The 56,052-nt window shown below is 70.7% G+C and carries 51 protein-coding genes and 2 pseudogenes (2 of these 53 running past the window's edge); 23 read left to right on the forward strand and 30 right to left on the reverse strand.

Annotated features, from left to right (window positions below; all coding sequences use genetic code 11):
* Positions 1 to 73: the 3' end of an ATP-binding cassette domain-containing protein gene (locus OG623_RS22105; RefSeq protein WP_406151955.1), read on the forward strand. It extends 896 nt beyond the left edge of the window; the window shows 73 of its 969 coding nt (coding positions 897-969); the start codon falls outside the window, past its left edge; it ends in the stop codon at positions 71 to 73.
* A 45-nt stretch (positions 74 to 118) separates the two neighbouring features.
* Entirely contained in the window at positions 119 to 832 is a 714-nt protein-coding gene (locus OG623_RS22110; RefSeq protein WP_406148658.1) for a DUF1707 domain-containing protein, read from the forward strand.
* 19 nt (positions 833 to 851) lie between these two features.
* On the opposite strand, the gene OG623_RS22115 is transcribed toward OG623_RS22110, so the two are convergent.
* Complete coding sequence (locus tag OG623_RS22115; RefSeq protein WP_406148659.1) at positions 852 to 2,114, reverse strand: SGNH/GDSL hydrolase family protein; 1,263 nt, start codon at positions 2,112 to 2,114, stop codon at positions 852 to 854.
* A gap of 198 nt (positions 2,115 to 2,312) precedes the next feature.
* Between OG623_RS22115 and OG623_RS22120 the strand changes: the two genes are divergently transcribed.
* Positions 2,313 to 3,644, forward strand: coding sequence for a DUF445 domain-containing protein (locus OG623_RS22120; protein WP_406148660.1), 1,332 nt, complete (start codon positions 2,313 to 2,315; stop codon positions 3,642 to 3,644).
* A gap of 122 nt (positions 3,645 to 3,766) precedes the next feature.
* On the opposite strand, the gene OG623_RS22125 is transcribed toward OG623_RS22120, so the two are convergent.
* Both OG623_RS22125 and argG read right to left on the reverse strand, forming a co-directional pair.
* Positions 3,767 to 4,072, reverse strand: a complete 306-nt coding sequence (locus OG623_RS22125) for a hypothetical protein (RefSeq protein ID WP_406148661.1) — start codon at positions 4,070 to 4,072, stop codon at positions 3,767 to 3,769.
* Positions 4,073 to 4,247: 175 nt separating this feature from the next.
* Positions 4,248 to 5,696 carry an argininosuccinate synthase gene (gene argG, locus OG623_RS22130; protein ID WP_406148662.1) on the reverse strand — a complete coding sequence of 483 codons (1,449 nt, stop codon included), beginning with the start codon at positions 5,694 to 5,696 and terminating at the stop codon, positions 4,248 to 4,250.
* Positions 5,697 to 5,845: 149 nt separating this feature from the next.
* Between argG and OG623_RS22135 the strand changes: the two genes are divergently transcribed.
* Positions 5,846 to 7,324 (forward strand): MFS transporter, encoded by a 1,479-nt coding sequence (locus tag OG623_RS22135; RefSeq protein ID WP_406148664.1) that lies wholly within the window; start codon positions 5,846 to 5,848, stop codon positions 7,322 to 7,324.
* On the forward strand, positions 7,321 to 7,914 hold the full coding sequence (locus OG623_RS22140; protein WP_406148665.1) for a TetR family transcriptional regulator: 594 nt from the start codon (positions 7,321 to 7,323) through the stop codon (positions 7,912 to 7,914). The genes OG623_RS22135 and OG623_RS22140 overlap by 4 nt, the downstream gene beginning before the upstream one ends.
* A gap of 68 nt (positions 7,915 to 7,982) precedes the next feature.
* On the opposite strand, the gene OG623_RS22145 is transcribed toward OG623_RS22140, so the two are convergent.
* Together OG623_RS22145 and OG623_RS22150 are read right to left on the reverse strand one after the other, a co-directional pair.
* Positions 7,983 to 8,315: a type II toxin-antitoxin system PemK/MazF family toxin gene (locus OG623_RS22145; RefSeq protein ID WP_406148666.1), complete on the reverse strand. Its 333-nt coding sequence runs from the start codon at positions 8,313 to 8,315 to the stop codon at positions 7,983 to 7,985.
* Between the two features lie 341 nt (positions 8,316 to 8,656).
* The gene (locus tag OG623_RS22150) at positions 8,657 to 9,121 is read right to left on the reverse strand and encodes a MarR family winged helix-turn-helix transcriptional regulator (protein ID WP_406148668.1); all 465 of its coding nucleotides are present in this window, start codon (positions 9,119 to 9,121) and stop codon (positions 8,657 to 8,659) included.
* Between the two features lie 84 nt (positions 9,122 to 9,205).
* Between OG623_RS22150 and OG623_RS22155 the strand changes: the two genes are divergently transcribed.
* Positions 9,206 to 10,111, forward strand: coding sequence for an alpha/beta fold hydrolase (locus OG623_RS22155; protein WP_406148670.1), 906 nt, complete (start codon positions 9,206 to 9,208; stop codon positions 10,109 to 10,111).
* A gap of 11 nt (positions 10,112 to 10,122) precedes the next feature.
* Here OG623_RS22155 and OG623_RS22160 read toward each other — a convergent pair whose 3' ends face one another.
* The 4 genes and pseudogenes from OG623_RS22160 to OG623_RS22175 form a co-directional block, all read right to left on the reverse strand.
* The gene (locus OG623_RS22160) at positions 10,123 to 10,992 is read right to left on the reverse strand and encodes an excalibur calcium-binding domain-containing protein (protein ID WP_406148672.1); all 870 of its coding nucleotides are present in this window, start codon (positions 10,990 to 10,992) and stop codon (positions 10,123 to 10,125) included.
* A gap of 220 nt (positions 10,993 to 11,212) precedes the next feature.
* Positions 11,213 to 11,550 (reverse strand): annotated as a pseudogene (locus OG623_RS22165) (response regulator); the annotation flags it as partial.
* 43 nt (positions 11,551 to 11,593) lie between these two features.
* Entirely contained in the window at positions 11,594 to 12,376 is a 783-nt protein-coding gene (locus OG623_RS22170; protein WP_406148674.1) for a thioesterase family protein, read from the reverse strand.
* Between the two features lie 15 nt (positions 12,377 to 12,391).
* A complete protein-coding gene (locus OG623_RS22175) occupies positions 12,392 to 12,568 on the reverse strand; it encodes an AzlD domain-containing protein (protein WP_406148675.1) in 177 nt (58 codons plus the stop codon).
* A 144-nt stretch (positions 12,569 to 12,712) separates the two neighbouring features.
* Here OG623_RS22175 and OG623_RS22180 point away from each other — a divergent pair, with 144 nt between their 5' ends.
* The gene (locus OG623_RS22180) at positions 12,713 to 13,711 is read left to right on the forward strand and encodes a Ku protein (protein ID WP_406148676.1); all 999 of its coding nucleotides are present in this window, start codon (positions 12,713 to 12,715) and stop codon (positions 13,709 to 13,711) included.
* Positions 13,712 to 13,799: 88 nt separating this feature from the next.
* On the opposite strand, the gene ligD is transcribed toward OG623_RS22180, so the two are convergent.
* Both ligD and OG623_RS22190 read right to left on the reverse strand, forming a co-directional pair.
* Entirely contained in the window at positions 13,800 to 14,759 is a 960-nt protein-coding gene (ligD, locus tag OG623_RS22185) for a non-homologous end-joining DNA ligase (protein WP_406148678.1), read from the reverse strand.
* 46 nt (positions 14,760 to 14,805) lie between these two features.
* On the reverse strand, positions 14,806 to 15,399 hold the full coding sequence (locus OG623_RS22190) for a dihydrofolate reductase family protein (protein ID WP_406148680.1): 594 nt from the start codon (positions 15,397 to 15,399) through the stop codon (positions 14,806 to 14,808).
* A 168-nt stretch (positions 15,400 to 15,567) separates the two neighbouring features.
* Between OG623_RS22190 and OG623_RS22195 the strand changes: the two genes are divergently transcribed.
* Positions 15,568 to 15,930 carry a hypothetical protein gene (locus OG623_RS22195; protein ID WP_406148681.1) on the forward strand — a complete coding sequence of 121 codons (363 nt, stop codon included), beginning with the start codon at positions 15,568 to 15,570 and terminating at the stop codon, positions 15,928 to 15,930.
* A 42-nt stretch (positions 15,931 to 15,972) separates the two neighbouring features.
* Here the strand turns inward: OG623_RS22195 and OG623_RS22200 are convergent, their stop codons facing one another.
* From OG623_RS22200 to OG623_RS22235, 8 genes and pseudogenes are all read right to left on the reverse strand, one after another.
* The gene (locus OG623_RS22200) at positions 15,973 to 17,295 is read right to left on the reverse strand and encodes an SGNH/GDSL hydrolase family protein (RefSeq protein WP_406151957.1); all 1,323 of its coding nucleotides are present in this window, start codon (positions 17,293 to 17,295) and stop codon (positions 15,973 to 15,975) included.
* 256 nt (positions 17,296 to 17,551) lie between these two features.
* Positions 17,552 to 21,328 (reverse strand): SAV_2336 N-terminal domain-related protein, encoded by a 3,777-nt coding sequence (locus tag OG623_RS22205; protein WP_406148682.1) that lies wholly within the window; start codon positions 21,326 to 21,328, stop codon positions 17,552 to 17,554.
* A 2-nt stretch (positions 21,329 to 21,330) separates the two neighbouring features.
* Complete coding sequence (locus OG623_RS22210; RefSeq protein ID WP_406148684.1) at positions 21,331 to 22,320, reverse strand: AAA family ATPase; 990 nt, start codon at positions 22,318 to 22,320, stop codon at positions 21,331 to 21,333.
* On the reverse strand, positions 22,317 to 24,518 hold the full coding sequence (locus OG623_RS22215) for a trypsin-like peptidase domain-containing protein (protein WP_406148685.1): 2,202 nt from the start codon (positions 24,516 to 24,518) through the stop codon (positions 22,317 to 22,319). The genes OG623_RS22210 and OG623_RS22215 overlap by 4 nt, the downstream gene beginning before the upstream one ends.
* 1 nt (position 24,519) lies before the next feature.
* Positions 24,520 to 24,888 (reverse strand): CU044_2847 family protein, encoded by a 369-nt coding sequence (locus tag OG623_RS22220; protein ID WP_406148686.1) that lies wholly within the window; start codon positions 24,886 to 24,888, stop codon positions 24,520 to 24,522.
* A 140-nt stretch (positions 24,889 to 25,028) separates the two neighbouring features.
* Positions 25,029 to 26,072 (reverse strand): annotated as a pseudogene (locus OG623_RS22225) (glycoside hydrolase family 5 protein); the annotation flags it as partial.
* Positions 26,073 to 26,271: 199 nt separating this feature from the next.
* A complete protein-coding gene (locus OG623_RS22230) occupies positions 26,272 to 26,856 on the reverse strand; it encodes a hypothetical protein (protein ID WP_406148687.1) in 585 nt (194 codons plus the stop codon).
* A 181-nt stretch (positions 26,857 to 27,037) separates the two neighbouring features.
* Positions 27,038 to 27,886 (reverse strand): helix-turn-helix transcriptional regulator, encoded by an 849-nt coding sequence (locus OG623_RS22235; RefSeq protein ID WP_406148688.1) that lies wholly within the window; start codon positions 27,884 to 27,886, stop codon positions 27,038 to 27,040.
* Positions 27,887 to 28,200: 314 nt separating this feature from the next.
* On the opposite strand from OG623_RS22235, the gene OG623_RS22240 reads away from it, so the two are divergent.
* Positions 28,201 to 29,142 (forward strand): SDR family oxidoreductase, encoded by a 942-nt coding sequence (locus OG623_RS22240; protein ID WP_406148689.1) that lies wholly within the window; start codon positions 28,201 to 28,203, stop codon positions 29,140 to 29,142.
* A 19-nt stretch (positions 29,143 to 29,161) separates the two neighbouring features.
* Here the strand turns inward: OG623_RS22240 and OG623_RS22245 are convergent, their stop codons facing one another.
* Entirely contained in the window at positions 29,162 to 29,536 is a 375-nt protein-coding gene (locus OG623_RS22245) for a VOC family protein (protein WP_406148690.1), read from the reverse strand.
* A gap of 260 nt (positions 29,537 to 29,796) precedes the next feature.
* Here OG623_RS22245 and OG623_RS22250 point away from each other — a divergent pair, with 260 nt between their 5' ends.
* The 3 genes from OG623_RS22250 to OG623_RS22260 all read left to right on the forward strand — a co-directional run bounded on the left by OG623_RS22250 (position 29,797) and on the right by OG623_RS22260 (position 34,088).
* A complete protein-coding gene (locus OG623_RS22250) occupies positions 29,797 to 32,019 on the forward strand; it encodes an MMPL family transporter (protein WP_406148691.1) in 2,223 nt (740 codons plus the stop codon).
* A gap of 189 nt (positions 32,020 to 32,208) precedes the next feature.
* On the forward strand, positions 32,209 to 33,411 hold the full coding sequence (locus OG623_RS22255) for a sensor histidine kinase (RefSeq protein ID WP_406148692.1): 1,203 nt from the start codon (positions 32,209 to 32,211) through the stop codon (positions 33,409 to 33,411).
* Positions 33,408 to 34,088, forward strand: coding sequence for a response regulator (locus tag OG623_RS22260; RefSeq protein WP_406148694.1), 681 nt, complete (start codon positions 33,408 to 33,410; stop codon positions 34,086 to 34,088). The genes OG623_RS22255 and OG623_RS22260 overlap by 4 nt, the downstream gene beginning before the upstream one ends.
* A gap of 218 nt (positions 34,089 to 34,306) precedes the next feature.
* On the opposite strand, the gene OG623_RS22265 is transcribed toward OG623_RS22260, so the two are convergent.
* Positions 34,307 to 35,707 (reverse strand): RICIN domain-containing protein, encoded by a 1,401-nt coding sequence (locus OG623_RS22265; RefSeq protein ID WP_406148696.1) that lies wholly within the window; start codon positions 35,705 to 35,707, stop codon positions 34,307 to 34,309.
* A gap of 337 nt (positions 35,708 to 36,044) precedes the next feature.
* Positions 36,045 to 38,321: a HelD family protein gene (locus OG623_RS22270; protein WP_406151958.1), complete on the reverse strand. Its 2,277-nt coding sequence runs from the start codon at positions 38,319 to 38,321 to the stop codon at positions 36,045 to 36,047.
* Between the two features lie 299 nt (positions 38,322 to 38,620).
* On the opposite strand from OG623_RS22270, the gene OG623_RS22275 reads away from it, so the two are divergent.
* The 3 genes from OG623_RS22275 (at position 38,621) to OG623_RS22285 (ending at position 41,812) form a co-directional block, all read left to right on the forward strand.
* Positions 38,621 to 39,547, forward strand: a complete 927-nt coding sequence (locus tag OG623_RS22275; RefSeq protein ID WP_406148697.1) for an ABC transporter ATP-binding protein — start codon at positions 38,621 to 38,623, stop codon at positions 39,545 to 39,547.
* On the forward strand, positions 39,544 to 40,425 hold the full coding sequence (locus OG623_RS22280; protein ID WP_406148699.1) for an ABC transporter permease: 882 nt from the start codon (positions 39,544 to 39,546) through the stop codon (positions 40,423 to 40,425). The genes OG623_RS22275 and OG623_RS22280 overlap by 4 nt, the downstream gene beginning before the upstream one ends.
* Positions 40,426 to 40,558: 133 nt before the next feature.
* Complete coding sequence (locus OG623_RS22285; RefSeq protein ID WP_406148700.1) at positions 40,559 to 41,812, forward strand: MFS transporter; 1,254 nt, start codon at positions 40,559 to 40,561, stop codon at positions 41,810 to 41,812.
* An 83-nt stretch (positions 41,813 to 41,895) separates the two neighbouring features.
* On the opposite strand, the gene OG623_RS22290 is transcribed toward OG623_RS22285, so the two are convergent.
* From OG623_RS22290 to OG623_RS22300, 3 genes are all read right to left on the reverse strand, one after another.
* On the reverse strand, positions 41,896 to 42,741 hold the full coding sequence (locus tag OG623_RS22290) for a M55 family metallopeptidase (protein ID WP_406148701.1): 846 nt from the start codon (positions 42,739 to 42,741) through the stop codon (positions 41,896 to 41,898).
* Positions 42,742 to 42,794: 53 nt separating this feature from the next.
* A complete protein-coding gene (gene nhaC, locus OG623_RS22295; RefSeq protein ID WP_406148703.1) occupies positions 42,795 to 44,300 on the reverse strand; it encodes a Na+/H+ antiporter NhaC in 1,506 nt (501 codons plus the stop codon).
* Positions 44,301 to 44,546: 246 nt separating this feature from the next.
* Positions 44,547 to 45,257: a GntR family transcriptional regulator gene (locus OG623_RS22300; RefSeq protein WP_406148704.1), complete on the reverse strand. Its 711-nt coding sequence runs from the start codon at positions 45,255 to 45,257 to the stop codon at positions 44,547 to 44,549.
* 204 nt (positions 45,258 to 45,461) lie between these two features.
* Here OG623_RS22300 and OG623_RS22305 point away from each other — a divergent pair, with 204 nt between their 5' ends.
* Complete coding sequence (locus tag OG623_RS22305) at positions 45,462 to 46,409, forward strand: asparaginase (protein WP_406148705.1); 948 nt, start codon at positions 45,462 to 45,464, stop codon at positions 46,407 to 46,409.
* Between the two features lie 165 nt (positions 46,410 to 46,574).
* On the forward strand, positions 46,575 to 47,264 hold the full coding sequence (locus OG623_RS22310; protein ID WP_406148706.1) for a hypothetical protein: 690 nt from the start codon (positions 46,575 to 46,577) through the stop codon (positions 47,262 to 47,264).
* Here the strand turns inward: OG623_RS22310 and OG623_RS22315 are convergent.
* From OG623_RS22315 to OG623_RS22325, 3 genes are all read right to left on the reverse strand, one after another.
* Positions 47,261 to 47,968, reverse strand: coding sequence for a hypothetical protein (locus tag OG623_RS22315; RefSeq protein WP_406148708.1), 708 nt, complete (start codon positions 47,966 to 47,968; stop codon positions 47,261 to 47,263). The two genes, OG623_RS22310 and OG623_RS22315, sit on opposite strands and share 4 nt — an antisense overlap.
* 142 nt (positions 47,969 to 48,110) lie before the next feature.
* A complete protein-coding gene (locus OG623_RS22320) occupies positions 48,111 to 48,683 on the reverse strand; it encodes a DinB family protein (protein WP_406148710.1) in 573 nt (190 codons plus the stop codon).
* Between the two features lie 200 nt (positions 48,684 to 48,883).
* Entirely contained in the window at positions 48,884 to 49,423 is a 540-nt protein-coding gene (locus tag OG623_RS22325; protein WP_406148712.1) for an ATP-binding protein, read from the reverse strand.
* 146 nt (positions 49,424 to 49,569) lie between these two features.
* Here OG623_RS22325 and OG623_RS22330 point away from each other — a divergent pair, with 146 nt between their 5' ends.
* Together OG623_RS22330 and OG623_RS22335 are read left to right on the forward strand one after the other, a co-directional pair.
* Positions 49,570 to 50,433 (forward strand): helix-turn-helix domain-containing protein, encoded by an 864-nt coding sequence (locus OG623_RS22330; RefSeq protein WP_406148713.1) that lies wholly within the window; start codon positions 49,570 to 49,572, stop codon positions 50,431 to 50,433.
* Complete coding sequence (locus tag OG623_RS22335) at positions 50,430 to 50,621, forward strand: DUF397 domain-containing protein (RefSeq protein WP_406148715.1); 192 nt, start codon at positions 50,430 to 50,432, stop codon at positions 50,619 to 50,621. Before OG623_RS22330 ends, OG623_RS22335 begins: the two co-directional genes overlap by 4 nt.
* 440 nt (positions 50,622 to 51,061) lie before the next feature.
* Here OG623_RS22335 and OG623_RS22340 read toward each other — a convergent pair whose 3' ends face one another.
* On the reverse strand, positions 51,062 to 51,715 hold the full coding sequence (locus OG623_RS22340; protein ID WP_406148717.1) for a hypothetical protein: 654 nt from the start codon (positions 51,713 to 51,715) through the stop codon (positions 51,062 to 51,064).
* A gap of 586 nt (positions 51,716 to 52,301) precedes the next feature.
* Between OG623_RS22340 and OG623_RS22345 the strand changes: the two genes are divergently transcribed.
* The 4 genes from OG623_RS22345 to OG623_RS22360 all read left to right on the forward strand — a co-directional run bounded on the left by OG623_RS22345 (position 52,302) and on the right by OG623_RS22360 (position 55,511).
* Complete coding sequence (locus OG623_RS22345) at positions 52,302 to 53,651, forward strand: serine/threonine-protein kinase (RefSeq protein ID WP_406148719.1); 1,350 nt, start codon at positions 52,302 to 52,304, stop codon at positions 53,649 to 53,651.
* Between the two features lie 371 nt (positions 53,652 to 54,022).
* A complete protein-coding gene (locus OG623_RS22350; RefSeq protein WP_406148720.1) occupies positions 54,023 to 54,886 on the forward strand; it encodes a helix-turn-helix domain-containing protein in 864 nt (287 codons plus the stop codon).
* Complete coding sequence (locus OG623_RS22355; RefSeq protein WP_406148721.1) at positions 54,883 to 55,074, forward strand: DUF397 domain-containing protein; 192 nt, start codon at positions 54,883 to 54,885, stop codon at positions 55,072 to 55,074. The genes OG623_RS22350 and OG623_RS22355 overlap by 4 nt, the downstream gene beginning before the upstream one ends.
* A gap of 116 nt (positions 55,075 to 55,190) precedes the next feature.
* Positions 55,191 to 55,511 (forward strand): hypothetical protein, encoded by a 321-nt coding sequence (locus OG623_RS22360; RefSeq protein ID WP_406148723.1) that lies wholly within the window; start codon positions 55,191 to 55,193, stop codon positions 55,509 to 55,511.
* 85 nt (positions 55,512 to 55,596) lie between these two features.
* Here the strand turns inward: OG623_RS22360 and OG623_RS22365 are convergent, their stop codons facing one another.
* Positions 55,597 to 56,052 carry the 3' end of a hypothetical protein gene (locus OG623_RS22365; RefSeq protein WP_406148725.1) on the reverse strand. It continues 648 nt past the right edge of the window, so the window shows 456 of its 1,104 coding nt (coding positions 649-1,104); its start codon lies off the right edge, out of view — the gene reads right to left on this strand; the stop codon is at positions 55,597 to 55,599.

Raw genomic sequence — 56,052 nt, forward strand, 5'->3', positions numbered from 1 at the left:
GGATCTCTCGGTGCGGGAGCCGGACATCGAGTCCGTGATCGCGAAGATGTACGCGTCGGATTCCGCTGTCTAGGCGAGGCCCTGGGCCGGTCCTGCTGTTGCTCTATAGGGTGCCGGTATGACAAGTGAAAACCCGGACATGCGTGCCTCCGACGCGGAACGTGAGCGGGTCGCCGAGACCCTGCGGGAGGCCGTGGCCGAGGGCCGGTTGGAGATGGACGAGTTCGAGCAGCGGCTCGACGCGACGTACAAGGCGCGCACCCACGGGGAGTTGGTGCCGCTGGTACGGGATCTTCCGGCGCCCGGTGAGGTCGCCCGGCCGGTGACCGGTGCGGTGGCCCCGCGGAAGGGGGCGTCCGCGAACTGGCCGGCGCGGATCGGGGGCGAGGCCACCTCGTCGGGTGCGTTCGCCTTCTGGGGCGGCTTCAGCCGCAAGGGGCGCTGGACGGTGGCGTCGAGGTTCACCGCGTTCGCGATGTGGGGCGGTGGCGAGATCGATCTGCGCGAGGCCAACTTCGCGGAGCGCGAGGTCGTGATCCGCTGCTTCACGATCATGGGCGGTATGCAGGTGACGGTGGAGCCGGATCTCGATGTCCAGGTCAGCGGTCTCGGCATCATGGGCGGTTTCGGCGAGCACTCCAAGCTGGACGACGAGCGGGAGCCGGCTCCGGGCTCCCCGCGGGTGAAGGTCACCGGGTTCGCGCTGATGGGCGGGGTCGGTGTGGAGCGGAAGCGGAGCAAGGCGGAGAAGCGGCGGCTGCGGGAGCAGCAGGAGGAGCGGCTGCGGCTCCAGAAGCCGGACACGGGGGACGGGCGCAAGGAGCTCGGCTGAGCTTCTCGCGCCCGGCCCGTCAGAAGGCGTCGGCCTTGGGTGAGGCGTCCACCGCGCCGAGGTCGATGGTCCGGCCCAGCACGCGGTAGCCGGCGTCGTTGAAGTGCAGCCGGTCGCCCGAGTCGTACTCGGGCAGGATCCGGTTGGGCGCGTAGGGGTCGCGTACGGCACGGTCGAAGTCGATGAATCCGTCGAAGACCCGGCCGGAGCGGATCTCCTTGTTGACCGCCAGCCGCACGTCGTTGCGTTCGGGCGTCCAGGTGGCATACCCCTGGAACGGCGTCAGCGTCGCTCCGACGACCCGCAGCCCCTTCGCGTGCGCGCGCTCGGTGAGGGCGCGGAGCCCGGCCGTGATGCGCTCGGGGTCCGGCTCCTGGGGGTACTGCTGCACGTCGTTGATGCCGAGCGCGATGATCAGGGTCTTCGCTCCGGCGACGGTCAGGGCGTCGCGCTCGAAGCGGTGGGTGGCGCTCGGGCCGCCGAAGTTCTTCACCCCTTTCACGGTGAGGGGGCTGTCGAGCAGCAGACGGTTGCCGGCTATGCCCTGGTTGGCTATCCCGTAGGTGTGCCGCAGCCGGTCGGAGAGCACGTCCGTCCAGCGGGTGTCGGCGTCGGTCGTGGAGCCGCTGCCCGCCGTGAGGGAGTCGCCGATCACGACGATCGCGCCGGGTGAGGCCTCGTTGCGTACGTCGACGGCCGTGAGGTAGCGCCACCGGGTGGTGCTCCAGGTGCCCCGGTCGTCGGCCAGGTAGGACGTCTGGTGGGTGTCGGGGTGCTGGGTGACGGCTCCGGTGGCGTCCGGGGTGCGGAAGGACACCTCCAGGTCGGCGTCGGGGGCGACGGGCACCACGACCGGGTCGCTGACGACCTGGAGCCCCGCGGCGACGGTGACGGTGGGCCGGCCGCCGAAGGTGACCGGGCGGGTGTTGACGGTGGCCCGGTCGATGACGAGCGGTACGGAGCCGAAGAGGTTGGACAGGGTGATGCGGGCGGCGTCACCGCCGACGCTGGTGTGCACGATGTTACGGACGGTGCTGCCGGGGTAGCCCTGCCCGGCATCCGGTTCCGCGCTGACGGGCGCGGCGGTCCAGGTGGCGACCCAGGCGCCGGTGGAGTTGGCCGCCGCTGCGGGGTTGCGTGCCGCCGCGTGGTTCCTGGACCCGTCGAGCGGGGCCTGCTGCCGCCCGGCGATCAGGGACGTCCCGAACGCGATGGCGGCGCAGAGCGCGGCGGTGCCTGCTACGAGGGCGATGAGCAGGGCATACCCCTGGCGCCTGGGCATCGGTGGTGAGTCTCCTTGCGGCGTTCGTCGCGGTGTGCGTCGTGGTGTTCGGGTCGCTCTCATGATGAGGCACCCACTGGACCGACCGGCCCCCGTGGGCCCGTCGGTCTTCGGGAACTCGATGTGCGGCCCGGGAGTAGGTGAGGTAGGGACAATGCGTACGGCACGGAGTGATGCGTACGGGGACGGGTGGAGCGGATGGAACAGGACACGGGACAGGCAACGGCCTCAGGGTCCCAGGAGCCCGGGACCGGGCCGGGGCTCGGCGGGTTCGCGTACACCGCGGCCGATGAGGAGAAACAGCGCGGTGTGCGCCGTATGAAGACCACCGCCACAGGTCTGCTCCTGCTCGTCGCGCTCGTGTACGTCCTCGCCACCTGGGCGAAGAACTCGGGTGTGGGCGGCTGGCCGGGCTACGTCGCAGCGGCTGCCGAGGCGGGGATGGTCGGTGCGCTGGCGGACTGGTTCGCCGTCACGGCGCTCTTCCGGCGCCCGCTCGGTCTCCCCATTCCCCACACCGCCATCATCCCCACCAAGAAGGATCAGTTGGGGACGTCACTCGGTTCCTTCGTGGGCGAGAATTTTCTCTCCGGGGACGTCGTTCGTGACCGAATTCACGCTCTGGGCGTCGGTTCGCGGCTCGGGACGTGGCTGGCGGACCCGGAACACGCGGACCGGGTCACCGCCGAGCTGGCCACCGCACTGCGCGGTGCGCTGAGGGTGCTGCGGGACTCCGATGTGCAGGCGGTCGTCGGGGAGGCCATCACCCGGCGGGCCGACGCGGCGGAAGTGGGTCCGTCGATAGGCAAGATGCTGGAGAAGGTCGTCTCGGACGGCGGGCACCGCAGGGTCGTCGACCTCGTCTGCGTACGGGCGCACGACTGGCTCGTCCTGCACGGTGACTCCGTGATGGACGCGGTGCAGGGCGGGGCACCCGGCTGGACGCCGCGGTTCGTCGACAAGCGGGTGGGGGAGCGGGTCTACAAGGAGCTGCTGCGCTTCATCACGGAGATGCGGGACATGCCGGACCATCCGGCGCGCGGTTCGATCGACACGTTCCTGACGGACTTCGCAGCCGATCTCCAGTCGGACACGGACACCCGTGCCAGGGTGGAGCGGCTGAAGTCGGAGATCCTGGGCCGCGGTGAGGTCCAGGACGTCATCGCCTCGGCGTGGTCCTCGGTCCGCGCGATGATCATCGCGGCGGCCGAGGACGAGCGGAGCGAGCTGCGGATGCGGGCCAGGGCCTCGCTGATGTCCCTGGGCGCCAGGCTGTCCACGGACGAGCGGCTCCAGGCGAAGCTGGAGGGCTGGCTGGAGGATGCCGCTGCGTATGTCGTCACGACGTACCGCACGGAGATCACCTCGCTGATCAGCGACACGGTGGCCGGCTGGGATGCGGACCAGACGTCGAAGAAGATCGAGGCGCACATCGGCCGTGACCTTCAGTTCATCCGGATCAACGGCACCGTGGTGGGTGCGCTGGCGGGCCTGGCGATCTTCTCCGTGTCACACGCGCTGGGAGGCTGACCGGAGGCGTGCCCGTCCTTCTCCACGGGCACGCCCCCGGGTCACGCGGGGAGTTGCACTTCAGTACGCACCCGCGCGGTGCCGGTGTTCAATCCCCGGGACCGGACTTTCTGTACGCGCCGTCAGCGGGCGCTGATCCGGGTGACCGCCCAGGACGCCGCGGCGACGCCGCCCGCCACGGTGAACACCGCGGGCCAGGCGCCGACCTTCTTGGCCAGCGGGTGCGAGCCGGCGAAGGCCGCGACATAGGCGACGGTCAGTCCGGTGGCCGCGCGGGCCCCGGCCTGCCGGTTCCACTCGTACGCCGCCACCGACCCGGCGGCGGCCAGCGCGACGCCGCCCAGCGGGCGCTTCCTGGTCCAGCGGGCGATCGAGTACCCGCCGACGAGTCCGCCCGCCGCCACTGCCGCTGCCGGGATCTTCGCCATTGCCGCCACCTTCGCTTTCCTGCGTGTCCGCCGGCGTATCCGCCGTGAACCCGAGGATAGGCGCCCCCGCCGGCCGACCCGTCAGCCGGGCGGCCGGGGACCGGGGGCTGGTCGGCCGACCGGCCGGCCGGTGCCGTCAGCGGGTGCCGTCAGCCGGCCCCGTCAGTCGGTGCCGTCAGTCGGTGCCGGACTCCATCGCGGCGCGGTCCAGCAGCTCGTCGTCGGCCGAGACCTCGCCGCGCGAGGCGATGGCCTGGGCGCCGCCCTCGGGCATGGCACCGATCAGGCCGGTCGCCGCCGCCTGCGCGGCGCCGATCAGCGAGGGCTGGCTGGTGCCCACGAGACCGAGGCCCGCGAACTGTTCGAGCCTGGCGCGCGAGTCCGCGATGTCGAGGTTGCGCATGGTGAGCTGGCCGATGCGGTCCACGGGGCCGAACGCCGAGTCCTCGGTGCGCTCCATCGACAGCTTGTCCGGGTGGTAGCTGAAGGCGGGGCCCGTGGTGTTCAGGATCGAGTAGTCCTCACCGCGCCGCAGCCGCAGCGTGACCTCGCCGGTGACGGCCGAGCCGACCCAGCGCTGGAGCGACTCGCGGACCATCAGCGCCTGCGGGTCGAGCCAGCGGCCCTCGTACATCAGCCGGCCGAGGCGGCGGCCCTCGTTGTGGTAGTGCGCGAGGGTGTCCTCGTTGTGGATGGCGTTGACGAGGCGCTCGTAGGCGGCGTGCAGGAGGGCAAGTCCCGGCGCCTCGTAGATGCCGCGGCTCTTCGCCTCGATGATGCGGTTCTCGATCTGGTCCGACATGCCGAGGCCGTGCCGGCCGCCGACCGCGTTGGCCTCCATCACCAGGTCGACCGGGGTGGCGAACGTCTTGCCGTTGATCGTCACCGGGCGGCCCTGGTCGAAGCCGATGGTGACGTCCTCGGTGTCGATCTCGACCGAGGGGTCCCAGAACCGGACGCCCATGATCGGGTCGACGGTCTCCACGCCCGTGTCGAGGTGCTCCAGCGTCTTCGCCTCGTGGGTGGCGCCCCAGATGTTGGCGTCGGTGGAGTACGCCTTCTCGGTGCTGTCGCGGTAGGGCAGGCCGTGGGCGACCAGCCACTCCGACATCTCCTTGCGGCCGCCCAGCTCGGTGACGAAGTCGGCGTCGAGCCACGGCTTGTAGATGCGCAGGTGGGGGTTGGCGAGAAGGCCGTAGCGGTAGAACCGCTCGATGTCGTTGCCCTTGAAGGTGGAGCCGTCGCCCCAGATCTGGACGTTGTCCTCGAGCATCGCCCGGACCAGCAGGGTGCCCGTGACGGCGCGGCCGAGCGGCGTGGTGTTGAAGTAGGCACGGCCGCCCGAGCGGATGTGGAACGCACCGCAGGCCAGCGCGGCCAGGCCCTCCTCGACCAGTGCCGCCCGGCAGTCGACCAGGCGCGCGATCTCGGCGCCGTAGGCCTTCGCGCGGCCGGGCACCGACGCGATGTCGGGCTCGTCGTACTGGCCGATGTCGGCGGTGTAGGTGCACGGGACGGCACCCTTGTCGCGCATCCACGCGACCGCGACGGAGGTGTCGAGGCCGCCCGAGAAAGCGATGCCGACGCGCTCGCCGGTGGGCAGGGAGGTGAGAACCTTAGACATAGGAAGAGTATGCACTCGATTGTATGTATATGCAAATGGGGTGTGAGTGCCTGGTGGGGCCGGGTTCGAGCCTCGCTCCACCGAGGGGGTGCACAAGCGTTTACCCTGGGGGGTGAACGCTTGTGCACCCCTCTGCGTACGGAGACCCGATGACCGCATCCGCATCCGCGCCGGCCGCCGCCCCGGACCACCCTCGCTTCGCCGTCGGCGTCCTGGCCTTCTGCGGCGTCGTGGTCGCGATCATGCAGACGATCGTGGTCCCGCTGCTCCCGCACATACCGGAGCTCACCGGCGCCACACCCGCAGCCGCGAGCTGGCTGGTCACCGTGACCCTGCTCACCGGCGCGGTGTTCACCCCGGTGCTCGGCCGGGTCGGCGACATGTACGGCAAGCGCCGGGTGCTCGTCGCCTCGCTGGGCGTCCTCGTCGTCGGGTCCGTGCTGTGCGCGGTCAGCTCCCACATCGGCGTACTGATCGCCGGGCGTGCCCTCCAGGGGGCGGCCATCGCCGTCGTACCGCTGGGCATCAGCATCCTGCGCGACGAGCTCCCGCCGGAGCGGGTGCTGTCGGCCGTGGCCCTGATGAGCTCGACGCTGGGCATCGGCGCCGCCGTGGGGCTGCCCGTCGCCGCGGTGGTCATCGAGAACTTCGAGTGGCACGCGATGTTCTGGGTCTCCGCCGTCATCGGCCTGCTCGACATCGTCCTGGTGTTCCGTTGTGTGCCGGAGTCCCCGTTCCGCTCCCGCGGCCGGTTCGACGCGCTCGGCGCGCTCGGGCTGACCGGGGCCCTGGTCTGTCTGCTGCTGGCCGTCACCCAGGGCGGCGGCTGGGGGTGGACGTCGACGCGCACGCTGGGTCTGTTCGTCGCCTCCGTCGTGATCGGGCTGGTCTGGGGGGCGTACGAACTCCGGGTGCGTACCCCCATGGTCGACCTGCGGGTCTCGGCGCGTCCCGCCGTGCTGCTGACCAATGTCGCCGCACTGCTGATCGGCTTCGCGTTCTACGCCAACTCCCTGGTCACCGGGCAGATGGTGCAGGAGCCGAAGGCCACGGGCTACGGGCTCGGCGCCTCGCTCATCGTCAGCGGACTGTGTCTGCTGCCCAGCGGTGTGGCGATGGTCGCGCTCTCGCCCGTTTCCGCGCGGATCTCCGCCAAGCACGGCCCGAAGACCAGCCTGGCGCTGGCCGCCGTGATCATCGTCGTCGGCTATGTGGTGCGGTACTTCACCAGCCACGCCCTCTGGACGATCATCGCGGGTGCCACGGTCGTCGCGGCCGGTACCGCTATCGCCTACTCCGCGCTGCCGGCGCTGGTGATGAGAGGTGTCCCGGTGAGCGAGACGGGCGCCGCCAACGGCCTGAACACGCTGATGCGTTCCGTCGGGCAGGCCTTTTGCAGTGCCACGGTGGCCGCCGTACTCGCCAACATGACGTTCCTGGCGGCCGGGCGCCCCGCGCCCACGCTCGGGGCCTACCAGCTGGTCTTCCTGATAGCGGCGGGCGCCGCGCTGCTGGCTCTCGCGGTGACGCTGTGCCTTCCGGGCGGCGGCGCCGCCGAGGGTACGGTCGGGAGGAAAAACCGGAGCAGCGGCCGTACGCGGGCGATGCCGATCCAGGGAGGCGCATGACCGCCCGAGTGACCGCAGCCGCGGACCCCGAAGCGGCCGCCACCGCCGCGGAGGCGGCGGCCACGGGCAAGGACGCGATCCTGCTCGCCGCCCGCAGGGCGTTCTCCCTGCGCCCGTACGCGGAGGTGACGATCCGGGGCATCGCGGCCGACGCGGGCGTCAGCGCCTCCCTCGTGGTGAAGCACTTCGGCCGCAAGGAGCAGCTCTTCAACACGGTCGCCGACTTCGGGCCGGCCGCCGATGAGCTCTTCGACGCCCCGCTCGACGCGCTCGGCCGCCATATGGTGCTGACGCTCGTACGCCGGCGCAGGGAGCAGCGGGGCGACCCGTTCCTGAGGGTCGTCTTCTCCCTCGGCAACCACGACGAACGCTCCCTGCTCCGTGACCGCTTCCGGGAACAGGTCACCGCGCGCCTGACGACACGCATCCCCGGCCATGAACGCGCCCTGCGCGCCGAGCTGATCGCGGGTCACCTCATCGGCCTGGGTGCCACCCTGAGCCTCCACCGCGAGGGTGCGGGCTCCCGTGCGACGGCCGAGCGGCTCGCCGACCTGTACGCCCCGGCGTTGCAGCGCCTCGTGGAAGGCTGACGCGCTCCCGGGCCGGACCCCAGGACGTGGCCGCGCGGTGGTAGCGGGTGATCGCGACCCACGGGTGGCTACTCAAGTCCACCGAGGTGGAGGAGATCTTGGAGCTCACCGAGCTTCGCGGTCGACAGGGCTCCCGCCCGCTCGATCAGGTCTTCCCGGGTGAGGCTGACCAGCCAGGTGCAGGGGATGAGGCCTGGACGCGGGAGTGCGACTCGCAGGACACCTTCAAGAGGTAGTCCTTCGGAGGCGCCTACTGCCAGCTCAGCGGCAACGCCGCTGAGCTCGGTGCCCGCAGGATCGACGACCTGCATCGCCCGGACCTCGGATTCCGCTTTACCCGAGAGCAGCACGACCAGCCGCCGCTCGCCGAAATCCGCCCACCAGACTTCGCCTCGTTGCATAGGTCCTCCTGACACAGAACGGCGGGCGAACACTGCTGTGCGCCCGGTTTCGCATAGCCCATTGTCGGCCCCAAAAGCTCCAGCCGATCACGAGCGGAGCCAGATGAGGAGTGCTGCGGCGGTGACGGTGCCGAGGTAGACGTATCCGCGCTTGTCATACCGGTGGCCACGGCTCTGAACTGCTTCAGCTTTCCGATGGCCCGCCCCACCGTGTTGCGATCTTTGTGCCGCTCCTTGTGCCGCTCCTTGTCGGGGCCCAGGGGCCGTCCTCCTCGTGAACCCCGGCGTAGGCGGGCGGCCTTGTGGTCCTTCTTCTCCGGCATCAATCGAAGAGACACGCCTCAGTCGCGCGCGATCCAGCCCGGCGAGTCGATCCTGATGGCGCTGTCCCCGACAAGCCGCCTGAGCGTCTCCTCAAGCGCTGAGACCGACGCCGCACCCACCTGCTTCTCCCACTGCTCACGCAGCTCGTCGAAGACCGTTTCGCCCTCCCGCAGCAGTGCGAGTCCGCGCTCGGTGACATGGAGCCGCGTCCGGCGGCCGTCGGCCGGGTCGGACCTGCGCTCCACATAACCGCGCTCCTCCAGGGTGGCGATCGTCTTCGCGGCCGCTTGTCTCGTCACCGACATCCTGCGGGCGAGTTCGGAGGCGCTGTCGGCGCCGGACAGGATCGAGTGGAGGGCGAAGTCGTGCACCGGCCGTACGTCCTCGTATCCGCGCTCGGCGAGCTCGGCGGCGGCGCGATCGGCCAGCGTGCGGAAGCCTGCGAGCAGGAGCAGGGCGAGATCGGCGCCTGATCTGGACATGCGGCCAGCATAGGAGCCTTTGACAATGGCAACCTGGTTGCCTACCTTGATTGGCAACCAGGTTGCCTATTTCGGGAGCTTCCCATGGCCACGATCACGCCCCCCGGTGCGACCCTTCCCGGCGTCACGCATCACCTCGCCGACATCAACGGAACGCGACTGCACTACGTCTCGGCCGGCACCCACGGTTCTCCGATCCTGCTGGTGCACGGCTGGCCGGAGACCTGGTGGGCGTTCCGCAAGCTGATTCCGCTGCTCGCGCGCACCCACCGGGTCTTCGCCCTCGACCTCCGTGGCTTCGGCGACTCGGGCAACGCCGACACCGAGTACGGCGAGGCGGTCACGGCCGAGGACCTGCACCATCTCGTCGAGCACATCGGCGCGGGTCCCGTGCACGTCCTCGTCCAGGACATCAGCGGCGGCACGGGCTTCCGCTTCGCGGCGACGCGCCCCGATGACGTCCTCAGCTTCACCGGGGTCGAAACGGCCTTGGCCGGCTACGGGTTCGAGGCCCTCGCCGATGTGAACAACCATGGCTCCTGGCATGTCGGATTCCTCGGCACTCCGGGCATCCCCGGGATGCTCCTTCCCGGCCATGAGCGCGAACTCCTGGCCGACTGGGCCTTCCCGCTGATGAACGGGACGGAGGGATCCATCGCTGAGAGCGACATCGACGAGTTCGTCCGGAGCTACGCGCGCCCGAACGCCTGGCGGGGTACGGAGGGCCTTTACGGGGGCCTCTTCTCCGACGGGGGTGCGGACGGGCGTGCGACCAGGGCGCTGGCCGAGTCGCGGCCGATCGCCGTGCCCGTGCTCACGGTCGAGCGTGCCGGGCACGGCGGGATGACCGAGGCGACCTTCCGCCAGGTGGCCGCCGGCGAGATCACGGCGGTGCGCATCGAGGGGGTCGGCCACCTCATCGCACAGGAGGCGCCCGAGGCGCTCGCGGCGGCGCTTCTGGAATTCACCGGGAAGGTCGACGCCCGCTGAGGGCGGCGGAGCTACTCGCAGCCCACTCCGTCGCCGTCACGGTCGAGGTGGGATCCGTATCCGGGGTCACCGCGATGGATGGGCGCCGCTCCGGCGGCGCGTACGGCGGTGCAGTTCGCGTAGGAGGTGGCGCCGCCGGAGCCCCCGCTCGAACTCCCGCCGCTCGAACCCCCGCTGGTGGATCCGCCGCTCGATCCCGACCCCCCGTACGGCTCGCAGCCGATGCCGTCGTTGTCCCGGTCCAGGTGGGCGGCGTAACCGGGGTCACCTCGCCGGACGGGGGCCGTGCCGGCGGCCCGTGCGGCGTCGCAGTTCTCGTAGTACACGGAGGGCGCGGCCGGCTTGGTCGCCTTGGGAGTCGGCGCGACCGTCGGCGTCGGCTTCGGGGTGGGGGTCGGGGACGGAGTGGGCTTGGAGACGGTGATCCGCACGACGGCGCTGCCGTCCGCCGGGGCCTTCCCCTTGTCCTTGGCTTTTTCCTTCCCCTTCACCGCGACCTTGTAGGTGAGTTCGTCCTTGCCCGCGTATCCGTCCGTGGGTGTGTAGACGAGCGTGGTGCCCTTGACCGTGACGGTTCCGTGCGGGGTCGGGCTTTCGGCGGTGAGGGTGAACTCGTCGGGCTCGTACGTGTCCAGGAGCGCGGCGTCCGTGCCGTCCCCCAGGGTCACGAGGTCGTTGGCCAGTGCCTCGACGGTGACCTCCTGTCCCGCCTCCGTGCGCGCCGTGTCGTCGGCGAGCGTGAGTTCCGGCTCTGCGGAGGGCGATGCGGAGGCCGCTGCGGGCTTCGCATCTTCGACCGTGCCGCTGCTGTCCCCTTCGCACCCCACCAGGGCCAGTGCGAGGACCGCGACCCCCGCCGACCATCTGAGCCGGCTGTTCATCGCGTAACTGTTCATGTGCCCCCCAAGGCGCATTCGTGCTGCTGTGTCGCAGAGAGGCGATGCTTGCAGCGCCGGGCCGGCGGGGTGGTGCTTTCCATGAAAGGGAGGCGAAACTGTGACGGAAATGTGGAGGAGGAGTGAAGTAATCGGAAATCTGTGCCAACTGAGCGAGGTCCAAAGGTGCCTAGACCGGACCGAGCCCGGCGTCGCGGGCGAGGAGGGCTGCTTGGACGCGGTTGGTGGCGTGGTAGCGGTCGAGGAGGCGGCGGGCGGCGGCCGGGTGGAGCATGGCCGAGCCCGCGGCCACGAGGTGGACGGCCCGCAGGCGTTGTAGACGTACTCGTCGAGGTCGAACGTGGTGAGGGTGATGATCTTCGGTGGATGGGGCAGGTGCCGGAGTTGTCTGGTGGCGGTGATGCCGTCCATGCGGGGCATGCGGGGCATGCGGGGCATGCGGACGTCGACGAGGGCTACGTCCATCTGGTGTGCTGTGGCCAGTTCGATGGCCTGGAGTCCGTCGGCGGCCTGGACGACGGCCTCAAGGCGTCCGGAAGCATCCCCGCGAGCACGGCGGTGTGCGGCGGGCCGCTCCGTCCCGGGGCTACAGCGGGCGCACCGTGAGGATCTGCTGGGCGTAGCCGACCGGGCCGGAGATGTCGTGGAGAACGGTTGCGGTGGTTCCCTGGCCGGCCGGGCCGAAGGTGACCGTCGTGTCGAGGCCCGTCCAGCGGCCCACCGGCTGGCGGTGGAGGTGGATGGTGAGGTCGACGTTCGGGAACATCCAAGCCGTGGGCGAACGTCGTACGGCGATGCCGTTCGCGGTGTCGACCAGCGCCACGTAGGAGGCGAGCGGGCTGGAGGTCTCACCGGCGACGAGGTCCAGGCCGGTGGTGATCCAGGCGGTCGTCCGTCCGGGCTGTGGAGCACCGATCGGCCGCACGTCGAGGGAGGCGATGTATCCGCCCGGCCACACCTCGCTCAGCGCCCATGTTTCCAGCGGGCCGGGAGCGGTGAGCGGTGCGGGGGCGCCGCCGGTGACGGCGGTAGTGTCTCCGGCGGCCAGGAGCCAGGCGCGGGCCCGCACCACGGGGCGGTCCGCGATGAGGGCTACGGCTTCGAGCAGTTCGATGGTGCGGCCCGGTCGGATCGTCTCCACCCGTATCTCGCACTCGTCCAGGGCCAGGCGTCCCAGAATGTCGAAGCTGATCCGGGACATCAGCAGACCGTTGTCCGCCCGCCCGGCCAGGTGGCGGTCGATGGCGTGCACCATGAGGCCACCCAGCGGACTGAAGTGCTGCTCGTCGGGATCCCAGGCGCCGCTCGCGTGCAGGGTGGGTTTGTAGCGGTGGGAGTCGATGGGTTCGAAGTAGCTGCCGGTGCTCAACGGAATTCCTCTCCTTCAGTGAGCGAAGATCGTACTGGCCAGGGTCACATGGGCTACGGTGCCGCCGAGAATGCTCAGCACCGCGCTGCGGCGCCACAGGTGCAGAGCGACGGTGACGGCCAAGGCGGCCAGGGGAGCCACTGCGCGGGCTTCGGTCATCAGCTGGGCGGCCACGGCGGACAGGTGATCCACATGCGGTCCGGGGACAGGGGGGCGAGGATCGGGTTACGGGCGGTGGTCCGGCTGCGCCAAGGCCCTCTCGGGCCAGGTTCTCCCTTCCGGGCGCTCCGGTCCGCCTCCCGGCCCAAGCCGCCCGGGGGATGCTGGAGGTACCGGATGCCGCGCCCCCTGTGGACAGGAGCGATCAGCTTCGGGCTGGTCACGATCCCCATCAAGGTGGTCTCCGCGACGGAGAACCACTCGATCTCCTTCCACCAGTACCACCAGGAGGACATGGGCCGGATCCGCACCCGCAAGGTGTGCGAGCTCGACGGCAAGGTCCTCTCGCAGGACGAGATCGGCAAGGGGTACGAGGTCGCCAAGGACCGGACCGTGCCCATCACCGACGAGGAGCTCGACCGGATGCCGCTGCCGACGGCGAAGGCCATCGAGATCGTCGCGTTCGTCGATGCCGACAGCATCGACCCCGTGCGGATCAGCGACAGCTACTACCTGGCGGTCGACGGCCAGGTCGCGGCGAAGCCGTACGCCCTGCTGCGTAAGGCGCTGGAGCGCAGCGACAAGGTCGCCGTGGCGAAGTTCGCCTGGCACAACCGGGAGCGTCTGGGGCTGCTGCGGGTGCGGGAGGACGCGATCGTGCTGCACTCGATGCGCTGGCCGGACGAGATCCGCAGCCCGGAGTCCCTGGCGCCCCGGGAGACGGAGCTGGACGAGGACGAGATCGACCGCGCCGTGCAGCTCACCGACAGCATGGCCCTGGACGGCATCTCCGGCTTCCGTGACCGCTACCGGGAGGCCCTGGAGGAGCTGCTCGCTGCCAAGTCCGAGGGCAAGGCGCCTCCGGCGGCGGCGGGCGAAGAGGAGGAGGAACCGGGCAAGGTCATGGACCTGATGGCCGCTCTGAACGCCTCGGTGAAGGCGGCCAAGGAGACGCGGGGCGAGGACGCGACCGTGCACGAGATGACACCGGGCGGCAAGCCCCGGGCCCGGAAGAAGACCGCCCCGGCGACGGACCAGGGCGCGAAGGGGACGGCGGGGAGGAAGACCGCCGCGAAGAAGACGACCGCGAAGACGGCGACCGCGAAGAGGACGACCGCGAAGAAGACGGCCTCGAAGAAGACTGCGGCGGCGTCGAAGAAGCGGGCCGCCTCCTGAGCGGTGCCCCCCCGGGCCGCGTGCACCAGCCGTGCCCCCGCGCCGCGTGCGCCGGGTGGGACGACGGTTGGGGCGGCGGGCGTCTCCGTCAGTCGAGGTCGTCCGGTGCCAGGTCCGGTCGCAGCCGGTGCCAGGCAGGCTGCCGCAGCCGCCCCGCCTTCGTACGCGTCGAGTACCGCACCTCTCCGACCAGCCGGGGCAGCACCCAGTGGGCCCCGGCGACCGGTGGCGTCTCGTCGAAGGGGCAGGTGTCGATCGCGGCGACGCGGAGCAGATCGGCGAGCCTGGTCCGCTCGGCGTCGCTCCAGCCCGTACCGACGCTGCCCGCGTAGCGCAGTCCACCCGGATGCCGCTCGCCGACCAGCAGCGCACCCGGCAGGCCGCCCAGCCGGCCGCGTCCGGGCACCCAGCCGCCGACGACGACGTCCACCGTGCGGGCATGGCGGATCTTGATCCACGTACGGGCGCGGACCCCGGGCTCGTACACCGAGTTCAGCCGCTTCGCGATCACGCCCTCCAGGCCCGCCTCGCGCGTCATGGTCAGGGCCTCGTCGCCGTGCCCCACGACCACCGCGGGCGTCGACCAGCGCGGCCCGTCCAGCCCGAGCTCCTTGAGCGCCGCGCGGCGCTCGGTGTACGGCAGGGGCGCCAGGCTCCGGCCGCGCAGGAACACCGCGTCGAACAGCACCAGGTGGGCCGGTACCCGCTGCGCCGCGCGGGCGGCCTTCCCCGGTGAACCGGAGAGCCCCATCCGCGACTGCAACCGCTCGAAGTCACTGCGCCCCTGGTCGTCCAGCGCGACGATCTCGCCGTCCAGTACCGCCGGCACGCCGCCGAGCGCGGGCCCGAGCGCGGTCAGATCCGGATACGCGGGGGTGATGTCGGCCCCGGACCTGGCCAGCAGCCGGAGCGAGCCGTCTCCCGGCAGATAGACCATGGCGCGCTGGCCGTCCTGCTTCACCTCGTACGCCCACTGCTCGTCGGTGGCGGCGGGCGGCAGATGGCCCGGGGTGGCGAGCATGGGGGCGAAACGGGGCAGAGAGGCCATGGCGGCAGCCTCTCAGCAGTCGGGCCGCCCGGCGCGCGGACACCCCCTACGCCTGGTCGGCGGCCCGGTAGGTGCAGACATGTACGCCCGTGCCACTGATCGCCGTGGAGACCAGTTCGAGCGGGCGCAGCGCACCGTCACCGGGGAAGATCGTCTTACCGCCCCCGACGACCACCGGCATGATCATGAGGCGGAGCTCGTCGGCCAGCCCCTCGTGCAGAAGGGTGCGGGCGAGCGTGGGGCTGCCCATGACCAGCAGGTCGCGGCCCTCGGCCGCGCGCAGCTCCCGGATGCGGCCGACGGCCGTGTCACCGGGGATGCGCGTGGTGTGGGACCAGGTCAGCTTGTCGTCGCCGAGGGTGCTGGAAACGACGTACTTCGGGATGGAGTTCATCCGGTCGGCGAAGGGGTCGCCCGCCCGCTCCGGCCACGCCGCAGCCATGTTCTGCCAGGTGCGCCGGCCGAAGAGCAGTGCGTCGGCGTCGCCCAGCGCGGCGTCGAACGCACCGCCCACCACCTCGTCGAAGTACGGGTGCGTCCAGCCGCCCTGTGTGAAGCCGCCCTCGGTGTCCTCCTCGGGCCCTCCGGGCGCCTGCACGACCCCGTCCAGGCTCATGAACTCGCTGATGACGATACGCACGGCTTCGCTCCTTGGTCCGATCCGGATGTGTGACTGTGAGACTGCCGCACACCGGGGAAGTCATCGGTGCGGGGGAATTCTCCGGACGTGATCCTCGGGGCGAAATCCTCGGGACGGACGCCCGTACGCATGGCACCATGTGCGGCATGACGACCAACCGAAAGGTCCATGCCGCGTAACCGCGCAGGACACCTCCGCAGAGGCCGGGTGTACGACCGCCGACCGCACCGAGCGAACACCGTCATCGACGGCGTCTCCTCGCGCACGCTCGCCGAGATCGCCCGCCTGGAACTGAGCCGCAACTACCTCTCGCCCGGCGAGGTCGCCGAGGCCGTGCGCGGCTGGAGGCAGCACATGCGGCAGCCGCTGGGCGCCCTCTGGCGGGACGACGAGCTCGGCAACTCCCACTGGGACTGCTGCGGCGACCCACTGGAGGCACGGGAGCTCCTCGACACGGTGCTGGGGGCGCTGTCGCCGCGTGGGGCACGCGAGCTCCGACGTGTCGTCAGCAGGCTCGACGCCGGCGGATGAGCTCCGCCGGCGCCGTGGGAGTCACCGTGCCGCGCTCCGCCGTCAGTTGTAGCCGAAGCCCTTGGGGAGCGGAGCCTGGCGGAACAGCCGGGTGGGGACCGCGTCGGCCATCGTGCCGTATCCGGCGGGGGTGAGATGCAGATGGTCGCCGGTGTCCAGCGCCTCCTGGAGCTGCCTGGACTCCCGCGGGTCGCGGACGGCCCGGTCGAAGTCGATCACGCTGTCGAAGCGCCCGCTCGTACGGATCCAGGTGTTGACGGTCTGCCGTGCCTGCTCGCGGTGGCCGTCCGGGTCGTCGTAGTCCGTGTTGCCGCCCATCGGGGTCAGCGTCGCCCCGTACACGCGGATGCCCTGGGTGTGGGCGCGGGTGACGATCTGCTCGTACGCGGCGATGACATCGGCCGCGACCTGCTTCTGGGCGGCCGGGGTGGCCTCGGCCGTGCCGATGTCGTTGATGCCCTCGAAGACGAGCAGCCAGTCCACACCGCTCTGGGCCAGGACGTCACGGTCGAGCCGTGCCAGGACGTTGGGGCCGAGGCCGTCGTTCAGCAGCCGGTTCCCGCCGGCCGCCTGGTTGACCACGGCCGCCTTCGACGTGGCGGCCCCGGCCCTCAGCCGCTTCTGCAACAGATCGGGCCAGCGGTCGTTCATGTTGGTCGTGGAGCCCCGGCCGTCGGTGAGTGAGTCGCCGAGCACGACGGCCGCCGATGTGGTGCTCCTGGACCAGACCTCGACGCCGCTGAGGAAGTACCAGTGGTCGGTGGGCGTGGCCCCGGGCAGGTCCGCGTCGCCCACATGGTCACCGGAGCGCAGATAGGACGTCGTACGGGAGCCGGGGTGCGAGGTGATGGACGTGGACGCCTGACCGTTCGCCAGATACACCGTCGCCGTCAGGTCGGAACCCGGCGCGAGCGTGAAGTCCAGCGGGTCGGAGACCGCCTGGGCGCCGGCGGGGACCGAGACGGAGGAACGCCCCTGGAAGGTCACGGGCCGCGTGCTCCCGGCCTCCACCGCGCTGCTTCCCGCCTTGCCGTCGAGGGGCGGGGCGACGGACACCTTGGTGATCGGCAGCACGACGTCACCGAAAGCATTCGAGAAGCGGAGCCGTATGTGCTCACCGCCGGCGGAGACGTGGACCGTCTGGCGCAGTGTGGCGTCCGTCAGGACCGAGTCGTCCTCGGTGAACGGTGCCGGGGGCATGTTGTCCGGCTCCGTCAGCTGCGGCATGGACGTCCAGGTGCTCACCCAGCGGGCGTTGCGCTCGCCGGGCGCCGGTGAGCTGCCGGGACCGTGGCCCTCACCGGCGCCGAGCGCGGGGGTCACGAGGGCTGCGGTGAGCGCGGCGGCGGCGAACAGGCTGAACATCGACGATCTTCGGATCACGGTGGTGCTCCCTCTGGCTGGGTGGGGGAAGCATGGGTGAACCCGGGGATGTGTGGGGCGACTTCGGTGACGTCCGGGGATTCGAGCGGCAGGCTAGCCGGTCCGACAATTTTCGGTCAATGCTCCGAAAGCTTCGAAAACTTTCGTCGGTTCCAGAGGGCCCACGGCCGCCTCACAGGCTTCAGAGGCCCCACAGGCTCTACCGGCCCCACGGGCCGCGCAGCTACGAGGCGCGGGTTCAGCCGAAGAGGTCTCGGGCGGCCTTCCCGAACGCCTTCCGCGTCAGGGGCCCGAGCGCCGAGTGGTCGACCAGACCGCCGTCCCGCAGGGCCGCCTCGTACGGGATGCGTACCAGGTCCCCCACGAGGGGGCCCAACCGTCGTTCCGCCTCGTCGAGTTCGGACCGGCCGGCGGCGGTCCCCGTGAGGTCGGAGAGGACCAGGAGGGCGTCGGACACGAGCGAGGCATGACGGTGCCCGGCGAGCCAGTCCAGCCGGCCGGCGGTCTCGGCCACCTGGTCCGGGTCGCCGGAGCAGGTGACGACGAGACGGTCGGCCTCGCCGAAGGTGCCGCGCAGCGACGGTCCTGGCGGTGCGAAGTCGCCGCTGAAGTCGACCACGAGGGTGCCCATCCTGCGCATGCGGGCGAGGATGTCCCGGTGTTCGCGCGCCGAGGGCGGGGGCTGACCGGCCGGCGCGTGTTGGTGGACGAAGTCCGCGCGGTTGGAGTCCTTGAGCGTCACCCAGACCCCGGTGGGTGAGAGCCGGATGTCGGCGGGGGAGAGCATCGCGGACACCCGGTGGTCGGGGAGACCGCGCCCGTACGCGGTGTCCTCGTCGGCCACCATGCGGTAGCCGAGCACGTGCGCGGCGGGGGCGAACGGCAGCATCAGCACGGGGGGCCGCCGGGACGCGGGGGTCGCCGCGGCGAGAGCGGAGGCGAGCTGCACGGCCACGGTCGACCGTCCGGTGCCCGGGCCCGCGCCGAACACCACGGCGAGACGGCCCGGCCTGTCGCCGAACGGACGGATGACGGTCTCCTTGCCCGCCCTGGTGCGGCGGCGCAGGACATGGCGTGAGACCTGCTCGGGGCGGCCGGGCAGGCGGAACCACTTCGTGAGCTGCCGGCCGCGGCGTCCCGGCTCGTGCGTCTCGTACGGCCGGTCATTCGCGGTCGGCTCCCCGCCAGGAAGCGGAACATCCCCGCCCGCAGGCGAAGCCTCCCCGTCCGGAAGCGGAACCTCGGCGCCGAGCGGGAGTCGCGCCGCCAGCAGGACCTGTGGACCGGGCGCCGCTCTGGAGGACAGGTCGAGCCTGGCGTGGTCGATGACGGTCGCCGTACTCGCGGGCAGCCACCAGGAGAACGGCTGGAGGAACGCGTCCCGGGGGACGCGGTCGCGGAAGGCGGCCAGCATGGACTCCGCCGTCATCGCCCGGTGGTGTGTCGGGAGCGTCAGGAACGGGCTGAGGACGGCGGCCAGGGACGGGTCGGAGATCTCGTCGAGGAGTGCCCGGCCCACCTCAGGCGCGTCCTCGCCGTCGGTCAGCAGAGGTTCGTACCTCCTCGTGCCGGACGGGTGCCAGTCTGTACGGGACCCGAGGAGGCCGAGCAGGGCGGCGAGCGCGCGTACGTCCCCGGCCGTCCGGCCCGGCGTCGGTGCGGTGCCGGGGGCGGCCGTCTCGGAGCGGTGCCAGCCGATGAGCAGCGGTCCGTCGAGCGTGAGCAGGACACGGTCCGCCGACAGATGGCCGTGCACGATGCCCGCGTGGTGACTGTGGTCGAGGGCCGAGGCGAGCCGCTGGCCGAGCACCAGGATCAGGTCCGTGCCGAAGGTCTCGTGGACCCGCAGCGACTGCGCTACGGCCCGCAGCGCCGGGGCTCCTTGGCCCAGCCGGTTGAGGGCGCCGGTGGCGGCGGCCCAGAAGGTGCCGGAGTCGAAGGCGGCATCGAGGAGCGACGGGAGACAGGGGTGGTCGAACCGGGCGATGGCAAGGGCCTCACGGCGGACCTCGGCCATGCTCCGGGGGTGCGTCGACGAGGCCCGGATCACCGCCTGCTCCTTGCCCTTGGACCCGGCGAACAGCGAAGGACCGCCGGGCTGGCCGGCCTGTCCGGTGAGCCGGTACCCCCCGAGGGTGGCGAGGGATCCGCTGTCGACGGCGGACCAGGTGGTGCTCGCCGCCGAGTAACCCACGAGCGGGAACTGCGGGTAGATGCTCCCCGGCGGGCTGAGCCGGATCTCCCGGGGCAGCGTCGGCTGTTCGGTCCACTCCTGCGCCGACAGCCCGGTCAGCCCCAGGCGGTCCTGGAGCGCCGGGCTCAGCCAGGCGAAGGCGCTGCTGTCGTCGGGCAGCCGGCTCGTCCCGTCGGGGCGGTCCAGCCATGCCGGGAAGTCCGGTGAACGGCCCACCAGTTCGGCGATGTGCTCGGACACCCGGCGGGTGGAGGCGAGGACCTCGGTGGTGGGGACGGCGTCCAGAAGGATGTCCCGGGAGTCGCTGGTGAACGCGAAGACACGCTGCTGGGGCAGGACATCGGCGGTCGGGGGCCCGTGTCCCGCCTCCGCCGGGCGCAGCATGCCGCTCAGGAACACCTCGGCCAGATGGGCCGTGGTGACCGGGCGCGGAAGGGAGTGGACGACGAGGCGCATCACCGGGATCGTGAGCGGTGAGACCGCCGCGAGATGGGCCGCCAGACGGTAGGCCTCCGGCGAGACGGCCCGGCGGAACCGCTGCACCTCCGCGTCGGGCCGGACACGCCGGGGCGGCTGCTTCGTGTGTGAACGGGCCCGGACACCCGACGGGCGCTGCCGTTCCGCCGTGTCCGCGTCCCACAGGGCGAGCACGCCTCCGGAGCCTTCGCCCGCGGTGACCCGGGCCCAGTCGGCGAACGACTGGGGTGACGGCGTCAGGACCGGGACGGGCGTCGTGCCGAACGAGGAGAGCGCCTCCGGCAGCACCGGATCCCGCACCCGCCACGTGGAGTTGGCGGCCCCGGGTCCGGGCGCCCTGACCGACCAGCGGCGGGTCGGCAGCCCGGAACCCCGCCACATGCGGGGCGGCAGCGTGTGGATCACCGCGGTGGGGCTGTGCGCCGCCCAGCGGGACAGCACGGCCCGCATGGCACCCGTACGCCACCCGGGGCCCGCCCCGTCGGAGATCACCAGCGTCATGGTCCGGCCCGAAGGGTCGGTGAGCACCTCGGCGGAGACCGTCGGCGCGTCCGGCACGAAGGGGCGTGAGCTGATCCGCGGCGCCTGCCCCGGCCTCAGGCGCAGTCCGTACGTACGGATCTGACGGAAGGCGCCGATGTGGGCCAGCAGCGAGTTGAGCTCCGAGCAGAGCTGCTGCCACAGGAGCATCGAGACACCGTCGTCGACGACGACCGTGAGGTCCAGCCAGCGGTCACGGGCGGGGCGTGTCACCACGTCGAGCAGCCCGGAGTGGGCGATCCGCGCCGCGGTCTCCGCCTCGTCCAGCTCCTCGGCCGACGGGTGCGGGCGGTACTGCTTCAGCGGTCGCAGCGCGCGAGCCGTGCGCAACGGCAGGGCGAGCGCGTGCGGATGGGGGATGCGCACGGGCAGCGCGGCGCTCCGGTCCTCCGCGGGTTCTGCGGGTTCCGGGGGTTCTGCGGGTTCCGTCTGCGCAGGTCCGGGCTCCGGGGCAGCGGGGTCGTCGTCCCGGCCGGGGGCCTCGGAGGAACCGGCGTAGCCCTCCGCCTCTGAGCCATCCGCCGGCGGGGCCGCCGACGCGTGCAGGCCGGCCGGCGCGGGCTCGTCCCCCGGAGCATCGGGCCCGCTGGTGCTCTCCTTCTCCTCCGCCCACGCGGCCGGGGGAGGGACGCCGGGTTCCCGCGCCGCGCCGGGCGGACGGGCGCCCCCGCCCAGCAGACCCATGGCCGCTGCCAACGGCGCATCGGCAGGCATCCGCTCCGCCAGCCACAGGCAGTCGGCCAGCTCCTCGGCGGTGACGTCGAATCCGACGTCCCGCAGCAGGGAGAGCAGACGGTCAGGCACGGCTACAGAGCACCCCCCAGCCGGTGCAACACCGCTTCCAGCAGCCCCTCGGCGTCCAGATCGACCCCGCCGAGGCGCAGGAACGCCGCGTTCAGCAGCTGGTCCGTGGCCAGCTCGCCCGGTGCACGCCTGGCCAGGAACGCCCGTACAAGATCGTCCACCCGGGGCAGGGCGTCCGCACCCAGATGGGCGGCCACGATGGCGCGCAGCCGTTCCTCGTCGGGGTCCGGCAGGTCCAGCCGCAGACAGCGCCGCAGGAAGGCGGGCGGGAACTCCCGCTCACCGTTGCTCGTGATGACCACGACAGGGAACTCCTGGCAGCGCACCACCCCCCGGTGGACGGTCACGGTGTCGCCGCCCCGCGAGCTGTGGACCTCGATGTCGTCCTCACCGGGTGGCAGCCGGGAGAGCTCGGGGATCTCGAACTCGCCCTCCTCGAACACCGTCAGCAGGTCGTTGGGCAGGTCGACGTCACCCTTGTCGAGCTCGTCCACGAGCAGCACACGGGGGCGCCGGTCCGCCACCAGGGCCGTGCCGAGCGGGCCGAGCCGGATGAAGTGACCGATGCCCGGGACGGTGTCGGCCGCGTCGTGCCGGAGATTGGTCTCGCGGAGCCTGCCCACCGCGTCGTACCGGTACAGCGCATCGGCCAGCGTGGACCGGCTGTTGACCGGCCATCGCAGCACGGGGCCCAGCGAGAGCTCATGGGCCACGGCATGGGCCAGCGACGACTTGCCGGTGCCCGGATGACCGGTGACCAGCAGCGGCCTGCGCAGATGCAGGGCCGCGTTGACGATGTCCCGCTGGGTCGGTCCGATCAGGTACGGGCGCGGGGCCCTGGGGGCGCCGGCCTCGGACCCGGCCGTGTCCTGCCCGCCGAACCGCCGCCACGGCGGCGCGGCCGGCATCGTCACCTGGCGCGGCGGCCCTTCCCCGCGGAAGAGCCGCCAGCCGTCGGGGTCTTGCGGCGTGAGGTGATCTGCTGCCGTCATGAGGTCGCGTCCTCCCAGGACGGGTCGCTCCAGTAGGGCTCGGGCGGAGTGCGGGACGCGTCGTCCCACACCAGTACGGGGGCCACCGTGTCCGCGCGGGATCCCCCCAACGACCGGGCCCGGTGCGCCCGGACACGCTCGGGCAGGCTCCGCGGGTGGCCGTTGAGCATGAGAGCGGTGAGCTGGTCGATCCGCCGCGGTGAGTCGTTGCGGTCCCACAGCACGACGGGGATGCCGTGTGCCAGACAGACGACCTGGAGCGTGGGCCGGTGCTCAGGCGCACAGCCGACGGCGAGGCGGCCGGTCTTCTGGTCCTGGTGCAGGAGCTTGTACACGTGTTCCGGCTCGCTGTGCTCGGGCATGAGCCGGGCGAACCCGCCCGCGGGGAATCCCACCGATCTGGTCTCCCAGGCCCTGAGCCTCTTCAGCGACTGCGTGCGCAGCTCCGGGCACCGCACCACGACGGCGTACTCCACGCCCAGGACGGACGGGAAGCCACCGTCCGAGTCACCGTCGTCCCAACGGTCCACCGGCAGGTCCAGATCCTCCGGCTCGACCAGGAACTCGACCAGCGGCGAGCTGCGCACCCGCACCGCGGCGGGAACCTCGCGCAGGAGGACGTCCTGGACCAGCCGGGCCACCTCCTGGGACCCACGCGGATCGTCGTCCGCCCGCACCAGCCGAAAGGCGCCGTCCTGCCCGGTGCCGGAGTCGTACCAGACGGTGCAGCGATGCCCGCCCGACGGGTCCCGGGCGAGCTGCACGGTCACCCGCGGCTCCGCGGGTGCCGTACGGGACCGCCGGGCGCGGGCCCAGTCCTCCGCGTCGGTGCGCCGGGACAGCAGGACCGACTCGTGCACACCGGTCCTCTCCGCCACCGCCGCGACCCACTCGCGCAGCTCGCGCCGCTGCCCGGGATCGGTGAGCGCGGCGACGTACTCCACCGCCGTCAGCAGGGCGGGCACCCGGTGCGGGGTGTCGGTGGACGCGCTGTCACCCCAGTAGTTCTCCAGGGCGAGCACGAGACTCCGTACGGCGTCGTCCGGGTCGCCCCTGAGCGAGTCGAGCGGCTCGTCCCAGAAGGTGGTGTTGACCAGCGCGTCACGCGCGGCCTCCTCCAGCAGCCTGCCGGGCTCCCCGTCCAGCAGGGCCAGCAGGGACGCCAGCTCCAGCGGGGTGAGGATGCCGGGGACCAGCGCACCACGGCACAGCGACAGCAGCTTCAGCGCGGTTTCGCGCAGCCTGCCGGGCAGTTCGTCGGTGAGGACGGCCGCAGCGCGGGGCCGGGTCAGCACCAGGTCCACCAGCGCGGCCACCGAGGCGTCGGCCGCGGTGTCGCCCGGCAGCCCGAGGGCCGAGAGCACCCGGTGGGTGTGGCGCAGACGCTGCTCCTCGTCCGGCAGCAGACTCAGGACGACCTTGTGGAGCTTGTGCCGCAGGACAGGGGCGACCGCCCTGGGCGGGAGCCGGCCGGTGTCACCGGGCGCCGGGCCGGCCGTCATCTCCTGCGCGGCCAGGAACCGTTCGACGCTCTGCCACGGCGCGACGATGGCGCGGCGCTGTACGTTCTCGGCGCGGAAGGGCCCGTCCGGCGGCGACATCACCCCGAGGACGAGCCCGACGGCCGCCCGCTCCTTCTCGCACCACAGCGGCCCTCCGCTGTAGCCGGGGCCGATCGCGGCACCGCGCGGCGCACCGTCGACGAAACCGTGGTCCTGGTGCACCGCGCCGACGTTGCTGTCGGCGTAGGTGAACGACGCGCCGTCGCCGTACCACGCGCGGACCTCCTGACCCCGGTCCATGTACTGCCAGGGCGCGGGTGCCACGGGCTCGCCGGGCTCCTCCGCCAGTTCCAGTACGGCCAGATCGCCGCCCCAGAGGGGCTCGCCGAGCAACGCGGGGATGCCGGGTGCCCCCGCCCGGTGTGCGGGCTTCCACGCCACGAGCCGTGCCGCGAGGTCGGGCCCCTCGGGCAGGCACGGGAAGCCCACCCGCAGAGAGGCGTCCCCCGGGGCGTGCCGGCTGAACATGGCACGGCCCAAGGCCTCGTTGACCACGTGGGCGCACGTCAGCAGCCGCCGCCCGCCCACGTAGACACCGCTGCCCACGACGCGTGCGGTGCTCGGGCTCAGGACCGACACCAGGGACAGCCGCGCGGCGTCCTCGCCGGATGCGTCACGATTCCCCCGTCCGAGCATCTCAGCCGTCCGTGGTGGCTTGCTGTCCCAGGTGCCAGTTGGCGGTGACGGTCAGCGTCGCCTCGCCCCCGACACCCACGACCCCCAGCTTGAGGTCGTGCCCGACCCGTACCCCGAAGCTGACCGAGATCTCGTCGGGAGGATCGGGGACGGCGGCCGCCGTGTCACGGACCTGCTGGAGGAGCGGAACCAGGGGAGCCATGACGCCCCGCAACGCGGTTCCGGCCACCGCTCCCAGCCGCGACCCCCGGGCCACCGGCGCCGACATGCCGAAGCCGGGTGCCGATCCCTCGGCCGGGACGGCCGCAGGGAACACCTGGAGGGCCAGCGACGAACCGTCGTCGAACTCGAATTCCATGAAGTCTGACACGCAGTAATCCTCTCCCAACGGACCTGTGCGTAGGCGCGATTGGGAAGAGCTGATCCGTACGACGGACACGGGGACCGGCCGGCGGGGCATGAGAGCCCCGCCGGCCGACGGAAGAGCCCGGCTCAGTCCGTGTTGTTGACGCCGCCACCGAAGACGGTTGCCTCCTGCGAGGTCTGGGTGATGCCGTTCGCGCCGTTGAAGACGCGCTCGCCCCATGAGCTCAGCCGGTTCGGGTCGAAGTCGATGGCCAGGTCGAGGATCGGGTCGGTGTTGCCGCTCCAGGACCACGCCAGATAGCCGAGGCCGAGCTGTTCGGCGGTGGCCATCATGGTGTCCTCGTCCGGGTCGCCGTACTGGTCGGCGGGGCCGCCGAACTCGCCGATGAGCAGGGGAAGTCCGGCGTCCACGAACGCGTTCAGGTAGTCGGTGACCGCCTCGGCCGTGTTGTAGACGCTGTACATGTGGATCGAGAAGATCAGGTTGCCCGTGGTGTCGGCGTCGTACACGGCCTGGGCGTTGGCGCGCATGACGCCCTCCCAGTCCTGGCCCCAGTTGGGCGCGTCCACCATGATCGTGTGGGCGAAGCCCGCGTCGCGCAGCTTCTGGACGGCGGCGGTCGTGGGCGCGGTCCAGCCGGCCGGGTCGGTGTTGCCCCAGGGCTCGTTGCCGATGTTGATGATGACGTAGTCCTCTTGACCCGCGAGTACGTCCTTGAGGCCGACCCAGTAGTCGGCCGCCTGGTCGAGGGTGCCCGCCTCGGCGTCCTCGCCGTAACCGGTGGTGTCGTGCACCTCCAGGACGCAGATCAGCCGGTTGGTCTTGCAGTCGTCGACGATCCCCGCGACTTCCTCGGGGCCGTTCTCCGTCCAGCGGTGGCCGTCGGAGAGCACGACGCGGACGGTGTTCGCGCCGAAGGCCTTGATGTCGGCCAGCGACTGCGTCTCACCCGGGTACCAGGTGTGCGCGTGGTTGACGCCGCGCATGACGAAGTCGTTGCCGTTGCCCTCCAGCAGACGGCCGTCGCTGATGTGCAGACCGGTGGCGGCGATGTCCGGCTGCGCGGGCCTGGCCTGCGCGGCGGCGGGGCCGAGCGCGCCCAGCAGGACGACGCCGAGAAGGGCGGCCAGGCCCTTCATCAAGGCGGTCAAGGGGCTCTTGCGTGCCGTACTCGTTGCTGATCTCACTGCGACTCCAGTGGGGTGGGTGCCGGGTGACGCAAACATCGGATGATGTGGGAGCGCTCCCATAAACCCATCTCGACAGGGTCACGTCAAGACTTCGTGCATGCTTCGACGCCCTTCGATGGACTTCGACGGACTTCGATGCCCTTCGGCGGACTGTGCGGCGGGCCGCGGCCCGCCGCCCGCGGCCCGTGTCAGGTGCTCAGGTGCTGCTGACGCAGATCGCGTCGTACGGGCGGCCCGGGCTCGGGAAGAGTTCGATGGGGGCGTCCGCTTCCGCCGGGCACTCGTCGGCGGTCTTGGTCAGGGCGATGACCTTGCTCCCGCCGCTCGCGCAGGCCACCTCCTCCGCCTCGTCGCTCACGCAGTCGCCCACCACCAGCTGACCGCCGCCCGCGCCCGCGTCTCCGGGGTGGTCGCCGGAGAGGTTACGGCCGCAGATGGTCTTGCTGGGGATGCCGCCACCGGAACTGCCGCCGAAGGACACCTTCACCGAGATGATCTCGTCGGTTCCGGCCGGGCACTCGACAGCTCCTGCGAAGATCTCGCCGTCCTTGACCTCCAGCGCCTTGATCGTCGCCTTCGGGTCATCGCAGTCGAGCCCCTGGAAGCCGTCCTTCGACTCGCTCGTGTCCGGCCCCGCGCAGTCGCCGACCTTCCAGTCCCTGGCCCCCTGGCTGCCGTTCGACCCGCTGTCACTGTCTGCGAACGGGCGGCAGGCCGTGGTGGCTCCGAGTACGAGCGCGAGCATCAGGACGCCCTTCGCGCAGTCCTGGAGAACGGTCATGCTGCTCCTCGTGTACGTGGGGTGGTCCACGCGGCAACCACTGTGCGCCGCGCGGCAGTTCGCGCGTGAGGACGACGGAACCGCACCGGACGGTTCCCGGGCCGCGACGAGCACTGTGCGCCACCGCGGAACCGGTGCGCGGGGAGGGGGCAGTGGGGCGGCAGTTCACCGGGTCACCGGGTCAGCGCAGCGCCTGCGGGCCGATGACCGAGAGGAGACGCAGCCTGTCGTGGCTCTCGCTGCCCGGAACGGCGGTGTAGACGAGCAGGCGGTGCGACTGGTCAGGGTCGAGGAGGTTCTGGCAGTGCAGTTCGAGGGCCCCGACCTCGGGGTGGATGAAGTGCTTGACGTGGTGCGGGTGGATGCCGACCTCCTGCTTCTCCCACACGCGTCGGAACTCGTCGCTCCGGGCGAGGAGCAGCTCGGCGTAGTGGGCGGCCCGGGAGCCGGGGCCCCGTAGGGCGGACGCTTCGCGCAGGCCGGACGCGAACATCCGGGAGAGGAACGCGTGATCCTCCGGTGCGTAGAGCTCGCGGGTGACCGGGTCGGTGAACCAGCGGTAGCCGATGCTGCGCGCCGGGCCGGTGTAGCGGGTCGCGTCGCCGGTGAGGGCCGTGCCGAGCGGGGTCTGCCGCAGTGTCTCGCCGAGCTCGGTGACGACCTCGGCGGGTGTGTCGTCCAGCCGGTCGAGGATGCGCAGCAGGCCGGGGCTGATGTGCTCGCTGACGGCGCCGGTGCCCCGGACGGGTGGGGTGTGGCCGGCTAGCCGGAACAAGTGGTTCCGCTCGTCGAGGGAGAGGTGCAGCCCCTGGGCGATCGAGGCGATCATCGGCTGGGACGGCTGCGGGCCGCGCTCGCGCTCCAGCCGGGCGTAGTAGTCGGTCGACATGTGGCAGAGCTCGGCGACCTCCTCGCGGCGCAGCCCGCTGGTCCTGCGCCGCTGTCCGCGCGGGAGGCCGACATCCTCGGGTTGCAGCAGCTCCCTGCGGCGGCGCAGGAACGCCGCGAGCGCCGGCCGGTCGATCTCCATGGGCCCTCTCCTTGGCTGCTCGTCCCCGGACCGCTTCCCGGGCCGTCAGCCGCTCGTCCCCGGGCCGTCAGCCGGTGTCCCCAGGCCGCTTCCCGGACCTATGCCTCTCGTACCGCGATCTTCCCCACCCTTTCTAACGCGTGCGCCGCCGCATATCCACGGAGCGTCGATCCCCCTCTGCGGCAGGCGCGTCCCGGCGTTGCCCGTGCGGGCCGTCCGTAGCCTGGCCGCGCGTATCAGTGGATCGGCAGTCCCTGGACGGGGCCGGGGCGCCGAGTCACGGTGGAGGCAACGACATGTGAGGGAGTGCAGACATGCCACGCCAGGACATCGACATCACCGTTCCCGACCTGACGGGGAAGCGCGCTGTCGTCACCGGAGCGAGTGACGGGATCGGGCTGGGCATCGCGACGCACCTGGCCGCCGCCGGCGCGGAGGTCGTCATGCCGGTCCGTAATCCACGTAAGGGCGAAGGGGCGGTCGCCCGGATCCGCGAGCGGCACCCCGGGGCGAACGTCTCGCTGCGCGCCCTCGACCTCTCCTCGCTCGCCTCCGTCGCCGAGCTCGGCGCGACCCTGCTGGGCGAGGACCGCCCCGTCCACCTGCTCATCAACAACGCCGGCGTCATGACCCCGCCCGACCGGCAGACCACGGCCGACGGCTTCGAGCTGCAGTTCGGCACCAACCATCTGGGCCACTTCGCCCTCGTCCATCACCTGCTGCCCCTGCTGCGAGCCGGTCAGGCCCGTGTGACGTCCCAGATCAGCGTCGCGGCGAACGGCAACGCCATCAACTGGGACGACCTGAACTGGGAGCGTTCCTACAGCGGCATGCGCGCCTACAGCCAGTCGAAGATCGCCTTCGGGCTCTTCGGCCTCGAACTCGACCGGCGCAGCCGAGCGGCCGGCTGGGGCATCACGAGCAACCTCGCCCACCCCGGGGTCGCGCCGACGAGCTTGCTCGCCGCCCGCCCCGAAGTCGGCCGCGCCAAGGACACGCTGGGTGTGCGCCTGATCCGCGCCCTGTCCGCCGGCGGCATCATCGTCGGCACGGTGCGTACGGCGCAGCTGCCCGCCCTCTACGCCGCCACTTCCCCCGAGGCCACGGGTGGCGGGTTCTACGGGCCGAGCTGGACGGGGCACCTGGGCGGCCCTCCGGCGGAGCAGAAGCTGTACAGCCGGCTGCGCAGTACCGATGAGGCTGAGCGGGTCTGGCGGATCTCCGAGGAACTCGTGGGTACCGGCTCCTGGGGATAGGACGGACCTCCGTCGGACCTCAGGCGCCCGGAAGGAAGAGGCAGAACGGGTGGCCGTGAGGGTCTCGCAGAACCCGTACGTCGTCCTCGGGCTGATACTCCTGCACCGTCGCGCCCAGGGCGCAGGCCCGTCCGGTCTCCGCCTCCAGATCGTCGACCAGGATGTCCAAGTGTGCCTGCATCTGCTGGCTGCCGGGGCGCTGCGGCCACTCCGGAGGAACGTGATCGGTCTCCAACTGGAAGCTGAGGCCGGGGCGTTCGCGTGCGGGATCCCTCAGACGTACCCACTCCGGCCCACGATCGACCTCCTGCCAGCCCAGCAGGGCCCGGTAGAAGTCGGCCAGCGCGGGAGGATCGGGCGTACCGAGAACAAAGGCGCCGAGTGTGGTCGTCATGCCTTCCACCTTGCCCCGGCCACCCGCACCACACATCCCCTGCCATCGCTCCCGAGCCGGCCGCTCACGGCCACCTCCGGACCCGACATCCTGCTGTGCCCGATGCGGCGGGGCCGGGTCTCCTGCCTGGGGAGGAGGGCGAGGCCCGGCTCGTACGAGCGCAGCAGGCGGAAGTGACGGTAGGCGCACGACGCCCGGGAGGCGGGATCTCGCGAGTCTGGGGAGGTACCCCCCAGACCGGATGCGGAGATCTCAGACTCGTGGCTACCTTCCTGTATCGCATGGGCCGTGCTGCCTTCCGGCGGCGCTGGCTCGTCGTCCTCCTGTGGGCGGTGCTGCTCGGCGCTGTCGGGGCCGGTGCCGCCAAGGCGCCCGGCGCCGGGGACGACGGCACGTCCTTCATGCCGGGCATCGAGGCGCAGAAGGCGTTCGACCTCATCGAGGAACGCTTCCCGGGACCGGACGCCGACGGTGCGACGGCCCGGATCGTGTTCATCGCCTCCGACGGGGAGAAGGTGACCGCGGCCGGACATCGTGCCGCCGTCGACACCCTGGTCGACGAGGCGGCGGACGCGCCCCAGGTCTCCGGGGCCGTCAGCCCCTTCAAGGCCGACGCGGTGAGCAAGGACGGTTCGACCGCCTACGCCACCGTCTCCTACAAGGTCGCGGCGGGAGACCTGACGGACGCGGACAAGCGTGCGCTGGAGGACATCATCGACGAGGCCCGGGGCTCCGGGCTCACCGTGGAGGTCGGCGGCACCGCCCTCGCCACGCAGCCGGCCGCGGGTGGACCGGCCGAGGCCATCGGGATCGGGCTCGCCGCCGTGGTCCTGCTGATCACCTTCGGCTCCGTCGCCGCTGCCGGGCTCCCTCTGCTCACCGCGGTCGTCGGTGTCGGGATCAGCATGTGCGCGATCCTCGCCCTCGGCAGCGCACTCGGGCTGTCCATGACCACCGGCACCCTCGCCTCGATGCTGGGCCTCGCCGTCGGTATCGACTACGCCCTGCTCGTGGTGTCCCGCTACCGGGAGGAACGGGCGGGCGGACACGCGCCGCAGGAGGCGGCGGGGCTCGCCGTCGGCAAGGCCGGCTCCGCCGTGGTCTTCGCCGGTCTCACCGTCGTCATCGCGCTGGCCGGGCTGTCCGTGATCGGCGTACCGATGCTGACGAAGATGGGGCTCTGCGCCGCGGGGACCGTCGTCCTCGGCGTCCTGGTCGCGCTGACCCTGGTGCCCGCGCTTCTGGGGATGTGGCCGAACGCCGTCCTGTCCAGGAAGGCCCGGCGCCGCGGCGGCGCGGTTCGGCCCGCGGATGCGCCGGACAACGGTGGCTCCCGGTGGGCACGGTTCGTGCTGCGCCGGCCGGTGGCGGTGCTGCTGGTCTGCGTCGCCGGGCTGGGCGTGCTCGCCCTGCCTGCCGCCGACCTGGACATGGGCATGCCGGGCGACGAGGCCAAGCCGGTCTCGTCGACGGAGCGGCGCGCCTACGACGCGCTCGCCGACGGTTTCGGCGCCGGCTTCAACGGCCCGCTGACGATCGTCACGGACGTCGGCGGTGCCGCGGATCCCAAGGCCGCCGCCACGGCCGTCGCCGAGCGGATCGGGACCACCGACGGTGTCGTGTCCGTCTCCCCGCCGCAGTTCAACACCGCGGGCGACACGGCCATCTTCTCCGCCGTACCGGCCGACGGGCCGAGCGACGAGGCCACCAAGGACCTCGTGCAGACCATCAGGGACGAACGCCCCGCCCTGGAGAGCGGGACGGGGTCCACCTTCGAGGTCACCGGTTCCACCGCGATGAACATCGACGTGGCCCAGGCGCTCCAGGACGCCCTGGTGCCGTACCTGATCGTGATCGTGGTGCTGTCCCTGGTGCTGCTGATGATCGTCTTCCGCTCCGTGCTGGTGCCCGTCAAGGCCGCCTTCGGGTTCCTGCTGTCGGTGCTGGCGTCGCTCGGCTCGGTCGTCGCCGTGTTCCAGTGGGGCTGGGGGGCCGAGCTGCTGGGAGTGGAGCAGGCCGGGCCGATCATGAGCCTGATGCCGATCTTCCTGGTGGGCATCGTGTTCGGCCTGGCCATGGACTACGAGGTGTTCCTCGTCGCCCGGATGCGTGAGGCGTACGTCCACGGGGAGCGTCCGGCGCAGGCGGTGGTCACCGGCTTCCGGCACAGCGCCCGTGTGGTCGCGGCCGCGGCGGTGATCATGGTGGCGGTCTTCTCCGGGTTCGTCGGATCCGGCGAGGCGATGATCAAGACCATCGGTTTCGGTCTGGCGGTCGCCGTGCTGTTCGACGCGTTCGTCATCCGTATGGCCTTCGTGCCCGCGGTACTCGCCCTGCTCGGGCACCGGGCGTGGTGGCTGCCCCGATGGCTGGACCGGATCCTGCCGCACGTCGACGTCGAGGGCGCGAGCCTCACCGCGCGGTCCGAGACCGCCGCGGTCACGGGCGGAGGGGCGGACAAGAAGGAGCCGGTCCACCTCTGACCCGGTCGGTTCCCGAGCCGGTCGACTCCTGATCTGGTCCACCCCTGATCTGGTCCACCCCTGACCCGGTCGACCCCCGACCCGGCGCTCCCTGCCCGGTCCGGCAGCGAGCCGCGGCGCCGTGCACACGGTGCCGCGGTCCCTGTCTGTCACCATGTCCTGAGCCATCCCTACCTGGGAGAACGCGCGATGAGCACCACCGGACAGCGCCTGAAGACCGCCCGCCACCCCTACGTCACCGAGGGCCTGACGCTCGGTCAGCTGTACGTGCTCGCCGTGGGCGGCTGTGTCCTCTCCTACGTGGTCACGCCGGATTCACCCCCGCTGTGGCCCGCCCTACTGCTGTGCGCGTTCGCCTGCGCGGCGCTGCCCTGGCGGCGCAGCCACCCCCTGCTCGTACTGGCGGTGAGCACGCTCTGCATGGTCACCGTGTCGCTGCTGGGCCACCTGGTGACGGCCCTGGTGATGGCCCCGCTCATGGCCGCGCAATATTCCGTGAGCCTGCGTGTCCACCGCCGCACAGCTTGGTACGTGGCAGTCGTGGGCACCGTGGCCATGGTCGTCTCCGGAGGGTGGCACAGCGGGTTCCAGCACGAGTGGATCATCAGCCTCGTCAATCCGGCTGCCTGGGTGCTGCTGTCCGCCGCCCTCGGCAACTACGTACGCGACCGTCGCGACTACGCCGCCGCGCGCACCGAACACGCCGCCCGGGAACGCGAGGAGGAGGCCAGGCACCGCGTCGTCCAGGAGCGCATGCGCATCGCGCGTGAACTCCACGACGTCGTCGCGCACCACCTCGCCCTGGCCAACGCCCAGGCCGGTACCGCCGCCCACCTCGTACGGGCCGATCCCGGCCAGGCGTACGAGATGCTCGGCAAGCTCTCGGAGACGACGACCGCCGCCCTGCGTGAACTCAAGGCCACGGTCGGACTGCTGCGCCAGGACACCGACACCGACGACGGCCGGACGCCGGCCCCGGGGCTGAGGCAACTGCCGGATCTGGTCACCGCCTGCGCCGCGGCAGGTCTTGAGGTCGGTGTGGCCGTGGAGGGGCGGCAGCGCCCTCTGTCGCCGGGGATCGACCTGACGGCGTACAGGATCGTCCAGGAGGCCCTGACCAACGTCACCAAGCACTCGGCCACCGGCAGCGCGCGCGTCACGCTGGCCTACGGCCCGCAGGTCCTGACGCTCACGGTCGTCAACGACAGCGGCGTCGCCACCGCACGCCCCGAGGACCGGCCGGGACCCGGTCGGGGCTTCGGGCTCCTCGGCATGCGGGAGCGCGCCGTGGCCACCGGTGGCACCTTCCGGGCGGGGCCACGGCCGGAGGGCGGCTTCGAAGTCTCCTGCGCACTGCCCCTCGACAGTCACGACGAAAGCGCGGCCCCATGACCATCCGTGTCCTGCTCGCCGACGACCAGGCCCTCCTGCGGGCCACCTTCCGCATCCTCATCGACTCCGACCCCGGCATGACCGTGGTCGCCGAGGCGGCCGACGGCCAGGAGGCCGTCGAACTCACCCGCCGGCACGGGCCCGACGTCGTCCTCATGGACATCCGTATGCCTGGCACCGACGGGCTGGCCGCCACCACCGACATCTGCTCACGGCCGGAACTCGCGAGCACCCGCGTCCTGATCCTCACCACCTTCGAGAACGACCAGAATGTCGCCGAGGCCCTGCGCGCCGGTGCCAGCGGGTTCCTCGGCAAGGACGTCGGCGCGGACGTACTCCTGACCGGCATCCGCACCGTGGCCGCGGGTGAATCCCTGCTCTCTCCCACGGCGACCCGTGCACTCATCACCCGCTTCCTCGCCGCCCCCGACGACACACCGCTCGCGCCGCCCGAGGGCCTGGCCGCGCTCACGGACCGCGAGCGCGAGGTCATGGCGCTGGCCGCCCATGGCAGGTCCAACATCGAGATCGCCGAACACCTCGTGGTCAGCCCGCTGACCGTCCGCAGCCACATTCAACGGGCCATGAGCAAGATCGGCGCCCGCGACCGCGCCCAACTCGTGGTCGTCGCCTACCAGAGCGGGCTGGTCCAGCCACGCCCGTACGGCGCCGGGTGACGCGGTGGTGAGGGGCTGTCACCACCGCGCCGGCCAGATCCGCGCCGGAGTCCCGCGTCCACGGGGTCTCGCCGGTGGAGCGCACCGAACACCCGGCGGCTCGAAGGACGGGTCATCGGCCCGTACGGGCGAGGCGGCAACCCTCACCGCGGCAGTGGGACCCGGGGCGGTCCAGCTGCCCCGAGGTACCCGCCGGGAAGGGTTTCCCGTACCCGCCTTCACTCCTTCTTCGGCTTGATGATCTCCCACTCCTGGTCGTCGGTGTTGGTGCATGCGGCGATGTTCAACGGAGTCTCGGTGCCGCCGTTCTGGCCCTCCACGGCCAGGCACGCGTTGTTGCTGGCGAAGTTGCGGATCCAGTAGTGACCGCTCTCCTGCTTCTCGACCCACCAGAGCTGGTTCTCCGCCGTCGTGCCGTCGCAGCCGCGCTCGTTGACAGGGGATCCGAGGGGGCGGGCTCCGAATCCCTCCAGGTTCATGCAGAGCCCGTCCGTGGCGTTCTGGATCTGGAAGAGGGGAACTGCGCCGGGGCCGCCCTTCGGGTACTTCACATCGAGGTGCCAGTACTCGTTGTCGCCCTCTTCGTGGCAGTTGGCCTGCTGGACGACCCCACCGACCTTGCCCATGCCCCTCCCGGGGATGTCGGCGCACATATGCGTGGTGGCGTTGCGCAGCATGACGTTCCTGGCGGGAACCACGCCGGGCTTTTTCGGGGCCTTGGCGTCCCCGCCGCCCCCGTCACCCTTCTTGGACTCCTCGACGGCCGGCTGCTCGGATGGGGCCGGAGGCGAATCGGCCGCGCTCGGCGGGGTCTCCGGGGTCGCGCTGGGACTGGGCGCGATCGTGGCGCCCGCCTGCGTCTGCTCGGTCGCAGTCGTCCGGACCTGCGGTTTGTACGCGATCCAGAGCATCACGAACGCGATCGCGAGAGCGACGAGAACACCGAAGAAGGTGGCCAGCCAGCGCGGCAGAAACCCACGCTGCACATACGTGCCGTCGACCTTCGTCGGATCGACCCCGGACCGCCGCACCGCCAGCGAGTACGGCCGCTCCTCCTTCGCCCCGAACCAGATGATCTTCTTGGGCTTGAGCGTCGTCTTCACGAACGCCGCACGGCCCGGCTCGATCTGCACATTCCCAGGACGCAGCTCGTACGACAGATGATCACCGTTGTCGCTACCCGCGATCGACGCCGTCACCTTCGTGTTACCGAGGTTGTCCACCGCCAGCCTCGGCCGGCCCCGGAACCGCCCCTTCACCGTTGGCGGCACCAACTCCGCCTGCACCTCGGAGAACGGGGTGATCGTCAGATTCCCCTCAGGCACCGTCACCGCGTCCGGGTGCTCCGTCGGCGTGATCCGCACCGCATACGGATTCGGACCCGCCGCCGCGTCCGGCGAACGCGGCGGTGCGAACTCCAACTCCACCGCCCCCGTCGTACCCGGATACAAGCGCAGAGTCTGCGGCTCGACCGTCATCCAGGGCGCCACATCCCCGAACGGCTCGAAGCGGTATTCGTCGACGACATCACCGGTATTACGCACCCGCAGTCGCACGCGCGTGCGACTGCCCGGGTCGACGGTGGCGGACGCGGGCTCCAGAGAGGTCCAAAGGATCACCAGGCGAGGCTATGCCCTCGGTCACGCCCTGTCAGGGGCGTCCAGGGCACACCTGGTTGCCCCGGAGGACGCCGCTGCTCGCAGCAGCTACCTGCGGCGGTGCAGGAACGCGCGACCGCGGCTCGGTCGATCTCCATGCGCTTCTCCCCGCGGCCCTGTCTTCTGTACCGCTTCTTCTGTACCGCCCCTTTTCCGACGCCCGAGGCCTGGCCGCGCTCACGGACCGCGAGCGCGAGGTCATGGCGTCCAGCCACGCCCGTACGGCGCCGGATGGCGCGGTGGTGAGGGGCAGTCACCACCGCGGGGGCGTCGGCAGCGGCAGGACGCTGAAGGACCGTCAGCGCAGGGACGCGGGCAGCTCCTCGCGGTGCACGATGCCGAGGCGCTGGGTGGCCCGGGTCAGTGCCACGTACAGGTCGCTCGTTCCGAACCTTCCGGGCTCCACGACCAGTACGTTGTCGAATTCGAGCCCCTTCGCCTCGCGTGGACCCAGCAGCACCACGGGGCGGGTGAGGTCGGGTTCGGCGCCCGGGGCGATCCCGTCGAGCGGTGCCGCGATCTCCTCGTGCAGCTCACGCGGCGCGATCACCGCGAGCCGGCCCTCGTCGGGTGTCAGCTCGTCGACGGCCCGTGCCACCGCGCCGGCCAGATCCGCGCCGGAGTCCCGCGTCCACGGGGTCTCGCCGGTGGAGCGCACCGAACCCGGCGGCTCGAAGGACGGGTCGTCGGCCCGTACGACCTTGGCCGCCAGCTCCATGATCTCGGCGGGCGTACGGTAGTTGACCCCCAGCCGTACATGCTCGAAACGGTCACCGACATACGGCTCCAGGATCCTCTCCCAGGAACCGATGCCCGCCTCCTCGGAGGTCTGCGCAGGGTCCCCGACCAGGGTCAGCGAGCGGGTCGGCGACCGGCGCATCAGCAGTCGCCAGGCCATCGGCGACAGCTCCTGCGCCTCGTCGACGATGATGTGCCCGAACGCCCAGGTCCGGTCGGCGGCGGCCCGCTCCGCCGCGCTGCGGTGATCGGCCTCCTCCTGGCGCTCCGCCATCCGCTCGGCGTCGATGATGTCGTGGGCGGCCAGGACCTCCGAGTCCTCCTCGTCCTCGAACTCGTACGTCTCCGAGCCCCGGGACAGATCCAGCACCCCCTGCGCGTAGGCGACCCGCTCCTGGCGCTCCGCCTCCGCGGCGGCCCGCTCGGCGCTGTCGTCGGAGCCGAGCAGCTCGGCCGCCTCGTCCAGGAGCGGCACATCGGCCGGCGTCCACTTCAGGTCGCCCGGGTCGCCCGGGTCGCCCGGGTCGCGCAGAGCACTTGGGGCGCCCGGGTCGCCCGGGTCGCCGGGAGCGCGCCGGATGGCCTCGGCGTCCTCGTCCGGCAGGTACACGGGCTCGGCCAGATAGTCGGCGAGGAACTCCTCGGGGTTGAGCAGCGGCCACAGCTCTCCGACAGCGGCGTGCACCTCCTCGCTCGCGGCGACGCCCTTGCCGAGCTGGGCCACATCGTCCGGGCCGAGGAAGTTCGGGCCGCCGTACGGATCCGCGCCGATGCGTTCGGTGAGCTGCTCGGTCAGGGCGTCGATGATGTGGAAGGTGAAGTACGGACGGGCGAGGTTGTGCGGCAGACGCGTCTCGCGGGCCGCCTGCCGTGCCTCGTAGGCGATCTCCCAGTCCAGGACGAGGTCCCCGTCGTCGTGCGGGACGACCAAGGGCGCACCGGGCTCAGGCAGTTGCTGCCGGTCGCGTACGGCGAGGGCGAGGGCCTCGGCCATGCCCGCGCCGCCCTTCACGGCCGCCGCTCGGGGCGTGTCCGTGGCGCGGGCGTGGACACCCGGGAAGAGCTCGGCCTGGGTGGCGAGCATGACGCCGGTCTCGCCGAGCGCGGGCAGCACCTCGCCGATGTAGCGCAGGAAGGCCGGGTTGGGGCCCACGACCAGGACCGCGCGCTTGGCCAGCAGCTCGCGGTGCTCGTACAGCAGGAACGCCGCCCGGTGCAGCGCGACCGCCGTCTTTCCGGTACCGGGACCGCCCTCGACGACGAGGACGCCACGGTGCGGAGCGCGGATGATGCGGTCCTGCTCGGCCTGGATGGTCCGCACGATGTCGCCCATGCGACCGGTACGGGCGGAGCTCAGCGCGGCGAGCAGCACGGCGTCACCGCTGGGGTCCTCGAAGCCGGTGCGCTCGCGGTCGCCCAGGTCGAGGATCTCGTCGTGCAGCTCGGTCACCGTGCGGCCCTCGGTGGTGAGGTGCCTGCGCCGGCGCAGCCCCATGGGCGTATGCCCGGTGGCGAGATAGAAGGGCCGTGCGACCGGTGCCCGCCAGTCGATCAGAAGGGGCGTGTGCGCGGTGTCGTCCTCACGAATTCCGATACGGCCGATATGGTGCGCGGCGCCGTCGCGAAGATCGATACGGCCGAAGCACAGCGAACCGTCCACCGCATTCAGGGCGGCCAGCAGCCCGGACCGCTCGGAGACGAGCACATCCCGTTCGAGCCGGGCCTGCAGGTTGTTCCCCACCGGGGTCAACGCGTCCTCGACACGGCGCGCGGTGATCCCGCGCAACGCGTCGACACGGTCGTAGAGCCGGTCGATGAATTCCTGTTCCTGTTGCAATTCGACGTTTTCGCGAGTTGACAAAATCGCTCCCTGCCGGATATGGTGTTTCTTAGTGGCCCCCGGTGAGGGGCCTTTTTCTATGGGCACACAGAACCACCCAATATACGCGAGGAAATCCCCGCTCCGCAATTCAGGAGCGGGGATTTCCTGTGCGCGACGTAGGCACCCCATGACGGGTGTACGCACGCACGCGGCCATGCCCATGACGGGTGTCATGCCGGCCCATGACACCCGTCATGGCGTCCGATGACAGGTCGCACTGCCCTGTGCCCCTTCCTGCCGGGAGGGTGGATGACATGAACGCAGTCATCGAAACCATCGGACTGAAACGGAGCTACCAGGACTTCGAAGCCGTACGCGGTATCGACTTCACGGTCGCCCGCGGTGAGCTCTTCGCCCTGCTGGGAACCAACGGGGCGGGCAAGACCTCCACGCTGGAACTCCTGGAGGGCCAGGACACCCCCAGCGGCGGCAGCGTCCGCGTCCTGGGCCACGACCCGTTCCGGGAGCGGTCGGCGGTGCGGCACCGCATCGGGGTGATGCTCCAGGAGGGCGGGTTCCCGCCGGAGCTGACGGTCCTGGAGACCGTGCGGATGTGGGCCGGCTGCACGAGCGGCGCCCGCCCTGCCGACGAGGCCCTCGCCCTGACCAACCTGTCCGACCGGCGCGCCGTGCGGGTCAAGCAGCTGTCCGGCGGCGAACGCCGCCGCCTCGATCTCGCGCTGGCCCTGCTCGGGCGGCCCGAGGTGCTGTTCCTCGACGAGCCGACGACGGGCCTGGACGCCCAGTCACGCCGGGACACCTGGGAGCTGATCCGCGAACTCAAGCTCCAGGGCACGACCGTGCTGCTGACCACGCACTACCTGGAAGAAGCCGAACAGCTCGCCGACCGCCTGGCGATCATGCACCAGGGGCGGATCGCCACCACAGGGCGCGTGGCCGACGTGGTGGCCGAACGGCCCTCCCGGATCACGTTCCGGCTGCCCCAGGACCGCTTCCTCGGGGAACTGCCACCGCTCGCACCGATGGGCGTGACCCGGCACACGACCGAGGGCGGGACCGTACGGCTGGAGACCCGGGACCTCCAGCGCACGGCCACCGAACTCCTCACCTGGGCCCACCGCACAGGCGTCGCACTGCATGCCCTCGACGCCCGTTCCGCCTCGCTGGAAGAGGCCTTCATGGAGATCGCCAGGACCCTGGAGAAGGAGGACTCACGATGACACCCCCCACGCCCGCCCCTACCCCCGCTCCCACTCCCGCCCCTACGTCACCCGTCCCCGCCGGCCCGCTGTTTGCCCCCGCCCCCGCCTCCGCACCCGTCCGCAGGGGCCCCACATCCACATCCCGCTCCCGGATGGCGGCTCTCGGCCGCGCGGAGCTGACGCTGCTGCTGCGCAGCAGGGCAGCCCTGTTCACCGCGCTCGTCCTGCCCGCCACCATGGCCTTCTCGATGCGCGGCCTGGTCAAGAGCCTCGACCTCGCCGGCACCGGCCTGTCGATCGCGACCGTCCTGCTGCCGGGGACCCTGGCCATGGCCCTGTTCTTCTCCATCTACACGAATCTGGTCGGCGTCTACGTCACCCGCCGCGAGAGCCTGGTGCTCAAGAGGCTGCGCACCGGCGAGGTGCGCGACGCCGAGATCCTCGCCGGCGGCGCGCTCCCGGCGGTCGTGCTTGCACTGGTCCAGTGCCTGCTGCTGGCCGTCGGACTGACGATGGTCCTGGACGCCCCGGCGCCCGCCGCCCCGCACTTGGCGCTCCTCGGGCTGCTGGGCGGCGTCGCGATGCTGGTCGCGCTGTCCGCGCTGACGGCCGCCTTCACGCGGACGGCGGAGAGCGCGCAGCTGACGTTCCTGCCGTTCATGCTGGTGACCATGGCCGGCTCCGGCCTCTTCCTGCCGCGCGAGGTGCTGCCGGGTGCTGCGGCCGACATCAGCGCCTGGCTGCCGTTCTCCCCGGTGATGGACCTCCTGCGAGGCGGCTGGACGGGCGACCTCGGCGGCATGGACCAGGTCCGCCTGCTGCTGGTCACCGCGGCCTGGACGACGGCGGCCATCCTGGGCGTACGGCACTGGTTCCGCTGGAGCCCCCGCCACTGAAAGGCGCGCTGTACTCCCTTGAAAGGCGCGCTGTACTCCCTGTTCACGACCCCGAAGAGGAGTGTACGTTTGTACATACTCACCCGGGGGCGGCGTCCGCCCGGCCGTGCACTCCTGAAAGAGCGCGTTACTGATGGACCTGGCCACACAGACACGTCGCCGCCGAACGGCACTGTGCTTCTTCTTCCTCGTACCAGGTCTGTCGATCTCCTCCTGGGTGACGCGCACGCCCGACATCAGGGATCAACTGGGCGCGTCGACCGCACAGATGGGCCTCGTGCTCTTCGGTCTCTCCGTCGGCTCCATGGTCGGCATCCTCAGCTCAGGAGCGCTGGTCGCACGGTTCGGTACCCGGCCGGTCATGGGCGTGGGCACCTCCCTGACGATCGCCGGCGCGGTGGTGATCGGCTGCGGCGCCCCGCTCTCCTCGGCCCCCACCGTCACCGCCGGGCTGTTCCTCTTCGGCGCCGGGATGGGCGGCGGGGAGGTGGCGGTCAACATCGACGGCGCCGAGGTCGAGCGGCTCACCGGCCGCACGGTCCTGCCCACCCTGCACGGCTTCTTCAGCCTCGGCACGGTCGTGGGAGCCGGCATCGGCATCCTGTGCACCGCCGTCGAGTTCCCGGTCCAATGGCACCTGACCGCCATGGCCGTCGTCGCGACGGGAATGTTCGTGTACGCCTTCCGCGCCATCCCCACCGGCGTCGGGAAGACCAGGACCGCCCCGGCCGACGGCAGCCCCGCCCCCGCCCGCCCCGCGGTCTGGAAGGACCGGCGCCTGCTGCTCATCGGCGGCATCATCCTCGCGATGGCACTGGCCGAGGGCGCCGCCAACGACTGGCTGCCCCTGCTCATGGTCGACGGCCACGGCGTCGACCCCGCCCTGGGCTCGGCCGTCTACGCGGGCTTCGCCGCCGCCATGACGCTCGGCCGCTTCGGTGGCGGCTTCTTCATCGACCGCTTCGGCCGCGCACCCGTCGTCCGGGCCAGCGCGCTGTCCGCTTCCCTCGGCCTCGCCCTCGTCATCTTCGCCGACTCACCGGTCCTGGCCGGCGCGGCGGTCCTCTTCTGGGGCCTCGGAGCCTCACTCGGCTTCCCCGTCGCCCTCTCGGCCGCCGGCGACTCGGGCCCCGACGCGGCGGCCCGCGTCAGCCTGGTCGCGATGATCGGTTACATCGCGTTCCTGGTCGGCCCGCCCTCGCTCGGCTTCCTCGGCGACCACTACGGGCTGCGGGCCGCCATGACCGTGGTCCTGGCGTCCGTAGCCGTAGCGGTACTCCTCGCTCCGGCCATCGGCCCCCGCCGCCCGACGGCGGCGGCACCCGCACCGCCAGGGGAAGTTACGGACCCGAAGACCACCACAAACCGGACAACCTCCCGTCCGTAACCTCCCCGCCCGCCCAGCCCGCCCAGCCCAGCCCGCCCAGCCCGCCCCGCCCGCCCAGCCCAGCCCGCCCTTCCGGCAGTTGCTCAGCTCGGTTTGATCGAGGCCAGCTGGACCAGTAGTTGCACCAGGCGGTAGGCCTCGCCGAAGTCGGCTGCCGTGAAGGCGACCGTACGGCCGCCCTCGGCGCGTGAGACGCCGGGCACCAGCGTCGCCAGGTCGACGGCGGCCGCACCGACGAGGTCCACCTCGACGGCGAGTGGCCCGGCGATGTCCAGCGGCGGGACCAGAGCGCGCCGTCCGATGGCCTCGGCCGCCGCGGCGCGCAGCCGCTCCCGGGCCACCTCGGGGTGCAGGGTGACGGCGGCGGCCGCCGCGATGGCCTCCTTGACCGCGACGGTGACCGCGGAAGGGGCCAGCTCACCGAACTCGGCGCAGGCGACGTCGTCACCGCTGAGCAGCAGGACCGGTACGCCCAGATGCCCGGCCATGGCGGTGTTGAGCCCGATCTCCCCGAGCGAACGCCCTGCCACGCGCACGTCCAGGATGTCCCCGCTCATGGTGTGCGCGATCACGCCCGGCCCTGCTCCAGCGCGGGCGTGGTAGCCCACGAGCAGGACGGCGTCGGTGTCCTCGTCGAGCCCTCCGAGCATGCCCAGGGGGCGCGGCTTGCCGCGTACCAGACGCGCCCGCCGGTCCATCTCCTCCGGCAGGAGATTACGGAACGGCCCGTGCGCATCGGCGACCCGGACGTCGGCACCGGGCTCGGCGTCCAGGACACCGGCGATGACGGCGTTGGCCTCGGCGGTCATCAACGCCCGGCCGCGCTCGTAGTCGTAGCGGTCGGGATTCGTCTCGGAGGTGTGCACGATCCCCGAGACGCCCTCCATGTCGACGGATATGAGTACGTTCATGGCCTTCGTTGCCTTCATGGAACGGGGAGCCTACGCGTGCACACGCCGCCCGGGCAGGGCCCGTACGGCCCTCAGACCGCGGCGGGGGAGGGGGCGGGGGCGGGTGCCGGGTCGTCCTCGGTGCTCCGGCGGGGGACCGGCTCCTGGCGGGCGATGCCGAACCCGGTGTAGCCGCAGATCACCGCGATGATCACGCCGAAGTAGTTGAGGAACGCGTACGGGGCGTACGCCATGGTCGCGACGCCCAGGGTGCCGGACATGTACGTGGCCGCCTCCGTCCACGGCACCAGGGGGACGAAGACCGTGCCGGAGTCCTCCAGGGTGCGCGACAGGTTCTTCGGGGCGAGGCCCCGCTCCGGGTAGACGTCCCGGAACGCCTGGCCCGGAACGATGATCGTCAGATACGAGACACCCATCGCCAGCGCTGTGCCCAGCGAGCTCAGCGAGGTGGCGAGGATGATCCCGCCCGTCCTGCGGACCTTGGCCAGCAGCCGGTGCATCAGGACGTCCAGGCACCCGGTCACGGTCAGGATGCCCGCGAAGGAGAAGCCGGCGAGGCCGATCAGCACGGTTGTCGCCATCGACGACATACCGCCCCGGTTGAGCAGTGTGCCGGCGGCCTCGGACAGGTGCTGCGGGTCGATGCCACCGTGACCGCTCAGCATCGACGAGGTGAAGCCGGTCGAGGCGGCGGAGCAGATCTGCTGGAGGGAGAAGCCCTGGACGATGCCGCCCAGGGCCCCGGCGACCGCCGACGAGGCGATGATCGTAGGCAGCGGCGGCTTCTTCATGACCGCGCCCAGGAGCACGATGAGGGGCGGCAGCAGGAGCAGCAAATTGAAGTGGAACCCCTGCTCCAGCACGTTCTGAAGGGCCTCGGTGCGCTGGGTGGCGTGCCCGTCGGCGTGCTGGGTGCGGCCAAGGACCAGATAGAGGACGCAGGCCAGCACCGCGGCCGGGCCCGTCGTGTAGAGGAGGTGCCGGATGTGCTCGAAGAGAGTCGAACCGGCCACTGCGGGGGCCAGGTTGGTGGTGTCCGACATCGGGGACATCTTGTCGCCGAAGTAGGCGCCGGAGATGATCGCGCCCGCGGTCATCGGCAGGGACACACCGAGTCCGCCCGCCACCCCGATAAGTGCGACACCGACGGTGCCGACGGCTCCCCACGACGTACCGGTCACCGTCGAGACGACCATGGTGATCAGGAACGCCAGCACCACGATCCACGACGGCTGGATGGACTTGAGACCCCAGTCGACGATCATCGGGATCGTGCCGCTCAGAGTCCAGGTGCCGATGAGCATGCCGATGGAGATGAGGATCAGCAGGGCGGGCATGGCGGCGTCGATCTTCGACCGTATGCCGGCGAGCATCTCGTCCCAGGTGACTCCGATCCACAGCGCGATGGCCCCGGCGACGACGCACGCCGCGATGAGGAGCACCACGGGGTCGAGGCCCAGCCACACGGTGCCCGTGATCATCAGCGCCAGCATCAGCACGACGGGAAGCGCGGCGACGAACAGCCCGGGGGTACGGCGCCCGCGCGGCGGCGCCACCACGGCGGAGGGGTCGGTCATGGGGTACTCCAGCGTCCGGCCTCCTGCGGGAGCCGGGCAGTTCGGTGGGGAGGGAGGAAGGGGGGGAAGGGGTGGGGAGGGGGAGAGGTGCGTGCCGGGGCAGGGGGCTGTACGGCGCGCGTCTTCAGGGCATGCGGGGGCTCGCGATGGCGGGCCTGCGGGGGTGCTGCTAGGGGTGTTGCGGGAGGTGCCGCCGGGGGTGTTGCCGGGGCCGGGGCGGCGTGGGAGTCCGGGAGTCCGGGAGAGTCAGCCGACGGTCGGCGTACCCGCAGCGGGGGTGGGGGTGATGGTGATGGTGCCGACAGTGGCAGTGGTGGCGGCCGAGGCGGTCATATGTACCCGTACGCGGTCGAGGTGAAGGTGCATCAGTGCGGCGGCGCGTTCGCCGTCGCCGTCCGCCACGGCGGCGGCGATCTCCTCGTGATCGTCCAGGGACCCGGCCGTGTGGGCGGCCGGAACGTCCAGCGGACTGCGCAGCAGGATGATCTGCTGCTGCACACGCCACAGTTGCTCCGCGATACGCGGACTGCGCGCGGTGTCGGTCAGGGTCCGGTGGAAGTCCAGATCCAGCCGGTGCACGAGGCGCCGCCCGCCCTGGATGGTCTTCCGTGCCCGGGCACAGGCCGCGTGCAGCGCCGCCACGCTCTTGTCGTCACGGCGCTCGGCGGCGAGCCGGACGGATGCCGCCTCCAGTGCCATACGGAGCTCGAACAGGGCCGCCACGTCGTCGGGTTCGGCGGCGAAGACCGTGGCACCCCGGTTGGGGGTGTGCACGAGCAGGCCCTCGCTGACGAGCTGGCGTACCGCCTCGCGCAGGGGGCCCCGGCTGGTACCGAGCTCCCGGGCGAGCACCACCTCGTTGATCCGGGTGCCGGGGTGCAGACGGCCGGTGAGTAGCCGCTCGCGCAACACCTCGGCGATCTGGACGCCAAGGCCGCGTTGCAGGGTCTCGCTCACGGGCACTGCCTCCTTCGATCGGCAAGGTGTTGACAGTCGTCAGTTCACAACCACGTTTCCGCAGCTGTCAAGGGGTGTCCAGGAAATCGCTTCCACATTCGACAGGCTCGGGAGCTAAGTGATAACTGTCGACAGTTGACTGAACCGGGTGGCTGAGCGAGTGGGTGGCCGGGCGACCGAGAGACCGAAAGGTGGACGTAACTGATGCACACCGTGCTGGCCGAGGTATGGCGAGGCGACTTCCTGGAGTCCGTGCACCACGGGACGGTCCTCGCGACCCGCCCGGACGGTTCCGAGGCCCTCCGGATCGGGGACGTCGACGCCCCGATGTACCCGCGCTCGTCCAACAAGCCCCTCCAGGCGCTCGGCATGCTGCGTGCCGGCCTCGACCTGGACGGCCCGCTCCTGGCGCTCGGCTGTGCCAGCCACTCCGGGGAGGACATCCACCTGGAGGGCGTACGGCAGATCCTGGCCCCGGCCGGTCTCGGTACGGACGCCCTGCGCTGCACCCCCGCCCTGCCGATTGGCGAGGACGCGCTGCGCGCGTACCTGGCGGGCGGCGGGCAGCCATCCCCGCTCACCATGAACTGCTCGGGCAAGCACGCCGCCATGCTCGCGACCTGCGTCACCAACGGCTGGGACACCGCCACCTACCTCGACCCCCGCCACCCGCTCCAGGTGCGGCTGCGCGAGACGCTGGAGGAAATGGCGGGCGAGAAGGTCACCACCACCGGCATCGACGGCTGCGGCGCCCCGCTGTTCGCCCTCAGCCTGCGCGGCCTCGCCCGGGCGTTCGGCCGGCTGGCCTCGGCCCCGGAGGGAAGCCTCGAACACCGGGTGGCACAGGCCATGAACACGTACCCGCGCTATGTCGGGGGGACCGGCCGCGACGTGACACGGCTCATGGGTGCCCTGCCGGGAGCCGTCGCCAAGGACGGCGCCGAAGGCGTCTACGCACTGGGCCTGCCGGATGGATCGGCCGTCTCCCTCAAGATCGCCGACGGCTCCCAGCGGTCCCGCCCCGTGGTGATGATCGCCGCCCTGCGCCACCTGGGGGTGGACGTGGACGCCGACGAGACCCTCACCGCGCTCGCCACGGCCCCGGTACTCGGCCACGGCCAGGCGGTGGGCGCGATCCGGCCGACGTTCTGACGGACGGACGGACGGACAGGGGAGGGGGGATGAGGGGATGGCGCCAGGTGGACCGGCCGACGCTTCTGCGGGCTGCGGGCTGCGGGCGCCTGAGTACGCCTACCTACGCCTTGAGCAGTAGCCGAGCCCATCCGCCGCGCTCTCCTCGCGCCTACCGTCCCCCGTATGCCCGAGGAGACCGCAACAGCGACCCAGCCCCCGTCCGGACCCGTGCTCCCGGCTCGCTCCCGGCCCCGGGGCCGGGCTTCCGCCCTCTGGGCCGTGGGATGCGGTTGCACCGCGCTCGTCGTACTCGTACTCGCCCTGTTCGTCCGCCTCGCATGGGGATCCTCGGACTTTCCCCGCGTCGCGCCGGAAGACGCGGCGGGCCGGGCCTTCCAGCGGTCCCAGGAGGCGTATGACGTCATGGGGTTCACGCGCACTGTGCGACCGGGAGTGGAGGACATCGGCGTCAGCACGGAGAACACGCTCGGCGCCGGCTCCTGCTACAGCGGAGGGCTGCTGAGCCTCGACGAGCCAGTCGCGGGCGCCTACCAGATGAGCCACCGCTGGGCGCTGAACCACGTACCCGCGAGCCAGGCCGTCCCCGGACTTCGCCGGCTGCATCAGCAACTCATGGACGACGGCTGGGATGTCACGTCCTACCGTGACGGCGAGAAGGACAACTGGGACCTGTTCGTCCAGCGGGACGACGGGGACGAGCGGATGTACTTCACCTGGTTTCCGGACCGCGAGTACTTCATGGGCAGCGCCACCGGTCCCTGTGCCTACGACCCAGGGTGGCAGGAGGGCGACACCGGCTCTGTCGACGACGGTCTGCGGCCGCCGACCCTCAGGCCCGCACGGCCGAGTTAGGAAGCAGGGGAGCGGGTGCTCCCGTGGTCTGCGAGCCGCGGCACGTCCGCCGCCGCCAGCCGGTGCCGGGCGTGGGCGGCGGCCTCCCGAGCGCCGAGTGCGCCCGCGTCCACGGTCAGTAGACGCCACGGGGACCGCGCGAGGAGACGGCGGGTCAGGTCTTCCTCGCGACGGAGGTGATCGGCGGCCGACTCGAGGTCGTGAACGGCCCGGGTGCCGGGGGAGCCGGCGAGTTTCGCCACGTACCAGTCGCCCCAGGCATCCCCTTCCCGCTCGACGGCGCGCCGCAGCGCCGTACCCGGGTCGTCGTGGACGTACACGACGGTGACCTGCACTGCGGGTTCGACGGCGCGGGCCAGCTCATCCATGACCTCGACGAGGGCGTCCTCGCTGTGGCCCCACGCCACGAGGGACGGGATGAAGGGGAGGAGGGCATCCGTCACGAGGTGGTCCCTGCCCTCCCTCAGCGACTCGGCGACGTAGGCCCGCGTGCACGCGACGAGCGTCGCGGGCCGGACCGAGCCGGCCCCGCCGGCGAACTCCTCCGCGACGGGGCGGAAGGCGGGCCGCGTCAGGATGTCCGGCTCCTCGAAGTGGTCGACCGACGCACCGAGACCGGTGAGCCACTCGGCGAGGGCGCGGCAGAGCGTGGACTTGCCGACGCCAGGGCTGTTGCCGATGACGGAGATGAGGTGAGCGGTCACGACGTCAGTCTCGCACCGGTGTGGGGGAGTTACGGACGGTCAATTGCGGCAAATCGGACTCGACGTGGTCCGTAACTCCCCCTGCGAGACCGGGCGACCGGGCGGGCGCGGGCGACCGGGCGCTCGCACGGCCGCGGCGCGGTCAGCCCATGGTCTTGGCGCCGTCGATCGACTCCCGGATGATGTCGGCATGACCGGCATGCTGAGCGGTCTCGGCGATGATGTGCATCAGCACCCGGCGCGCCGACCACCGTACGTCGCCCTCGAACCACGGCGCCTCGGGCAGCGGCTGGGTGGCGCCCAGGTCGGGCAGGGTGGCGACCAGTTCGTCGGTCCGGCGGGCCACCTCGGCGTAGTCGGCCAGCACACCCGCCAGTGTGTCGCCTGGCAGCATCCGGAACTGATCGGCCCGCCTGGCCCAGTCCTCCTCGGTCATCGCGGTGAAGTCGCTCTTGTCCGAGGGACCGTCCACGATGAAGGCCGCCCAGTTCCGCTCAGCCGAGGCGACGTGTTTGATGAGCCCTCCCAGACACAGGCTGCTCGCCGTGGGGCGCAGTCCGGCCTGCTCGTCGGTGAGGTCGCGGGTGGTGAGGCGGAGGAAACGCCGGTGCGTGGCCAGCATCTCCAGCAGATCGGCGCGCTCGCCGGTGACGGCGGCGGGGGCGGGGGCATGGGCATCGGATGCGTCGTGGATGGTCGTGTCGCTGACAGTCATGAGCTTGCTTTCTGTCGTTCCTGTTCCACCGGTCAGGGAACACGCTAGAAGCGATATAGGTCAGCTTCCGACCTGATTGGCCCCGCCCCACTCCACCCCGCCCCACCTCGTCGGCAGGCCAGGCGCGGGGCGGCGTAGTGCGGAGTGGGGTGTTACGGACGGTTGAATGCCGCAGAACGGCCGAATGTCTGTCCGTAACCTCACACCGACCCTGCGCCCGGACGGCGGCGAGGCCGGCTCTGCTGGTCGGGCTGCCCGCACGCGACGCGTCCGGCCCTCGCGGACAGCGCGCGCTCCGCCCAGACCGTCTTGCCCGGGCCGACGCGGTCACGGACGCCCCAACGGTCGGCCAGGGCGTCGACGAGCAATAGCCCTCGGCCGTGCTCCTCGTCGGGGGCGGGGCCGGCGGGGGCGGAATCGGCGGGGGCGGAGCCGATGCGGGAGGGCCGGGCCGGGTGGGTGTCGGACACCTCGATACGGATCAGGCCCAGGCTGTCGTCGTAGCGGAGGAGCAGGGCGAAGTCCCGGCCGGGCACACGGCCGTGCAGCACGGCGTTGGCGGCGAGTTCGGCTACGACGATCGTGACCGCGTCGTGGTCGTCCGTCTCGCGCGGGCACCCCCACTCGACGAGCTGGAGCGTGGAAAGCAGACGGGCGAGGCGGGCTCCGCGGCGGGTGGCGGAGAAGCGCTGGGCGAACACGCGCGCGGAGGTGGGGGGATGGGTGTGAGGGGCTGGCATGGGCATCAGCGTGCGAGGACGGTGAGGCCTCGCGGCAGGCACGGGACCGATACAGATCATCCTGTACTGGTTCACGCACTGGACTGGGAGTGTCACGATGCGTGACGATGGAGTCGGTGGTCAGGCACAGAGAGAGGCGGCCGCGCATGGCTTCGGACAACGGCGGTGGCGCTGGCGGGGGTGGCGGGAACTGCGGTGAGCCGGAACTGTCGGACAGCCTCAAGACGTTCGGGGCTGTACTCAAGGCGTTGCGTGACGAAGCTCGCCTGACACAGGAGCAGTTCGCGCCCTTGGTGCGGTACTCGGCGGCGTACATCGCGAAGATCGAGCAGGGCAAGCGCTTCCCGCCGAGGGATCTGCTGGAGCGCTCGGAGGAGGTGCTCGGCGGGTCGGCGGCCCGGGTGCTGGCGGCCGCGGCCAAGAGTCTTACGCGGAAGGTGGGGCTGGCGTCGTGGTTCCTGCAGTGGGCGGGGATCGAGGAGGAAGCGATCACGCTGTATGCGTATGAGTGCCGGGTGATTCCGGGCTTGTTGCAGCCGGAGCCGTACATCAGGGCGGTGTTCAACAGCAGGCTGCCGCCTTTGACGAATGAACAACTCGACACGCAGGTCGCCGCTCGGCTGGAGCGTCAACGCCTGCTCACGGCCAAGGAGAACACGGCCTTTGGCTTCATCATCGAGCAGGCGCTGATTGCACGGGACACCGGTGGTACTGACGTCACCCGCGCTCTCATCGACCACCTGCTGGGGATGGGGAGCCTGCGCAACGTAGAGATTCAGGTCATGCCTCTGCGGCAGACCGCGCACGCGGGGCTGGACGGTTCGATGTACGTGGCTGAGACGTCGGGGCATCAATGGATCGGGTATGTCGAGGGCCACGACACCAGCGCGCTCGCCACCCATGGGAATCAGGTCAGTTCCATGCTCCAGCGCTATGGCAAGATGCGCTCGCAGGCCCTCAGTGCCGAGGCGTCCGTCAGCCTGCTTGAGCAACTGCGAGGAGCGCTATGACCACCTCTGAACTCGCCTGGTTCAAGAGTAGTTACAGCGGTACCGGCGGCGACAACTGCGTCGAGATCGCCGTACGCCCCCAGGCTGTACTGGTCCGGGACTCGAAGGACACGCAGCGGCAAGCGCTGAAGGTCTCCCTCGACGCGTGGTCAGCGTTCACGGCGCTCGCTGCCGACGTACGCCGCTGAGTAGCAGCTCAGCCAGCAGCGCGAGGTCCGCCCGGTCCGTCTCGCGGCATGGGACGCGGACTCGTCGGACGGCGGTGACACCGCCGTCCAGCACGGGGCGAGGCGAGGCAAGGAAGAGGATCGCTTCGAGGAAGGCCGTGAGCGCGTACGTAGGGCAGCCCCGGCCGTGTCGCCACGGTCCGGCGGCTGATCTTCGACGGCCCAGGTGACGACGGCCGCGAAGGACGCGGCCGCGCGGTCGACCGCATCGTCGCCTCCGTGAGCCGGACGGACCTGCCCGTCACCCCGCCGACACCGCCTTGGGCAGTGCGGGCGGAGAGGTGAGTGCCGCCACGGCAGTGGTATCGGACGCGACGCGACAAGCCTGGTTGTCGTCGACGGAGAGACGAAGGGGGCTGGCGCGAGCCCTTCGAACGAGACGTTCGCCGCCTCTGGAGAAGCTACTTGATCTTCGCGGCGATGGTCCGGACGAACTCGGGGAGCACGTCATCCCGCCAGACGAAAGGTGCTGAGGCCGAAACGCCCTCGAAGACCGCGCTGCTCTGTCCGCCCACGGTGAACAGCACCGGGCCCTTGCGGCAGTTCCAACTTCCTTCGTTGAGGCCGGTGATGACGCAGTGATCCGCGCCGCTCGCACCCTGGCCGGTATTGGTTCCTGCCGCAACGCGATCTTGGTAGCCGGCGATCAACTTGGGGTCGGCCACGGCCTCGATGCGGACCCAGAACTGGGTGGCGGCGTAGGTCTCGCCCGGAAGACGCATGCTGTATAGGCATTGGCCGGACTCGGCGCTGTCGCTCTTCTTCCAGGAAGAGTTCGCAGCGAACTCCGTGATCGACAAAGCATTGATCCGGCGGCTCTCCTGTTTGATCTCCTTGGCGTCAGGGAGGATCGCCTCGACCTCCCCCTGATCCACGAACGAGCAGGCGTCCGGCCACCGATTCGCGGCCAGGATCGCCCCACCCTTGGCTTCAGGAAGGTTGGCAGTCGCATCCCGGGGGGCTGCCTTGCCTATCGCGACGTCACCGTCGGACGGCATGTACGCAGCGATCAACAGCACCAGCAGGACGACATTCGACGCCACGAGGGTGAGCACGAGGGCTCTCTTCTTCCACATGGCGGCCGATTCTCCCCGAGGGCGAGCTGATCATCGACCGTATCTGGAATCCGCTCCACCCAGGCGTCCCGCTGTCGGGAGAACCCAGACACAGCGGAGGGAAAGACGGGCCGACGGTTCCGGTGCAAGGCCAGAGCCGCCGGAGAGGCTGGAGCGCCATGAGCACCATAGCGCTGACCTGGTTCAAGAGCAGTTGCAACGGCGGCGGCAGCTGCGTCGAGTTCGTCTTCGGCCCCGGGGCGGTGCCGGCCGGGATCCGAAGGATGCGCAGAAGTACGCGCCGACTGTCTCTCCTCGATCACGGTCAGCGTGTCCAGGGCTGGTCGCCGTCTCGCGCGACAAGACGGCTGTTGGTGCAGCGGCTGCCTCGGCGTCTCCCTGTGGGGGCGGTTCAGGCAGGCATCGTGAGAAAGGATTCAAAGGGTTCGGAGTCGCATCTGTTCCTCAACTGGGCAGATGCGAGAGGAAGTCTCCGGAGTCGCCCCTTCCTCTCTTTGGCCGGTGCTGCGGCCGTGGCACTCCTATTCTGAGTCCGTCAGGTCAACTGCGTGACATAGGAGCGCCGATGGAGACCGGTCAGCTGCTTGCGGGTCGGTATGAGCTGATCAAAAGGCTCGGCCGCGGTGGTATGGGCGAGGTGTGGGCGGGGCGGGACCGCGATCTGCACCGTGATGTCGCGCTCAAACTCCTGGTCCTCGATGGTGATGCCCTTCCGGATCTCCCGAAACGGTTCGACCGCGAGGCGGTGGCAGCAGCACAGGTCAATCATCCGAACGTGGTTGCTCTCTACGACCGGGGCATCCACGAGGACGTTCTCTTCATCGTCATGGAGAAGGTCGACGGAATTACGCTCACGGAACGCATCCGCCAGGAGCAGCAGATGAGCGCCCGCCGCGCCCTCGCGATAGCCACCGACATCTGCGCTGCACTCATCGCAGCGCACAGATCCGGGGTCATCCACTACGACATCAAGCCCCACAACGTGATGCTCACCGTGGAGCAGCAGGTGAAGGTGGTCGACTTCGGGATCGCAGGGTTCGTCCAGGCTGCTTTCTCCGTCGCCCGGTCGTCTCAACTGGCTCCGGCCGGAACTCCGGAATACGGTGCGCCGGAACAGTTCCTCTCCGAACGAGGAGACGAACGCTCGGACCTGTACGCGCTGGGCGGAGTCCTCTTCGCCCTGCTGACCGGCAGGGCTCCATTTACCGGTCACAGCGCGATGGCGGTCATGCGGAGAAAGCTCGACACGAACGCACCCCGGCTGGACACGCTGCGCCCGGACCTGCCGGCTGAAGTGACCTCGCTCGTCGCTGAACTCCTGGACCGCTTCCCTGAACGGCGTCCGGGATCGGCGCGACTTGTACATGAGCGCCTGAGCCGCGCCACCGCAGTCCTTGACACTTTTGGGGCGGGCCAGTCCCAGCCCACGTTGCCGGCCCGTGACGTACAGATTCATGAGCCGACGGCACCGGGCCCTGAACCTGCACCGGAAGCAGGCCACCGACGTCGGTTACTCCGGAAGCCCTGGCCCGTCGTGGCCGCCGGAGCACTGGCGCTGGCGGTCCTAGGTGGCCTGTTCGGCACGTACAGGTGGACGCAGACGCAGTACTACATCGGCACGAAGGACACGCATGTCGCGCTGTACCGCGGGATTGACCTGGACCTGCCCTGGATCTCGCTCTCGGAGGTGGAGTCGGACCACCCCGAGATCCCACTCGTGCATCTGCCTGTCTATCTGCAGCGGCAAGTCAGGGCGACCATCGAGGAGAAGGGGCTTCCCGAGGCCCGTATGAAGATCAGCGCGCTTGCCGAGCAGGCCGCCGCGTGCAAAAAGCGGGCGACGCAGGACGCCGACGGAACGCCGGAGCTGTCGGATGAAGAGGAGCTGTACGCCCTGCAGTGCGGCGCAGAGTGAACGGTCACGAGCGCCGAGCACTACGTAGATACGTGACTTGACCTGCGGAAACTCGACGACAAGTTGAGTCAACGTGTGCTACGACGATCGTGACCGCGTCGTGGTCGTCCGTCTCGCGCGGGCACCCCCACTCGACAAACTGGTGCGTGGAAAGCAGACGGGCGAGGCGGGCTCTGCGGCGGGTGGCGGACAAGCGCTGGGCGAACACGCGCGCGGAGGTGGGGGATGGGTGTGAGGGGCTGGCATGGGCATCAGCGTGCGGGGACGGGACCGATACACATCGCCCTGTACTGGTTCACGCACTGGACTGAGGGTGTCACTATGCGTAACGATGGGAGTCGGTGGTCAGGCACAGAGAGAGGCGGCCGCGCATGGCTTCGGACAACGGCGGTGGCGCTGGCGGGGTCGGGGCGAACTGCGGTGAGCCGGAGTTGTCGGACAGCCTCAAGACGTTCGGGGCTGTACTCAAGGCGTTGCGTGACGAAGCTCGCCTGACACAGGAGCAGTTCGCGACCTTGGTGCAGTACTCGGCGGCGTACATCGCGAAGATCGAGCAGGGCAAGCGCTTCCCGCCGAGGGATCTGCTGGAGCGATCGGAGGAGGTGCTCGGCGGGTCGGCGGCCCGGGTACTGGCGGCTGCGGCGCGGAGCCTGACGCGGAAGGTGGGGCTGGCGTCGTGGTTCCTGCAGTGGGCGGGGATCGAGGAGGACGCGGTTTCGCTCTTCTCGTACGAGTCCAGCGTGATCCCAGGTCTGTTGCAACCTGAGCCGTACATCCGCGCCCTCTTCGAGCGCCGCCTCCCGCCACTGGCGGAGGAGCAGTTCGAGCACCAGGTCACAGCCAGGCTGGAGCGTCAGCGACTTCTGACTGAGCGGCCGAACACCACGTTCAGCTTCATCATCGAACAGGCGTTGCTGGAACGCCGGATGGGCGGAGGGGAGGTCGCACGGGCCCTCTTCGACCACCTGCTCACGGTGAGTCGTTTCCGGAACGTGGAGATTCAGGCCGTACCGCTCCTCCAGGAGGATCATTCAGGTTTCGAAGGTCCTCTTTCCTTGGCCGAGACATCGGAGAACCGGTGGGTGGGATACGTCGAGGCACACGACAGCAGCATGCTGATCACCGACGCGAAAGCCGCAAGCGCGATGCTTCAGCGCTATGGCAAGATGCGCTCGCAGGCTCTGAGCCACCAAGCCACCACGGGTCTGCTGGAGCAGATGCGAGGAGCGCTATGAGCACCACTGAACTTGCTTGGTTCAAGAGCAGCTACAGCGGTGGCGGCGGGGGCAACTGCGTCGAGATCGCCTTCGGCCCGGCGGCCGTACTGGTCAGGGACTCGAAGGACACACTGAGGCGCGGGCTGACGGTCTCTCCGGGCGCCTGGTCGGCATTCGCGGTCCTCGCTGCCGGCTCGCACCTCTGAGGGGCAGAGGAGGGCGCAGGTTCACTCGGTGACCATGGGAGACGGCTCCCTACCTCACCGATTCGGAGGGTCCACAGTCGAGATAGAACTCGTTGCCCTCGATGTCCTGCATCACGATGCAGGATTCGTTCTCGCCGCCGGCGGTCGGTGTCGACCGGGGTGCGGTGCTGGCCGAGAGCGGAAAAGCCGTCCGGTGCGAGCTGTCGGCCGATTCCGAAGCACCCTGTCGAAGGCTGCTGAGAGCCGAAGCCGTACTGGCGATGTACCGCCGGGACGCGGGGACGATTCCGTTGTTGGAAGGCCACTCCGGCAGGATGCTCGAGGAACCCGCCACGGATCTCATCGCGGACCTTCTGCACTGGGTCGCTTTGCGTGGTGGAGACCCGGACGACCTGTTGGACAGGGCTCAGATGCATTTCGAAGCGGAGGCGACATGACTCGGTTGATGCCGCGCTCCGAGGCCTCGTCAGGGTCCAACACGATGCGCGGGGTCACTCGGGCGAGCTGGGAAATGGTACCGCCTCAAATAGTTCGCCTGCCAAGCAGGGTCGGTGGTATGTCCGTGACGATCTCGGGTTCGCGATTTCCGTGATAGCAGAAATGCAACTCAGTTCGAGCTCGCATGCACAGGACGTGGAACTGCTCCCGGGCTACCGCGCTTGTGGGGTCGTCTGTGTAGTTATCCAGGTCCGGTACGAAGACGATGTCGAATTCGATCCCCTTCATGCTGGCGACGTTTACTACATGAGTCCTGTGTGTTGAAAAGTTGACAGTTCGGCGGTTCATGTCATCGGAGACGTAGGACTGGACCGAGGAATGGAGGCCCAACCCGGACAGCTGTCGGTGGATTTCGCGCTGGAGCTCAGTGGTCCTGCAGATGATACCGATGCTGCATTCAGGGCGACTGGTGATGTACTGAGCGAGTTGCGGGACAAAAGGACGCTCCGAGGAACAGTGCATCAGGTGGGGAATTTCGCC

Source organism: Streptomyces sp. NBC_01012 (assembly GCF_045162755.1).
Taxonomy (GTDB): Bacteria; Actinomycetota; Actinomycetes; order Streptomycetales; family Streptomycetaceae; genus Streptomyces.

What these genes read in the sequence shown, in the direction of transcription:
- OG623_RS22110 (WP_406148658.1), top strand. Translation starts at nt 119, where the DNA reads ATGACAAGTGAAAACCCGGACATGCGTGCCTCCGACGCGGAACGTGAG.
- OG623_RS22115 (WP_406148659.1), bottom strand. Translation starts at nt 2,114, where the DNA reads ATGCCCAGGCGCCAGGGGTATGCCCTGCTCATCGCCCTCGTAGCAGGC.
- OG623_RS22120 (WP_406148660.1), top strand. Translation starts at nt 2,313, where the DNA reads ATGGAACAGGACACGGGACAGGCAACGGCCTCAGGGTCCCAGGAGCCC.
- OG623_RS22125 (WP_406148661.1), bottom strand. Translation starts at nt 4,072, where the DNA reads ATGGCGAAGATCCCGGCAGCGGCAGTGGCGGCGGGCGGACTCGTCGGC.
- argG (WP_406148662.1), bottom strand. Translation starts at nt 5,696, where the DNA reads ATGTCTAAGGTTCTCACCTCCCTGCCCACCGGCGAGCGCGTCGGCATC.
- OG623_RS22135 (WP_406148664.1), top strand. Translation starts at nt 5,846, where the DNA reads ATGACCGCATCCGCATCCGCGCCGGCCGCCGCCCCGGACCACCCTCGC.
- OG623_RS22140 (WP_406148665.1), top strand. Translation starts at nt 7,321, where the DNA reads ATGACCGCCCGAGTGACCGCAGCCGCGGACCCCGAAGCGGCCGCCACC.
- OG623_RS22145 (WP_406148666.1), bottom strand. Translation starts at nt 8,315, where the DNA reads ATGCAACGAGGCGAAGTCTGGTGGGCGGATTTCGGCGAGCGGCGGCTG.
- OG623_RS22150 (WP_406148668.1), bottom strand. Translation starts at nt 9,121, where the DNA reads ATGTCCAGATCAGGCGCCGATCTCGCCCTGCTCCTGCTCGCAGGCTTC.
- OG623_RS22155 (WP_406148670.1), top strand. Translation starts at nt 9,206, where the DNA reads ATGGCCACGATCACGCCCCCCGGTGCGACCCTTCCCGGCGTCACGCAT.
- OG623_RS22160 (WP_406148672.1), bottom strand. Translation starts at nt 10,992, where the DNA reads ATGAACAGCCGGCTCAGATGGTCGGCGGGGGTCGCGGTCCTCGCACTG.
- OG623_RS22180 (WP_406148676.1), top strand. Translation starts at nt 12,713, where the DNA reads ATGCCGCGCCCCCTGTGGACAGGAGCGATCAGCTTCGGGCTGGTCACG.
- ligD (WP_406148678.1), bottom strand. Translation starts at nt 14,759, where the DNA reads ATGGCCTCTCTGCCCCGTTTCGCCCCCATGCTCGCCACCCCGGGCCAT.
- OG623_RS22195 (WP_406148681.1), top strand. Translation starts at nt 15,568, where the DNA reads ATGCCGCGTAACCGCGCAGGACACCTCCGCAGAGGCCGGGTGTACGAC.
- OG623_RS22200 (WP_406151957.1), bottom strand. Translation starts at nt 17,295, where the DNA reads ATGTTCAGCCTGTTCGCCGCCGCCGCGCTCACCGCAGCCCTCGTGACC.
- OG623_RS22210 (WP_406148684.1), bottom strand. Translation starts at nt 22,320, where the DNA reads ATGACGGCAGCAGATCACCTCACGCCGCAAGACCCCGACGGCTGGCGG.
- OG623_RS22215 (WP_406148685.1), bottom strand. Translation starts at nt 24,518, where the DNA reads ATGCTCGGACGGGGGAATCGTGACGCATCCGGCGAGGACGCCGCGCGG.
- OG623_RS22230 (WP_406148687.1), bottom strand. Translation starts at nt 26,856, where the DNA reads ATGACCGTTCTCCAGGACTGCGCGAAGGGCGTCCTGATGCTCGCGCTC.
- OG623_RS22235 (WP_406148688.1), bottom strand. Translation starts at nt 27,886, where the DNA reads ATGGAGATCGACCGGCCGGCGCTCGCGGCGTTCCTGCGCCGCCGCAGG.
- OG623_RS22240 (WP_406148689.1), top strand. Translation starts at nt 28,201, where the DNA reads ATGCCACGCCAGGACATCGACATCACCGTTCCCGACCTGACGGGGAAG.
- OG623_RS22245 (WP_406148690.1), bottom strand. Translation starts at nt 29,536, where the DNA reads ATGACGACCACACTCGGCGCCTTTGTTCTCGGTACGCCCGATCCTCCC.
- OG623_RS22255 (WP_406148692.1), top strand. Translation starts at nt 32,209, where the DNA reads ATGAGCACCACCGGACAGCGCCTGAAGACCGCCCGCCACCCCTACGTC.
- OG623_RS22260 (WP_406148694.1), top strand. Translation starts at nt 33,408, where the DNA reads ATGACCATCCGTGTCCTGCTCGCCGACGACCAGGCCCTCCTGCGGGCC.
- OG623_RS22275 (WP_406148697.1), top strand. Translation starts at nt 38,621, where the DNA reads ATGAACGCAGTCATCGAAACCATCGGACTGAAACGGAGCTACCAGGAC.
- OG623_RS22280 (WP_406148699.1), top strand. Translation starts at nt 39,544, where the DNA reads ATGACACCCCCCACGCCCGCCCCTACCCCCGCTCCCACTCCCGCCCCT.
- OG623_RS22285 (WP_406148700.1), top strand. Translation starts at nt 40,559, where the DNA reads ATGGACCTGGCCACACAGACACGTCGCCGCCGAACGGCACTGTGCTTC.
- OG623_RS22290 (WP_406148701.1), bottom strand. Translation starts at nt 42,741, where the DNA reads ATGAAGGCAACGAAGGCCATGAACGTACTCATATCCGTCGACATGGAG.
- nhaC (WP_406148703.1), bottom strand. Translation starts at nt 44,300, where the DNA reads ATGACCGACCCCTCCGCCGTGGTGGCGCCGCCGCGCGGGCGCCGTACC.
- OG623_RS22305 (WP_406148705.1), top strand. Translation starts at nt 45,462, where the DNA reads ATGCACACCGTGCTGGCCGAGGTATGGCGAGGCGACTTCCTGGAGTCC.
- OG623_RS22310 (WP_406148706.1), top strand. Translation starts at nt 46,575, where the DNA reads ATGCCCGAGGAGACCGCAACAGCGACCCAGCCCCCGTCCGGACCCGTG.
- OG623_RS22320 (WP_406148710.1), bottom strand. Translation starts at nt 48,683, where the DNA reads ATGACTGTCAGCGACACGACCATCCACGACGCATCCGATGCCCATGCC.
- OG623_RS22325 (WP_406148712.1), bottom strand. Translation starts at nt 49,423, where the DNA reads ATGCCAGCCCCTCACACCCATCCCCCCACCTCCGCGCGCGTGTTCGCC.
- OG623_RS22330 (WP_406148713.1), top strand. Translation starts at nt 49,570, where the DNA reads ATGGCTTCGGACAACGGCGGTGGCGCTGGCGGGGGTGGCGGGAACTGC.
- OG623_RS22335 (WP_406148715.1), top strand. Translation starts at nt 50,430, where the DNA reads ATGACCACCTCTGAACTCGCCTGGTTCAAGAGTAGTTACAGCGGTACC.
- OG623_RS22345 (WP_406148719.1), top strand. Translation starts at nt 52,302, where the DNA reads ATGGAGACCGGTCAGCTGCTTGCGGGTCGGTATGAGCTGATCAAAAGG.
- OG623_RS22350 (WP_406148720.1), top strand. Translation starts at nt 54,023, where the DNA reads ATGGCTTCGGACAACGGCGGTGGCGCTGGCGGGGTCGGGGCGAACTGC.
- OG623_RS22355 (WP_406148721.1), top strand. Translation starts at nt 54,883, where the DNA reads ATGAGCACCACTGAACTTGCTTGGTTCAAGAGCAGCTACAGCGGTGGC.
- OG623_RS22360 (WP_406148723.1), top strand. Translation starts at nt 55,191, where the DNA reads ATGCAGGATTCGTTCTCGCCGCCGGCGGTCGGTGTCGACCGGGGTGCG.